Raw genomic sequence first — 57671 nt, 5'->3', positions numbered from 1 at the left:
TTGAAAAAAGATTCCCAATTGAAGAGTTAACGATTTTAACTCTCTATGAATCCGATATTCCGCGAATTGAACATGGAGAATTATTAAGCGTATGGAACAAACAAGCGTCAAACGAAAAATTGTCGGAGTCTGAACTTAAAATTGCGGCACAATCAGCAAAATTATTAGAGCAGTTTAAGGAGCACCATCGCCTTGTGATTGTTACACCGCTGCATAATTTTAATGTGACCTCTCGTATGAAGGACTATCTAGACAACGTGATGATTGCTAGTGAAACATTTAGGTACATTGCTGACCCTCTGGAAAACGGCAAGATGTCTGTCCCTCTGCTAGTTGATGATTATAAAGCTCTCTTGCTTTTTGCGAGTGGTTCAATTTATACACAAGGAGATTTTTATGGAAATGTTGATTTTGCTCCTCACTATCTTAAAATGATGTTTACTGAATTAATGGGATTTTCAACCTTTGCTATTGTTCGAGCGGAAGGTACCTCTATCCTGCCAGTAGATGAGGAAACAATTCTTTCAAAAGCTTTTATTGAAGTAGAAAAGGCTTTTTTAACACTTTATGATGATAAATAGGAAATTTCACTAGAATAATAATTTATCGAATAAGAGAATCCCAGGAATCATTCCTGAGATCTCTTTTTTTACCCAAAATTAGTTGTTGAACGTTACGATTCCCAATTTGGCTCCCTGACCATTTTGTGTGTTCAGGATTACTGAAACCTTCATCAATATTCTCATTTAATTCCACACCAAAGGCATATCTAATTATAGGATTCATGCTGTGCTAACTATATTTCATTAGTTTTTTCCTTAATATTAAATCCTCTTTTTATTCCATTACTCTCTATCTTCAGACAACTTATGAGCACAGTTGGTCGCCATTCATTTCTCTATTAGCATTAAAATTTCCTCATCAACTATTTGTATTTAGAGGAATTTAATAATCATTTCATATACTCAACGAAACGATCATAGTTAACAGGAATCCCATAACTTATTATAACACTTGTAATATTAAGAGGGTGTATTACTTTTTAGGAATATATCCATAACTGAATACAGATATCGCTTTAGCAGCAAGGGTCTATATAATATTTCTATTAAAAAACTAAAGGCTTTACAGCTCTAAAAAATAAGACTACTTGAAAATAAAATAATCATTTGTTAGGTTTAGATAGTGTGAATTCCATAATGAACCAATTCACCTAGATTGATAAAAGTCCTTTGCCAAAATTTATCTTTTATTGAAGTTTGAACTCACGACAACACAGGCTAAAAATTATGCGCCTGAATGAAACAAAATCAAAGTTTGAGTAAGATTGCATATTTCTTTATCCAATCGTCAAATTACTAAGCTGCTTGATGGAACTTAGTAAATAATAATACAGAAAGTATTGATTGATTATCTGTCCGTTTAAACAGCAATCTCAAAACAACAAAACTCATGAATGCGGTTATTTCGGTTAAACAATCGATAGTCGTTGCTAGCCCAGTTGCTGACAAAAAGTATACAAGCTTTCACCATGAAACCAGAATAGGTACTTATTAGCTTGAACAATCTATCAAGTGAAACAATAAATCTTTTTTTCATTGTTAGATTACATGCTATCACGCGCATATCTATTAGAAGAACTGACTAATAGACTTAAAAATAATCAACTAGTGAATTTCAGAGTGTGATTAATCTGCACTTGAAATTTGCGAATTTTTACTAGGAAAAATCAAGATCGGAGAAAGTAAAATGAAATTAAGGTACTTGGAACTCTTTTTAGGATTATCAGATAATAAAAGTTTCACTGAAGCTTCTGAAAAATTGGGCGTTTCTCAACCGTACCTGAGCAGTAAAATACGCCTACTTGAAAATGAATTAGGTACTAAGCTTATCAATCGTAAGCATACCTCGAATTCCTTAACACCTTCTGGAGAAATTGTTAAACGCAGAACAGAGAATATCATTAACGAGATTAATTTAGCCCTTGAAGAAATTAATGACTTAGCTCAACTTAACAATCTTAGTGCACTTGCTATTGGGACAAATATACTTGATGCACCGATGCGTCTATCTGTCATACTTTCAAATTTTCAAAAAAGATACCCTACCGTTAAACTGTCATTTGATTATTATTCAAATATTGATCAAGCAATACAAAATGGAGTGATTGACATTGCCCTCGGATTGTCCTTTGAAAAACATTCCGAAGACATTCTCGTGACCCCCCTCGTTACTGAAGAATATAGTCTATTTGTAAATAAATCTCATCCTCTTACTGCATATACTGTAGTTCAACCTGAGATGATCTTTCACTACCCCATGGTAAAATATGCCCCTCAATTTTGTGAACGTAAATTATTGGACCGATGGGAAAGCAGTATAACCAAAGAACAGAAGGAACTATCAACCTGGGATTTTTCAGCTATCTACTTGATGCTTACTTTAATTGATTCTTCTTCCACGGAAAATGAAGCCCTAGCCATTCTCCCTTTTTCCATAAAAGAGTTTACAGAGGAGTTTAAAAACATTGAAGTTTTGGAAATCGAGAATGCTCCCTGTCGAGAAGTAGTTCTCTTGACCGCACAAAAAAATAAAGATTCTGAATGCTATGCTTATCTGATCAAAAAATTCGAATTAATTTTTTAAAAAGGGCACACCCTTACTTAGAAGATTTGCTGTCAACAGTATGAAAAAAGGAGTTTGAAAATGGAGTTAACTCATATTAATTATTTTCTATGTCTCAGTAAACACAAACAATTTACAGCTGCCGCTGAGTGTTTGGGTATCTCACAGGCTGCACTTAGCAAACAAATAAAAAACCTTGAAAGTGAACTATCAATAAAGCTTTTTGACAGAAATTTGAACTCCTGTGAACTGACAGATGCTGGAAAAATATTAAAAAAGCATGTACTGGCAGTCCATAGAGAATTGGCTTCCATGAAAGAGGAGCTATTAGATATCAATGATCCTACAACCAAATTACCATTAAAAGTTGCAATAAACTTGGATGATTTAGAATACCGAATGAAAACGGCTATATGCCAGCTACTTTTATCTGATCCGCATCAAAATATTAGGGGAGTTGCGACAGCAAATATTTTTGACGCCATTGAAAATTTGACCGCAGACATTGGAATTTCTATTTCTGATTTAGATGCACCTAAGTCTATTACTGAACTTCCTATTACTGAAGAAAATTATGTTTTTATTTATAGCACCACTCATCCACTTAATCAAAAAGAATTCTCTTTAGAGGCGCTCAGACAGTACCCTTATATTAGTTTATCTTCAGATTCGATTGAACAGACTAATTTATCAAATTGGATTGCACAAAATATTGACGAAACAAGTATAATTAATGCGATTCATCTAAACTCAATAGAATTAATACTAGCTATGATAGAACAAACAGAAGGTTTTGCCATTGTCCCAGATTATTTAATTTCAAAGTTTGAGGATCGTTCACTAACCTTTAAAAGATGGCACACATTACCCACCAGAAAGATTTCGATCTATTATTTAAAAAATAAGTATTTGCGTAATAATATAAAAAGAGTGTTGAACTATTTTTTACCTAAATAAAAGCGCTGGCCTGGTCAAGTTTTTACTTGACTAGGCCAGTGCTTTTTAATTGATTATTTTATTTTCCGGCTTACTATAGTTTATCCTCTCCTATTCCTTTTATCATTAATATACCAGATTGAAACTACACAAAGGAGAATGAGCAGGCCAAGTAAAACTAGAACACTTTCATACAAACTACCGGTCCGAGGAAGTTGCGTTACGGCAGTTCTCCCTGATGTTGTCATGATTGGCGTATTCGTTTCTCTGTTTGGCTTCTCTGTTTTTGTAGTTGGTTCATCAAAGTCATACGTGTTCGTAATGTTTGTTCCTTCAATCTTAGTTTCATATCCCTTAACTGGATCTTCTGTCAAGGTATAGTCATATGCTTTACCATCTTTATCAAATTTTGGTAAATTTGTAAAATTATATTTCCACTCTCCGGATTCATCCGGCTTAACTTCTTTAACTACCTTCTCCTTGTTATTTTGATACAAGCGAACGGTAATTGATTTTGGACGAGTCTTGAATTTATCCTCATTATCTTTCCAGAATTTCTGGCCACTAATTTCGGTGACTTCTTTATCGGTATACGTATTGATGATTGTTGTGTCTTCAATTGTCGTCTCATATCCTTTAACTAAGTCTTCTTTCACTGTGTAATTGTACGCGTTACCTTGTTCATCATATTTTGGTAAATCGGTGAAACTGTAGGTCCAATTACCTGACTCATCTGCTTTAATTTCTTTTGTCGCATATTCCTTATCATTTTGGAGTAAACGAACAGTAATTGACTCTGGGCGTGTCTTGAACTTATTATTGTAGTCTTTCCAGATTTTCTCTCCACTAATCTCTGTTGTTTCCTTATTTTTGTACGTATTAGTGATAGCCGTACCTTTAACCTCAGACTCGTATTCTTTAACCGGGTCTTCCTTCACGCTGTAGTTGTAGGCTTCACCTTGTTCATCGTATTTTGGCAAATTGATGAAACTGTAGGCCCAATTACCTGATTCATCTGCTTTAATTTCTTTTGCCGCATATTCCTTATCATTTTGGAGTAAACGAACAGTGATTGACTCTGGTCGTGTCTTGAACTTATTATTGTAGTCTTTCCAGGTTTTCTCTCCACTAATCTCTGTTGTTTCCTTATTTTTGTACGTATTAGTGATAGCCGTACCTTTAACCTCAGACTTGTATTCTTTAACTGGGTCTTCCTTCACGCTGTAGTTGTAGGCTTCACCTTGTTCATCGTATTTTGGCAAATTGATGAAACTGTAGGCCCAGTTACCTGATTCATCTGCTTTAATTTCTTTTGCCGCATATTCCTTATCATTTTGGAGTAAACGAACAGTGATTGACTCTGGTCGTGTTTTAAATTTATTTTCGTAGTCCTTCCAGATTTTCTCTCCACTAATCTCTGTTGTTTCCTTATTTTTGTACGTATTAGTGATAGCCGTACCTTTAACCTCAGACTCGTATTCCTTAACTGGGTCTTCCTTTACGCTGTAGTTGTAGGCTTCACCTTGTTCATCGTATTTTGGCAAATTCGTGAAACTGTAGGCCCAGTTACCTGATTCGTCTGCTTTAATTTCTTTTGTCGCATATTCCTTATCATTTTGGAGTAGACGAACAGTGATTGACTCTGGTCGTGTTTTAAATTTATTTTCGTAGTCCTTCCAGATTTTCTTTCCACTAATTTCGGTGGTCTCTTTATTTTCGTACGTATTAATAATCGTTGTGCCATCAACTTTAGTTTTATAATTTTTAACTGGATCTTCCTTAACGCTGTAGCTGTAAGCTTCACCTTTTCCATCATATTTCGGTAAATTAACAAAATGATATCTCCAATTATCAGCAGCTTTTACTTCTTGCTTCTTAAACTCTTTACCATTTTGATACAAACGAATCTTGATTGACTCTGTACGGGTCTCAAATTTGTTCTTATAATCTTTCCAGATTTTTTGTCCACTAATTTCGGTCGTTTCATTATTTTCATACGTATTAGTAATGGTTGTACCTTCAACCTTCGTTTGGTAATCCTTAACTAGATCTTCTTTCACTGTGTAGTTGTATGCTTCACCCTTGTCATCGTATTTTGGCAAGTTCGTGAAACTGTACGTCCAATTACCTGTTTTATCCGCTTGAACTTCTTTTGCATCAAACTCTTTGTCATTTTGATACAGGTGAATCTTAATTGATACTGGACGGGTTTTGAATTTATTATCGTAATCCTTCCAGATTTTCTTCCCATTAATTTCGGTGGTCTCTTTGTTCTCATACGTATTAGTAATATTGTTGCCTTCAACCTTCGTTTGGTAATTCTTAACCGGATCTTCTTTCACTGTGTAGTTGTATGCTTCGCCCTTGTCATCATATTTTGGCAAGTTCGTGAAACTGTACGTCCAATTACCTGTTTTATCCGCTTGAACTTCTTTTGCATCAAACTCTTTGTCATTTTGATACAGGTGGATCTTAATTGATACTGGACGGGTTTTGAATTTATTATCGTAATCCTTCCAGATTTTCTTCCCATTAATTTCGGTGGTCTCTTTGTTCTCATACGTATTAGTAATATTGTTGCCTTCGACCTTCGTTTGGTAATTCTTAACCGGATCTTCTTTCACTGTGTAGTTGTATGCTTCGCCCTTGTCATCATATTTTGGCAAGTTCGTGAAACTGTACGTCCAATTACCTGACTTATCCGCTTGAATTTCTTTGGAATCAAATTCTTTGTCATTTTGGTAAAGGTGGATATTGATTGTTCTTGGACGGGTTTTGAACTTATTATCGTAATCCTTCCAGATTTTCTTCCCACTAATTTCGGTGGTCTCTTTATTTTCATACGTATTAATGATCGTAGTCCCATCAACTTTAGTTTTATAATCCTTCACTGGATCTTCTTTTACTGTGTAGTTGTAGGCCTCACCCTTGTCATCATATTTTGGCAAGTTTGTGAAACTGTACGTCCAATTACCTATTCTATCCGCTTGAACTTTTTTTGCATCGAATTCTTTATCATTTTGATAAAGGTGAATATTGATTGACGCTGGACGGGTGTTGAATTTGTTGTCGTAGTCCTTCCAGATTTTCTTCCCACTAATTTCTGTAAACTCTTTATTTTCATACGTATTAGTAATGGTTGTGCCTTCAACCTTCGCTTGGTAATCCTTCACAGGGTCTTCTTTTACTGTGTAGTTGTAGGCCTCGCCCTTGGCATCGTATTTTGGCAAGTTTGTGAAACTATACGACCAATTACCTGTTTTATCTGCTTGAACTTTTTTTGCATCAAATTCTTTATCATTTTGATAAAGGTGAATATTGATTGACGCTGGACGGGTGTTGAATTTGTTGTCATAGTCCTTCCAGATTTTCTTCCCACTAATTTCTGTGGTCTCTTTGTTCTCGTACGTATTAGTGATATTGTTGCCTTCAACCTTCGTTTGGTAATCCTTCACAGGGTCTTCTTTTACTGTGTAGTTGTAGGCCTCACCCTTGTCATCATATTTTGGCAAGTTTGTGAAACTGTAGGCCCAATTACCTGTTTTATCCGCTTGAACTTCTTTTGTATCGTACTCTCTATCATTTTGGAACAAGCGTACAGTAATCGCCTCTGGACGAGTGTTGAATTTATTATCATTATCTTTCCAAATCTTTTGTCCATTAATTTCCGTTGTTTCTTTGTTTTCATGGGTATTAATAATGGTTGTGCCTTCAACCTTCGTTTGGTAATCTTTCACAGGATCTTCTTTCACTGTATAGTTGTAGGCCTCACCTTTGGCATCGTATTTTGGCAAGTCTGTAAAACTATACGTCCAATTACCTGTTTTGTCCGCTTGAACTTCTTTTGCATCAAACTCTTTGTCATTTTGATACAGGTGGATCTTAATTGATACTGGACGAGTGTTGAATTTGTTGTCGTAGTCCTTCCAGATTTTCTTCCCACTAATTTCGGTGGTCTCTTTGTTTTCATACGTATTAGTGATGTTGTTGCCCTCAACCTTTGTTTCGTAATCCTTCACGGGATCTTCTTTCACTGTGTAGTTGTAAGCATCACCTTTGGCATCGTATTTTGGCAAATTCATGAAACTGTAGGCCCAATTACCTGTTTTATCTGCTTGAACTTTTTTTGAAGCAAATTCTTTATCATTTTGATAAAGGTGAATATTGATTGATACCGGACGAGTGTTGAATTTATTATCATTATCTTTCCAAATCTTTTGTCCACTAATTTCGGTAGTCTCTTTGTTTTCATACGTGTTAGTGATGTTGTTGCCTTCAACCTTTGTTTCGTAATCCTTCACGGGATCTTCTTTCACTGTGTAGTTGTATGCTTCGCCCTTGTCATCGTATTTTGGCAAGTTCGTGAAACTGTAGGCCCAATTACCTGTTTTATCTGCTTGAACTTTTTTTGTATCAAATTCTTTGTCATTTTGATAAAGGTGAATATTAATTGATACCGGACGAGTATTGAATTTATTATCATTATCTTTCCAAATCTTTTGTCCACTAATTTCGGTGGTCTCTTTGTTCTCATAAGTGTTAGTGATGTTGTTGCCTTCAACCTTCGTTTCGTAATCCTTAACCGGATCTTCTTTCACTGTGTAGTTGTAAGCATCACCTTTGGCATCGTATTTTGGTAAGCTAGTGAAGCTATACGTCCAATTACCTGTTTTATCTGCTTGAACTTTTTTTGTATCAAATTCTTTGTCATTTTGATAAAGGTGAATAGTAATTGATACCGGACGAGTGTTTAATTTATTATCATTATCTTTCCAAATCTTTTGTCCACTAATTTCGGTGGTCTCTTTGTTCTCATACGTATTAGTGATATTGTTGCCTTCAACCTTCGTTTCGTAATCCTTAACGGGATCTTCTTTCACTGTGTAGTTGTAAGCATCACCTTTGGCATCATATTTTGGTAAGCTAGTGAAGCTATACGTCCAATTACCTGTTTTGTCCGCTTGAACTTCTTTCGCATCAAACTCTTTGTCATTTTGATAAAGATGGATCTTAATTGATACCGGACGAGTGTTGAATTTATTATCATTATCTTTCCAAATCTTTTGTCCACTAATTTCGGTGGTTTCTTTATTTTCATACGTGTTAGTGATGTTATTGCCTTCAACCTTCGTTTCGTAATCCTTAACTGGATCTTCTTTCACCGTATAGTTATAGGCCTTACCTTCGGCATCGTATTTGGGCAAGTTAATGAAGCTATACGTCCAATTACCTGCTGCATCAGCAATAACGTTTTGCCGAGCGTATTCTTTCCCGCTTTGATATAGGCGAATAGTAATTGATCTTGGACGTTTGTTGAATTTATTATTACTATCTTTCCAAATCTTTTGTCCACTAATTTCGGTAGTTTCTTTATTTTCATACGTATTGGTGATATTCGTGCCTTCAACTTTCGTTTCATAATCCTTAACTGGATCTTCTTTCACTGTATAGTTGTAAGCATCACCTTTGGCATCATATTTTGGTAAGCTAGTGAAGCTATACGTCCAATTACCTGTTTTGTCCGCTTGAACTTTTTTTACATCAAACTCTTTGTCATTTTGATAAAGATGAATCTTAATTGATACCGGACGAGTGTTGAATTTATTATCATTATCTTTCCAAATCTTTTGTCCACTAATTTCGGTAGTCTCTTTGTTTTCATACGTGTTAGTGATGTTGTTGCCTTCAACCTTCGTTTCGTAATCCTTAACTGGATCTTCTTTCACCGTATAATTGTACGCATCACCTTTGGCATCGTATTTTGGTAAGTTCATGAAACTGTAGGTCCAATTACCTGTTCTGTCCGCTTGAACTTCTTTCGCATCAAATTCTTTGCCATTTTGATAAAGGTGGATCTTGATTGATACTGGACGGGTTTTGAGTTTATTATCATTATCCTTCCAAATCTTTTGTCCACTAATTTCGGTAGTCTCTTTATTTTCATACGTGTTAGTGATGTTATTGCCTTCAACCTTTGTTTTGTAATCCTTAACTGGATCTTCTTTCACCGTATAGTTATAGGCCTTACCTTCGGCATCGTATTTGGGCAAGTTCGTGAAGCTATACGTCCAATTACCTGTTGCATCAGCAATAACGTTTTGTCGAGCGTATTCCTTCCCGCCTTGATATAGGCGAATAGTAATTGACCTTGGACGTTTGTTGAATTTATTATTACTATCTTTCCAAATCTTTTGCCCACTGATTTCGGTAGTTTCTTTATTTTCATACGTATTGGTGATATTCGTGCCTTCAACCTTTGTTTCATAATTCTTAACTGGATCTTCTTTTACTGTATAGTTATAAGCCTCGCCGTTAGCATCGTATTTGGGCAAGTTAGTAAAGCTGTAGGTCCAATTACCTGTTTTATCCGCTTGAACTTCTTTCGCATCGTACTCTATGTCATTTTGATACAGGTGGATCTTGATTGATACTGGACGAGTGTTTAATTTATTATCATTATCCTTCCAAATCTTTTGTCCACTAATTTCGGTGGTCTCTTTGTTTTCATACGTATTAGTAATCGTGGTTCCATCAATTTTTGTTTTGTAATCCTTAATAGGATCTTCCTTTACCGTATAATTATAGGCAGCACCTTTTTCATCGAGCTTCGGCAAATTGGTGAAAGCATAGTTCCAATTACCACTTGCATCAGCAATAACATTTTGCTGCGCATATTCTTTGCCATTTTGATACAAGCGAACAGTAATTGATCTTGGACGCGTATTTAATTTATTATCATTATCTTTCCAAATCTTTTGTCCACGGACTTCAGTAGGCTTATTCGTTTGCTTTTCATTTTCTACAAGTCGTTGGATGACTTTGTTATCTTTACTGGCCGTTACCTCAATAATGACTCCTTTAGCAAACTCTGGACTTATTTCGTATCCTTCAGGTGCCCTTTCTTCTACTAATAGATAGTTCCCTTTGGTCAAATAAGAGAAAAGAGCCATTCCACCTTCCTCAGTGGAGGTTACTCGTTCAACAATTTTATCTGGGTCCTTTTTTTCTCCACGATACAAGGTGAAAATAGCACCTTTTAGCGGTGTCTGAGTGCCTTTTATCACTTTATAGACCTGCAGCTCCTCAGTCGTACCTCTAATAATTCCCATACTTTTTGGAATAATCACTGGCACAGTAACTTCTTTGGGGCGGTCAACTATTACAAAATCACTCCCTGAAATCCTTACCCCATTGCTGACATGAGTTGTTTGTCCTGGAACATCATTCTTTGAATAAATCACTTCTGCATCATAGGTCAATTCAAGTGCTTCTGTTAAATCATTTTTCAATTGAATATGAAAGCTGCGTTCTGTATGTTCAAACGTATAATCACTGCCAGCTTTCAATGCCTTTCCCTTATCTTTTCCTGAAGCATAAACTAGTTTGAGTGTATCAAGTTTGGCCCTATTATTGACCCAATGATAATCATCAATCACCACGTTTTTCAGGTGAAACCTACTTTCATTAATTGAAACTTTCCAGTTAATGATATTAGGATCTTTGGGGCTGACTTCGCCCTGCTTTTTAACCAGTGCATTTTGATCATTATTTATTTCAACGCTACCTTCAACAGCTGTACGAGGTGTATTTTCGTCTTGATAATACGCAATATTTTTTACTTGTTTGGTTAGGATATCTTCCTTATTCTTCAACACTGTACGGAAGACTAATTGGAATGGATGAGTATTGCCTACAGCAAACGTTGCCTGAGTTTTATTCCCGACTCTATCATAGCTGGCCTGAGCATTATCTGTAGGTTCATACTCTGTATTTTGGAATTTTTGCTCTAAAACTTTAACAGAACCTTCGACATAGGTTTGATCATCAGGGATTGGATCTTCCAAAATATTTTGCTTATTGATCGGATGATGGTCACTATTAATTCCAACGAACCATTCTATTTCTCCCGATTCTGGATGGTAAACACCATGCTTATGAGCACTGATTTTAACCTTTTGCCGGTAAAATTTTTTCGAAGTAAAATCTTGTTTTTCTTGACCTTTCTGTACATAATGATACCAACACTTGTTCTCTTGTTCAGTATTATCATCAAAATGTGATTTATAGGTAATTACAAATCTGTGATTGGTTTGTTCTGCTGAAAGATAACGTATATTGAATCCTTTTATTTTTCCATTTGCTTGATTCAGCTCTATTGAGTAGTCTACATTTTCTGTCAATTGTCTATTCGCAGTTACATCCTTGACTATAATTGAGTGATCTATCATATAACCGCTGCTCAATTCGTCGCTAACAGTCCATGTGTTAAAATCGCTATTATTTTTATTTACATCAATTGTCCAATCCAACTCATTGCTTTTTTGATCCCAATGATACTCTTTTGAGAACTCTGACTTGGTCATTTCTTCACCAGTTCCTGGGATTACTTTGTCAATCGTTTTCTGATTTTTACCATGATAGATGGTATTAAAAATTGTTGTATCTCCAGCCCCTCGACTCTCTACTTTCATCTTGTAAGTAACAATAATCGGCTGGTCAATATCTTGATTAAATTGTAGTGTAAAACCACGATCCTCTTCTTTTATTTCATAAGGAACCTGTGGTGAAACTCTTAAACTGCTGGGAATGAAACGCTGCTGATCACTAGGAACATCTTTAAAATAAGCTTGATCCCTAGGGATATGTCTGCCTTTTGGATTAAAAATGACTTCCCAGCTGACTTCGCCAGTGTCCTCATTAAAATCCCCCGCCTTTTTAGTGATATCCATGTGTTCTTCCAAAGATGCGGCAGCTGTGGCAACCTCATCCGCACGATTGCTTCCGCTTAGGGTAATTTTATTTGTGATAGCACCTTGACCTTCAAAGCTAATCGGTGTAGTAATGTACAATACATAAGAATCTTCTATACTGGCAGGAAAATAAGCAGTACCAGAATCATCGAATGCGATCATTCCTGTCACCGGCTCAAGTTCAGTAATCCTCCCGTCAAAATCTACACTAGCTTTGCTCATTTTCGTAATGTTGTATTGTGAGGCTACACGTTTTCCTTCATTATTTGTCGTTTCTTCTGTTAGTTTAGGATTATGGACCAAATTCCTATTGGGATTAATAAGAACTTTCCAATCAATCACTGGCGTCCCATCTGCAGCATAACTAGTATTCACATACTCTTTTTGAATAAATGAATCAATACGAGTATTTACGAATATTTCATTGCCTTCTGTATTCGTTGACCAAGGAATTCGGATAATATTCTTACCTGGTACGATGATCTTACGTTCATCCATTGTTACTGAAAACCTTAATCTACCCTCAACATTATCATGCTTTTGTACCTCAGAATTAAAAGTCATCATTGCCCTGCCTGATGCATCTGAGTTGTAACTCCCATAAACCAGTCCGTTGTCAGGATCTTTTAATTCTCCACTTTGTCCCCCAGCAAGTATTAAATCCGGTGGTAAGTTAAAGTTAAAATAGTCCCCATCCTGCATTTCTTTGCCTAGTGTATCTGGAATTGAGAATTCATAATCTACCTGAAACGTATCCCCCTTTCTTAATGGATTTGATTCAGAAACTACTTTTCCATTCAATGTGAGTAAAACATCTGTAAAAATAGTCTTGTTTCCGCTGCTATCTCTAGGAAGCTGTTCTGAGGAAGGTAAGGTAATCAATTCTCTACCCATACCTTCTGCATACACTGGCTGCATTAATATTGTTCCAAAACCATTGAACAAAATATTGAAGACAGCTAGTATTGTTATTACTATTCTATTTTTCGCTTTCATAGTATCCCCTTTCGATTATTATATTTTGAGTTTTTACACTCACTCTCTCAATTTTAAGTATTCCAATTCTTTTTCCTATACACAGTTCCTCACCACGTTATAACCAAATGAATACCTTTATTTACTGGCAGAATCTTCGGACAAAAAATAGACCGATCAACTTCCTAAGAAGATCGGTCTAACTGACAAAAAAACTGATATGGTGATAGCATTCCTTCACATTATTTTTTTGGGGTTTGCGATTAAATTCCTCTCTCTCTACTAGCAATTTTTCAATAAATATTTTATCTGTGTCTCATCATTTTTAGGGACCATTGGACAGTCCCAAAGCATTAAGTGATCCAACCATCAAATTCCCTTTTTTGTAATTCATTCTCTTTTTTTCAACAGAAGCAGCTCCATATTTCACAGAAATAGGCGAATGTTTCCCATTCTGGTCTGGTTTGTATTCGAAAGAACTAGTATAAAAGACGTCATCAATAAAAAGAGTTGCAACATTAGCCGCTTACAAATCTGATTTCTAGTCTAAATATTGAGTAGTATTACTGTTTAACCAAGAATATCCAAAACCCATTATTAATCCCCCACCAATGTAATTACCCAAAAGCGCAAAAAAGATATTACGTAAAATATTGGAAGGAACAAGATCGTTTAAAGTTCCGTGAGAAACAAATAGAGCAAGTGAGAATGTTGGAAAATTAGCAATAACATGTTCATATCCTAAAAAGGCAAATATATAAATGATGAAGATCATTACTAAAATTTTTCCAGTATCCTCTTTTATTCTCAGCCCCATCAAGACTGCAATATTCACTACAATATTTGCAAAAATTCCTTCCACAAGTATTTGGCTTGATGGCTTCAATAATTTGGCTTGAACACTGTCAAAGAAATAATTGTGACTTGCTAACTGTGCAAATGTTCCTGTATACGATAATAAATAAGCACATACAATAGCCCCAACCAAATTAAAGAAAATACAAATGAAAAGTATTGTCACAGCTGTTTTAAAGGACAATATTTTTTTATGAACCGCGATAGTCATATAGAGCATATTTGCCGTTCCTAATTCTCCATTTAGAAACAAAATCATTACAAGCGACCAACTAAACATAAAAGCATATAAAAATTTACCACTGTTAGATACAATGGACTCCATCTTCATTGCAACAGAAAATGCTATTGTGGTTCCAAGTGATAAAAATAAGCATGCATAACAAGCTCGCACTGCATAACGACAAAAACTAGTTTTAAATAGGTGATCCTTTTTTTCAATCCCTATTCGAATTTGCTGCATCATGGGTGATAACTCTGTTACAACACTGGTTTTCTCAAAAGTAGTTTTCTTACTTTCACAATCCATCATAGATTCCTCTCTTTTAACTATAGCTATTACTTTGTAACAATTGTTCAGCTCGTTTTAAACAAGTATTAGTAGGAGGTTCTATCCCAACTAACGGATATTCAAGCCCCAATCTCTCCCACTTTTCTTTTCCCATAGTATGATAGGGTAGTACCTCAACACGTTTTACATTGCTTAACCCTTGGATAAACAAGCTTAATCTTTTTAAATATGCCTCTTGATCATTAATTTTAGGAATTAGAACATGACGTATCCATACTGGTTTATCCACCTCGGATAGGTAACGTGCTAACTCTAAAATTGAGTAATTTTGAAATCCAGTCAACTCTTTATGACAAGTTGTATCTATATGTTTAATGTCTAATAAAATCAAATCTGTGTACATCAATATTTTTTTGAATTTTGAAAAAAAAGGTTCAGCTTTTGTAAAGGGTTGACCACAAGTATCTAGAGTAATGTGAATTCCTGCTAATTTCGCTTTCTGGAAAAATTCTAGCAAGAAATCAAGTTGTACTAAAGGTTCTCCTCCACTAACGGTGATTCCGCCATTTCCCCCCCAATATTTTTTGTATTGCAATGCTTTGGCCAATAAATCATCTGATGTATAACTCATTGAATTGATATCATTTATTTTCCAAGTATCAGGATTATGACAAAACTGACAGCGCATTGGACATCCTTGCATAAAAACTACAAAACGAACACCTGGACCATCAACAGCTCCAAAACTTTCTATTGAATGTACTCTCCCCGTTGCTTCTGTTTTTTTCATTAGATTATTCCCTCCAATAAAAAATGGACGGATTGAAAGTTAAATCCGCCCACTTAACCATTACATTTTTTTGTGGAAAGTGCGGCTAATGACATCTTGTTGTTGTTCACGTGTTAAGTCTATAAATTTAACCGCATAGCCTGATACTCGAATAGTAAAATTCGCGTATTCTTCTTTTTCTGGATGTTCCATAGCATCCATTAGTTTTTCTTTTCCAAAAACATTCACGTTTATATGATGTGCTCCTTGATCAAAATATCCATCTAAAACATTCGAAAGATTTTCAATTTTTTCTCCCTGACTATGACCTAGTGCATCAGGATTAATACTTTGCGTATTAGAGATACCATCAAGTGCATAGGAATACGGTAGCTTAGTTACTGAGTTCAAAGAGGCTAATAGGCCGTTTTGTTCCGCTCTATAAGAAGGATTTGCTCCTGGCGATAAAGGTTCTCCCGCTTTACGTCCATCTGGTAAATCTCCTGTGGCTTTTCCATAAACAACATTTGAAGTAATGGTCAATATAGACGTAGTCGGCTCCGAATCTCTATAAGTTTTATAATGCTTAATTTTGCTCATAAAAGTTTTCAACAGCTCTACCGCAATTTCGTCCGCTCGATCATCATCATTGCCATACCTCGGGAAATCCCCTTCTATTTTATAGGAAACAACTAATCCGTCATCATCCCTGATTGGATAAACTTCACCGTATTTTATTGCTGCTAAGGAGTCAACAACATGAGAGAATCCAGCAATTCCTGTTGCAAATGTCCGTTTTACGTTGGTGTCCATCAAAGCTAATTCTGCTGCTTCGTAATAGTACTTATCATGCATATAATGAATACAATTTAATGTATTCACGTATATCCCAGCTAACCATTCCATCATACTATCGAATTTTTTAACAACTACTTCGTAATCCAGCATGTCATCGCTTTCTATTCCACGATAAGGTGGCGCAACCTGAGCTTTAGTATTTTCATCAATACCACCATTAATCGCGTATAGTAAGCATTTTGCTAAATTCGCACGGGCACCAAAGAACTGCATTTCTTTCCCTGTTTGTGTTGCTGAAACACAACAGCAAATTGCATAATCATCTAACCAAATTGGACGCATCACATCGTCATTCTCATATTGAACAGAAGATGTATCAATAGATATTTTAGCAGCATATTCTTTAAACCCTTTTGGCAAACGAGATGAATATAAGATTGTTAAATTCGGCTCAGGTGAAGGTCCCATATTTTCAAGAGTATGCAAGAAACGAAAATCACTTTTTGTAACCAATGTTCGACCATCGATTCCCATCCCTGCTATTACTAATGTCGCCCAGATGGGGTCACCTGAGAAAAGTTCATTATAGGAAGGGACTCGAGCAAATTTCACCATTCTTAATTTCATTACTAGGTGGTCAATCAATTCTTGAGCTTCTTCCTCAGTCAAAACACCTTTTTCCAAATCACGTTGAATATAAATATCCAGAAATACTGAAATTCTGCCAATTGACATCGCAGCTCCATTTTGTTCCTTAATAGCTGCAAGATACCCAAAGTAGAGCCATTGCACAGCCTCATGAGCATTTTTCGCAGGACGAGAAATATCGTAACCATAGATAACAGCCATTTCTTTCATTCTCTTCAAAGCATTGTATTGATTAGTTATTTCTTCTCGTAAACGTATATCATCTTCAGTAAACTGCCCGTTACCACAATTCTCATAATCCTTAACTTTCTGTTCCATCAAATAATCAATACCATATAAGGCTACACGTCGATAGTCTCCTACAATTCGACCACGACCATACGTGTCAGGCAATCCGGTGATAATTTTATTTCGTCGAGCAGAACGAATTTCTGACGAATAGACATCAAAAACTCCTTGATTATGAGTTTTATGGAATTTTGTGAATATTTCATTTAATTTTATATTTGGTTCATAACCATAGCTCCTTAAAGACTCTTCAGCCATATTAATACCACCATAAGGCATAAAAGCCCTTTTTAATGGTTTATCGGTTTGGATTCCTACAACTTTTTCTTTTTCCTTCAACTCTTCGCAGATATAACCTGGTCCATATGCATCCGCAGCGGATACAACATCGACCTCCATATCTAAGACTCCACCATTTGCACGTTCTTTCTTTTGCAATTCTTGCAGCTTACTCCATAATTGGTTTGTGGATTCTGTAGGATTAGTTAAAAATTCAGCTCTCCCTTCATAAGGAGTATAATTTGATTGAATAAAATCTCTCGTGTTGATTTCATTTTTCCAGCTATCTCCTTGAAATCCATGCCATGCTATATTGTTATCCATTTCTCTTGGTCAACTTCTTTCATAGTATTTTTTGAGGCGCTACGAATAAAGGATTGTTTTGACGTAATACCTCAGCAGAGTGAGCAAATTGATTTAACTCATCTGGTGTTAAATTCGGCGTAATCGTCTCCAGTACGCCTTTTCGTCCAATCACACATGGAACACCTGCAAAGACATCCTCCTGACCATATTCACCTTCTAACAATGTGGAAGTCGTCAAAACTGCATGCTCATCCTTTAGAATCGCTTTACTAATTCTTGATAAAGCCATGGCAATACCATAATAAGTAGCTCCTTTAGCTTGTATAATCTTATAAGCAGCATCTCTTGTTCGCTTATAGATTCCTTCTAGTTCTTCATTTGATATCTCAAGTCTTTCTCTAACATCAGATAAATTCAAACCTGCAATTTTTACAGTTGACCACGGAACAAATTCTGAGTCACCATGTTCACCAAAAACATTGGCTAAAATATCTTGTGGTGCCAAGTCTAAACGTCGGCTTAGTTGGTACCTTAACCTTGCTGTATCTAAGGTTGTTCCTGATCCAATTACACGATTTTTTGGAAAATTAGAATATTTCCAAACAGCATAAGAAATGATATCTACGGGGTTTGAAGCGATCAAGAATATACCTTCAAAACCTGATTGAATGACTTCTTCTGTAATCTTCTGTGCAATTTTAATGTTAGTATTAATTAAGTCAAGACGCGTCTGTCCCACTTTCTGTGGTACTCCTGCACAAATACAAACAATATCAGCATTCTTACAATCCGAATAACTTCCACGCCAAACATCAACATTCGTAGAGAAATTCGGTAATCCATCTTGAATATCCGCTACGTCAGCATTGACCTTGGCTTCATTTAAATCAATTAACACTAGTTCATCACAGATATTTTGGTTAACAACTGAAAAAGCATAGCTTGCTCCTACCGATCCCGTACCTATTAAAATAATTCTCTTATTTGCTGCCATAGATGCCCACCTGTTCTTTTATTTTTTATAGGAAGCGCTCTCCTTGCTGTCATAGTACACCTCTCAGTTTTCTATCAGCATTAACATTTGTTAATGGGACACATCGTATAAAAAAGTTTTTTCAAATACCTCATAACAATCTGAAGATTGATGAGACTTTTAAGCTCTCTTTAGTTCTAAAAAATTACCACAATCGATGACAAGCCTCTTATTTTACAACTTTATTTTTTTTGTAACATTGACATTTGTTATTGAGAAAGCGCTCTCTATAATGGTATGGTTGTTTCACCTAGTACGAGTTTAGGAGTGAATTTACTTATGTCTAAGCAAATGTTAACTAACTATTTTTCTTCATACGTCGATAAAAAAAAGGAAAAAAGTATCACCGCTTGTAAACACGAGTACATTGCTTTTGAAGAACATAGAACTTCTTCTATTTATGTTTTACATCGGGGCGTTCTAAAACTAAGTACTTTTTTAAAAGATGGAAAGGAATTTAATATAAAATTAGTAGCTCCTGGTGAAATTGTTACTCTTTTAGAGGATGAAACCACTTCCATTGTTTCCATGCCCTTTACCATTTGTTCTCTCAGCGAATCTGCTGAAATTTTTTTATTGGATCGCTTAAGTTTCTGGCAAGATGTTCGCTCTGACGTTCTTTTAAACGAATATGTTCGACTTTATTATCGAAAAAATTTGAACATTCAAATACGGAAAACATGTGCTTTAACAAGTAACGGAAAGCTAAGTGCAGTATGTAATTTGCTTTATGAATTACAAAATTTATTTGGAAAGGATTCAGTGAACGGACGTCTAATTGATCTTGAATTATCAAATGAAGAATTAGGAAAATTTTGTGGTATTCATAATGCAAGCAGCTTTAATCGTATTTTGAGACAATTAAAAGATGAAAAAGTGATAGAAGTTAGTTCAAATAAAATATTGATCTGTAGTTTGGAACGGCTGAAAAATATGGGTGGGAGTATTAATATCAATTTTTAGATTTTCTGCAAGTGACGACTGATCCTATTAAACACAACAATTGATTGAAAAAAGGCTTCATTTTATTTCTGCTCCTTTCGTCTACTTTGTACAGACAGGATAAACTATGGAGTTAACTCACAGGCAAGGGATATAGCAAATTTTTCCCTGTTTATATTGTCTCTTATAAATTAAAAGTATCTCCTTTAGAAACACTAGCCGCTTAAGTGCTGTTAAAAATTTGGCCAAAAAGGTTAGGTAAACCTCTTGCTCTTGAGCTAACTCCATAGTTTAAGATAGATCTATATTAACTATCGAATGGAGTGAGCATTTATGAAAATGAGACGATTAGGTAAAACAACTATTGAGATTTCTGCGCTTGGTTTAGGAACAATGGGGATGGATCATGCTTATGGTCCTCAAGCTGATCGTAGTGAGATGATTGAACTTTTGCGTAAAGCCGTTGAACTTGGCTGTAATTTTTTTGATACAGCTGTAGTCTATGGTGAAGCAAATGAAGAACTATTAGGTGAAGCATTTGAACCGATTCGTGACCAGGTTGTGTTAGCAACAAAGTTTGGTATCACTGGTCAAGAAATCGTAGATGGAAAGCCACAAAATATTTTAAACAGTCAGCCTGAGTCAATCCGGGAACAATTAAAAGGATCTCTGAAAAGACTAAGAACGGATGTCATTGATCTGTATTATCAACACCGGGTAGATCCCCACGTTGAGCCAGAAACTGTAGCAGTAACAATGAAAGAACTGATCGCAGAAGGAAAAATCAAAGCATGGGGATTATCAAACGCCCCAATCGATTATATCAAACGTGCTCATGCTGTTTGCCCAGTTTCAGCCATTGAAAATCAATACTCTATGGTATGGAGAGAACCTGAAGAGGAGTTATTTGCTTTGTGCGAAGGGTTTGGCATGTCCTTCGTGGCTTATAGTCCATTAGGAAATGGTTTTCTGAGTGGAAATATTACTAAAGATACGAAGTTCCCTGAAGGAGACTTCAGAAACTTTATGGGTCGCTTTAAGCCAGAAGTATTAGACCGTAACCAAGCCCTACTTGATGTCATTGCAAATGTGGCAAAACGAAAAAATGCCACATCCGCACAAATCGTCTTCGCTTGGGAACTAGCCCAAAAACCATTCATCATTCCAATACCTGGTACAACGAAGCTTCATCGACTCGAAGAAAATCTTGGTGGTGCAGATATCGTTCTTACTCAAACTGAGCTTAATGAAATCAATGAAGCTCTTGCTAAGATTGAGGTTGACGAAACCCACTTTTAACATTCAATAAGGAGCAGCTTCTATTTTTAAAAGGCTGCTCCTTATTTAGTGATTTTCTATCCAGCAATCATAAGTTTTTTACTTTCTCGTTAAACTCTTTCTTCTATAAAGATAGTACAATACGAGTGCACTCACGAGCATGAGTCCTAGATACACACAAATTATCTTTTTTTCACCCGTGCTAGGTAATTTTTTATTTGAAGACGGCTTCAATGGATTGTTTCCTGACACCTTTGAATCTTCATTCTTCACAGATACTTGACTTGATCTGATCTATTAAAGATGTTAAGAATGCGCACCACACAGAATATAACCCCAAAGTACAGTTAGTTCAATATGAAAAAGATGATGACACTAACAACTTCACTACCTTTAAACAAAGGAGTTATCAGGTCGAAAAATAGAGGCTTATTCTATAGTTTTATCTGATGTACTTTATAAATCAGCTGATAAAAGTTAATACTTAAAATGGGTGTTATCAAACGATTTTGAAGCGTTCTCAGTAGAATGCCCGAATTTGAAAAGTGACAAATCTAGCCGCTCGTTACTTCATCAGCAGTGGAATGCAGCTGATTAAAAATATGTACGCATTTTGAAAAGAGAAGGTGCAAGTTTGCTATCTTGAATAGTGATAAAAGGAGACTTATTTCATTCTTCCCTCATCACTATACTTTGAACATAGATAGGATAACCTGTAAAAATTTAAGAAATCTATTACTTAACTCTGAATCTTTTCTAAATATTTTTTCTTCGAGAATAGTTAGTTATCTTTCCTTCTTAATTAGCTTTGAATCATTATTAAAAAAGGATTCGTGACTAAATACAATTGATATATATTAAGTTCATTGAGTAGTTTTAGTCATTTTAAAGACAAAGAAAGAGTATGGGCGTGACTACCCGTACTCTTTTAGTCCACCAAAAGGCTTTGAAAATTAGCAAATGAATTAGTCTTATTTTTTGTGTCTTAAAAGAAATAATCCTCCCAGCAAACTGATTAACCCACCTAGAATCGCCAATAAATTACTCTTAGTTTCTCCAGTCCTTGGCAAAAATTCATAAGAAGAACTAGTATTTCCTTTTGACTTAGTAACAGGACGGCTTTCTAATAAGTTACTTCCATAATTTGAGGAAGTATCGCTAATTCTGTTATTACGCCTCGTTATGTCTTTGCTTTCTACTAGAGTAGTTGTATCTGTATTGGGTTTTGTACTTGGTTCCGTGCTGGGCTCTGTACTTGGTTCCGTACTGGGCTCTGTACTTGGTTCCGTGCTGGGCTCTGTACTTGGTTCCGTGCTAGGCTCTGTACTCGGTTCCGTGCTGGGCTCTGTACTCGGTTCCGTGCTGGGCTCTGTACTTGGTTCCGTGCTGGGCTCTGTACTCGGTTCCGTGCTGGGCTCTGTACTTGGTTCCGTGCTGGGCTCTGTACTTGGTTCCGTACTGGGCTCTGTACTTGGTTCTTGAAAAGTAGGAGGGGGACTATCCGGTGTTCCTGTATTTTGCCCTTGGATAACCGTCTGTCTTTGACTATATGACGTCAAATACTTGTTATCTTCAGAATTACTATCCAATACCTTTACCGTAAACAAACGTGTTTTCCCTGTAGGTATAGGTTCTTTTAAGGTAATAAAGAATTTAAAGTGTGCCTGTTTTTGATGATCATCAAGCTGAATAACTTGGTCGTAATCAATTTGAATTCCTTGCCCTACATTTTCAAACATCACCTGTGCCTGTTTGATAGCCTCTAGATCTCCTGAAAAATGAATTGTAGCATTTACTTCGATCGGCTTTCCTAAAGGTAATTGAGCCACGCCTGAATTAAACAAAGAAAAATTATCTGTAAAATGAATATTGTTCACATTTGCCCACTTCGCTTGGCTTGCAACAATAGGTATTTCCTTTACAGAGTCACCATTCACTTCAATAGCATAATAACCAGGTATTGCTAAAAATAATAAAGTTGTCACAAGCAGTTGTGTTAGTTTCAAACCAATCCCTCTTCTCATCTTCTTTATGAGAATAGAATAAAATACATAACAAAGGTTATATTATTGTTTTTTTAGCGAATGTTTGAGTATTTTGAATAATCCCATTCTTTAAAACAAAAAAGCAATTCACAAGGAATAACTATCTAACACAAGTATTTTGTACTTACTATTAGAAGAATTCCTTATAAATTGCTAAATTAAAAGCTTTTCTTAGCTGCTATGCTGTGAATTGCTATTCTAGTGAACGAACATGGCATCTCCAAAACTAAAGAAGCGATAACGTTTGTCGATAGCATGCTGATAAGCTACCAAGGTATTTTCTCGACCAGCAAAGGCACTTACCAGCATCACCAAGGTCGATTTTGGCAAATGGAAATTGGTTGAGAACGCTTGAACAACTTTAAACTCATAACCCGGTGTTATGAAAATATCGGTCCAACCACTGTCAGCTTTAATTTCTCCCTTAAATTTGGTACCGATTGTTTCCAAGGTGCGAATTGACGTTGTTCCTACTGCTACAATCTTACCGCCTGCTTCACGAACTGCATTCAATTGATCCGCTGCTTCTTGAGTTAGGCGATAAAACTCACTATGCATTTCGTGCTCAGCAATATTATCAACACTAACTGGTCGGAAAGTGCCCAGACCTACATGCAGAGTTAAGTAGACAAGCTTCACACCTTTTGCTTGAATTGCTTGTAACAATTCTGGTGTAAAATGTAGTCCAGCTGTAGGTGCTGCAGCTGATCCGTTCTCTTTGGCATAAACCGTTTGGTAGCGATTTGGATCTTCTAGTCGTTCCTTGATATAAGGCGGAAGTGGCATTTCCCCTAGTGATTCCAGATTTTCCAGAAAAATCCCTTCATATTGAAACTCAACAATACGGCCTCCATGTTCCAATTCTTCTTTTACCTCAGCTCGCAAACGACCGTCACCAAAAATAATTTTTGTTCCAACCTTGGCACGGCGAGCTGGCTTAATCAACGTTTCCCATTGATCTCCTTGAGTATTATTTAATAGAAGAACTTCCAAATGTCCTCCGGTTTCCGGCTTCTCACCGTACAAGCGAGCCGGCAGAACCCGAGTATCATTCATTACCAGCGCATCCCCTGATTCTAATTCATCAATAATGTCATGGAAGTGCTTATCTTCAACTTCACCAGTTTGACGATCTAAAATCAGCAAACGTGAGCTATCTCGTTTGGTCAAAGGGGTTTGAGCTATCAATTCCTCTGGTAAATCAAAGTCAAAATCTTCTGTAGTTAACATAGTTTTCTTCCTTTTTTCTATTAAAGTAGATATCTTCTCCGTTCACTCACTCGTTTATTTTCATGTAGTCTAGTGACGGTATTCCTCGGCTATTCTAACATGCTCAGACTGGAATGGAAAGCAGACTCTTTTACAACTTATTGGAGTTGAGTTAAACTTACTTTTAGTAAGAGCAAATATCTAACTATTTTTTTAATGATAGACTCACTTATATAAAATTTCCTCACAGGAAAGGAGAAATTATCATGACCTATTACCATCACGTCTCATTATTAACTCGTCATCGAGAAGAAAATGTTGCCTTCTATACAGAACTATTAGGACTGCGTTTCGTGAAAAACACTGTCAATCAAGACAATCATCGGATGCTTCATTATTATTATGGTGATTTCCAAGGAGCTCCTGGCTCAGTAATTACTTTTTTTGTTGTACCAAAATTAGGAAATCGCTATGAAAATGACCATTATTTAGCTGAAATTGAATGGAACTTGCCTGCTGGAAGTTTTTCCTATTGGAAGGATCGGTTAAAAAAGAAGCATATTTCCTATACTGAAAAAGAAAATCAATTATTTTTCACTGATCCCGATGACGTTATACTTATTTTTACTGAGACTGATCAACCACCATTGAGTAAGAACCACCAAATTGCTGCTGAGGTTCCTGGTGATAAGCAGCTATTAGGTCTACGTTCGATTCATTTCCATGTCCCGGATCCAGCAAAGACAAGTGACTTCTTCCGTATATTACTAGATTGGCAAACTGAAAATGGTGTGATTCAATTGAGCTCTCAGGAATTCATAAAGATATCTGCTTCAGATACCACAAATATAACCCGGATGGGACGTGGCAGCATTGACCATGTTGCTTTTGCAGTCAAAGATGAAAAAGCGTTGAAACTCTTATATAAAAAGGCTAAAGAGCAGCAATGGACTGTAGAAAAAATCGTTTCCCGTGGCTATTTCAAAAGTTTGTATATACGCGAGCCTGGGGGAATTCGAGTAGAGTTTGCTACAATGGGTCCTGGTTTCACAATTGATGAAGAACTAGCTCATTTGGGTGAATCATTTGCTTTACCCCCTTTTCTAGAAAACCAGCGAGCTGAGATTGAAAATCAACTTTACCCTGAAAATTAATAATCATTCTTCAATCCTTCGTTTAAGACTGAAGGATTGTTTTTTTATTTTTTTGACCATTTTTGCTTTTTCTTTAAGTCTCGCACTACTGATTATAATTTAAGCGCATGCTTTAAATCACAACCATTCGTTATTTAATCATTTGATAAAACACTAATATCCCGCTATTTCAAAGAGTGTTAAAACCGTCGCATTTGTCTTTCTCTCTTATTTATAGCATACTAGAAGTATCAGAAATGATTGAAAGGATATAAAGGTGGAAAAAATGATTGAATTTGATAACGTTTCAAAAATATACCCCGGTAACAAAATGGCGGTCGAAAACGTCAATCTTTCCTTCAATAAGGGTGAGTTTATTTGTTTGATTGGTACCAGCGGCAGTGGAAAAACGACAACCATGCGGATGATTAATCGAATGATCGATCCAACTGAAGGAACGATCAAAATTGATGGTGAGGATATTCAGCAAATTAATCCTGTAGAGTTACGCCGCCAAATCGGCTATGTCATTCAAAACATCGGTTTAATGCCTCATATGACAATTCGTGAAAATATAACCCTCGTACAAAAATTACTAAAGGTAGATCAGGAAAAGCGTGATAAAACAGCGGAACGAATGATTGATTTAGTTGAGCTGCCCAGAGATATGCTGGATCGTTATCCTCATGAACTTTCTGGTGGTCAACAACAACGGATCGGTGTTGTTCGTGCCTTAGCGGCTGACCAAGACATTATTTTAATGGATGAACCCTTCGGTGCCTTGGATCCAATTACTCGTGATTCTTTACAGGATCTTGTAAAAGACCTTCAGGAACGTTTAGGCAAAACAATCGTCTTCGTTACTCATGACATGGACGAGGCATTAAAGTTAGCCAATCGCATCGCAATCATGGATGGTGGTCACGTAATTCAATTTGATACCCCAGAAAAGATTCTACAAGAACCAGCGAATGACTTTGTAGAAGAGCTCTTAGGTGAAGATCGGTTGCTGCAAGCAAAATCAGACACTACAACTGTTGGTGAAATTATGATGAATACTGCCGTTTCTATTACCCCAGAAAAAGGCTTGCAAAGTGCCGTTCATCTAATGCGGGAAAAACGAGTAGATACCTTACTAGTTGTTGATGACAGCAATACCTTGAAAGGCTTTGTTGATGTAGAAACTATTCAACGAGCACGTCGGAGCGGTACAGCGACCAGTGTTGGTGATATTATTAATACAAAAGTTTTTTACGTTAAGGAATCTGCTTTACTGCGTGACAGTCTTCAGCGTATTCTAAAACGCGGTGTGAAATACGTACCGGTAGTTGATGATCAGAATCATTTAGTTGGCATCTTAACTCGCGTTTCCTTAGTAGATATTGTTTATGATGCACTATGGGGCGAGGAAGATGCTGTTATTAGTGCTGCTGGACCAATTACCGCTACGAATGAGGAGGCGTAAGCATGCAACAATTCATCAATGAATACGGCGGACAAATCCTTACAAAAAGTGCCGAGCATATTTATATTTCTGCTTTTGCGCTGATTTTAGGTATTTTGTTTGCAGTACCTTTAGGCATTCTATTGACCCGCCTGCCCAAGATAGCTAACGTAATTATCGGCATTGCAAGCGTGCTGCAAACCGTTCCTTCTTTAGCTTTATTAGCCTTAATGATTCCTTTTTTCGGCGTCGGAAAAATACCTGCAATTATTGCTTTGTTCATCTACTCTTTATTGCCGATTTTACGTAATACGTATATTGGTATGAAAAATGTTGACAGCAATTACCGCGATGTAGCCAAAGGAATGGGCATGACTAACCTGCAGTCAATTGTTTCAGTTGAGCTGCCGATTGCAACGCCAACTATTATGGCGGGAATCCGCTTAGCTGCCGTGTATGTAGTGGCTTGGGCAACCTTAGCTTCTTATATTGGAGCAGGCGGATTAGGTGATTTGATCTTTAGTGGGTTGAACAACTTTCAACCGCCATTGATCTTTGCTGGAACCATTCCAGTTATTATCATCGCTTTACTGTCAGATTTCTTGCTGGGTTTATTGGAAGACAAAATGACCCCAGCTGCACTACGGAAGGAGGAGTAGTCTGTGAAGAAAGCAAAATTACTGATTCTAGGACTCGCATTACTTTTTCTAAGCAGCTGTTCGTTCCCTGGCTTGTCCTCCAATGACAACGAAGATACTGTCGGGATTACTGGCGGAGTAACCTCAGAGGCTCAAATTTTAGGCAGCATTGTAGCAGGAATGGTTGAACACTATACTGATTTAGATACAACAGTCATTAATAACTTGGCAACTACTACTATCAATCACCAAGCTATGATCAACAATAATGCATCCATTTCAGCTGCACGCTATACCGGAACCGACGTAACTACTACCCTTGGATTGCCTGCTGAAAAAGATCCGAAGAAAGCCTTCGATCTGGTTAGCAAAGAATTCGAGAAGCGTTACCATCAAACTTGGTTCCCTTCATATGGCTTTGACAATACGTACGTTTTCTTAGTACGCAAGGATACAGCTGAAAAATACAATTTGAAAAAAGTCAGCGATTTAAAAAATGTTGCTGGCGAACTAACCGCGGGTGTGGATACTGCTTGGATTACTCGTGAAGGCGATGGCTACGATGGCTTTAAACAAACCTATGGATTTGAATTTTCTTCTATTTTGCCAATGCAAATCGGTTTGGTTTATGATGCCGTTGATGCAGGAAGAATGGATATTGTTCTAGGCTACTCAACAGATGGTCGGATTGCTAGTTACGACCTTGTCATGCTGGAAGATGATCTGCAGTTCTTCCCACCTTATGATGCAGCTGCTGTAGCAACAGATGCAGTCTTAACCAAAAATCCTGAAATTCGTGATGCATTGGATCGCTTAGCAGGAACCATTGATACTGAACAGATGCAAAAATTGAACTTTCGTGCTGATAATGACTTAGTGGAACCTTCTGTGGTAGCCAAGGAATTCTTAGAAGAGCACAATTACTTTGAAGGGAAGTGAGCGTAATGGAAAACATGAATACTTTTCAACAATTCTTTGAGTATTTTCAAGTGAATGGCGGTTATGTCTTCTCACAATTCTATCGCCACTTCTTGATTTCAATTTATGGCGTACTTTTCGCCGCTGTTGTAGGCATTCCGGTCGGTATCTTTATTTCTAAGCATTATAAATTGGCGAACTGGGTTATTCGGATTGCTAATATCATCCAAACAATACCTTCATTGGCAATGATCTCAATTCTGATGTTGGGCTTAGGCTTAGGCGCGAATGTGGTTATCTTGACCGTCTTTCTTTATTCGTTGCTGCCGATTATTAAAAATACGTATACTGGTATGCGCCAAGTCGATCGAAATGCACTGGATGTAGGTAAAGGGATGGGAATGACTTCATTTCAGCGCTTATACATGATTGAATTGCCTTTGTCAGTTTCGGTAATTATGGCCGGGATTCGGAATGCTTTAGTTGTTGCCATTGGAATTACGGCAATCGGTGCTTTCGTAGGGGCTGGCGGTTTAGGTGATATCATCATCCGCGGAACAAATGCTACTGATGGTACTGCGATTATTTTAGCTGGTGCTCTACCAACCGCATTAATGGCTATCATTACTGATTGGTTGTTAGGACTAGTAGAACGTCGCTTAGATCCAGCAACTAAAACAAGTAAATAAGTAAGAAAAGCTTCATTAGAAACGTTTAGTTTTAAATCAACAATCGATAAGGTTAGCTTGTGAAGCTAGAAATAAAAAAACAGAAACAGTTTAAACTGTCTCTGTTTTTTTTATTTCTTCAAATGATAGTTGTAGGTACTGATAATAATATCATCCCGGTAAGACAACCTCAGTCGTAAACGTAAAGCTGTTTGATTGTGCAGCGAAAGCTTCCAAGCTTTATTAGGCACAAATTCCGGAATTAAAACCGTTGTTGTATAGTTGTATTTTTTAGATTTTTTACTTACCCGATCAACATAACGAGTTACCGGATTAATAATTGAACGATAAGGCGAACGTACCACAGAAAAACGAATTTCAGGAAACTTCTCCTTAAATTCCTTCTGGATTTCTTTTTCCTTTTCAGAATTTTCATCTAAGGAAACATGCATCGCAATGATGTAATCACCAATTGAACGAGCATAATTAATTGCTCCGATATTTACCTGGGTTACATTTCCCACCAATACGATCACTGTGTTCCCCTCGTATTCGTGCAACTTTACCTCATCAGCCAACCGTAATTGTTCAGCTACATTTTGATAATGTTTATGAATTCTATAGAAAACATAAATCAATATTGGCATGATAATAAAGAATGGCCAAATATCATTTAATCGGTAAATGAACAGAATGACTACAATTGAGAAGGAAATCAGTGCACCAATAATATTGGCAATTGATTTTTTCAACCATTGACCGCCTTCACTGTACCATTTCTTGACCATTCCCGTTTGTGATAGCGTAAAAGGAATAAATACACCAACTGAATACAAAGGAATCAATCGCTCTGTGGATCCTTGGAAAATCATCAGCAAAGCAATTGAACCCAACGCTAGCGTAATGATCCCATTAGAATACCCTAGACGGTCTCCACGGTCTTGATATCGGTGAGGCAAGTATTTATCTTTAGCCAAATTATAAGCCAGAACTGGAAAAGCTGAAAACCCAGTATTAGCAGCAACTGCTAGAATCAAGGCAGTAGCAAATTGCATAATATAGTACATAATCCCTTTACCAAAAACCGATTCTCCTACTTGAGACAGCACCGTTACTTGTTCAGAAGGTATAATTCCATACCAATAGTTCAAGAAAGTAATCCCTGTAAAGAAGAAGGCCAAGATGATTCCCATCATTGCTAAGGTTCCAGCAGCATTCTTTGCTCGCGGTTTCTTAAAGAAAGGCACCGCATTACTAATGGCTTCAACCCCAGTCAGTGAAGAAGATCCTGATGAGAACGCCCGCAACAGCAAAGCTATGCTAATGCCTGGTACGAATGATCCTGGTTGCGCTGTTGCGTTTATAGGTACCATTCCAGTTACTATTTTGAATAATCCGACAATAATTAAAACAGTCATAATAGCAATAAATGAATACACCGGAAGCATCAAAAAGCCAGCGGATTCTCTAAGTCCCCGCAAATTCATTAACATTAGCAGCAAAACAATTACCACAGCGATCAGTACCCGATGATGATACAAGGCTGGGATAGCAGATGCGATCGCCTCTGCTCCTGCTGATACCGATACTGCGACCGTCAACATATAATCCACTAAAAGTGAACCACCAGAAATCAGTCCGGCACTTTTTCCAAGATTTTCGCTGCTGACAACATAGGCCCCTCCACCATGAGGATAGGCGTGGATAATTTGGCGATAAGAAAGAATCAGCGACGTCAGCAAGACCAACACAACTGCCGCAATTGGCAAGGAATACCAAATCGCCGCAGTGGACAATGTTACTAGCACAACGACAATCTGTTCCGTTCCGTACGCCACAGATGATAGGGCATCAGATGACAGCATCGCCAAGGCTGCAAATCTTGTTAAACTTTGATCATCATTTTCAGATGACTTCAAAGGCTTTCCTACCAGCAGCCGTTTCAAATAATTCACTTTGTTCAACCCCTTATTTTAACCAATAATTTAATTTTTCTATATAGATAGAAGCTTCTTTTTTTTAGTTTAGCTTCATTCTTCAGACTTGCCCATTCTCCTGCTTAGCTGTGTACTTTCTTTAGCGAGAAACCAATCACCCCTGGTTATTCCGAGCTATTTTCTTTCAGCTAAATAACTACAAGCAATCGCCATACTACTCGCCTTTTTACTAAAAGTCAATATTAGTTTTGATTAAATTATGCTAAAAGACAGCTTAGCAAAAAAGCAGACAATCAACACTAGGATGACTGCCTGCTTTCGCTTAATGGAAGATTTTACTTTCATGAGAAATCTTGGTCAACTTCGCCATTTTTGGTTGTAGAATTGGATACGCCCATGTTCCAACCACTCCAAATAAGATAATGATAAATATCATGATTACTATATCCATCCGAGCATTTGGCCAATAAATTCCGCCAGCACTTTCCCTCAGCAGATTTACTGCATGGGTGAAGGGCAGCCACGGATTGACTGCTTGGAAAAATTTACCGGATACTTGAATTGGGTAATTTCCGCCGCCACCAGAGATGGACAGCACTAGTATGATAATCGCGATCCCCTTGCCCACTGTACCAAACAAGGCAACTAGGACATAAACCATCATAGTAAAGGCAATTACGACTAATAGAGCAAATAACACACTCCAGGCTGGATTTTTCACGTAAACTCCCAACAAGAAGTAGTTCCCTAAACTAACTACCAAGGCTTGGGCAATTCCCATAGTCATATAAGTTAACAAACGAGCACTAAATTGTTCACGTTTTGTATATTTGCCGCGATCCTTTTTGTCCAAGTAAAAGTCAGTGGTAGTTACACTGGAGAATAAAACTGCTCCTACCCATAAACAGAGGGCCGTATAAAATGGTGCACTGGCCGAGCCATTGTTGGCAATTGGATACATCGTATTCGTCTGCAAATCCACTGGTTCAGCAAAGAAATTACTTTCCTTTTGCGCATCCAGCTTCAACAGCTTGATAACTTCGCCAAAATCAATTGTTTGATCTCCTTGGTTAATTGCTGCTGCCGCCTTTTGAATCCCACTGCGAATAGATGGCCAATCATTTTGGATCAGGTCAGTAGCCATAGTCAACGCCGATTCCACCGCAGGCATCTTCTCATTGACAATGTTTAGTCCTTGATTAATATCATTTTTGACACCAGGCCAATCATTTTGCATAAAGTTTGCAGCCTGATTCAAACGCTGCTCAACTACCGGCAGTTCATTGTTGTACAAGCTAGCACCTGTGTTAATCCCATTCACAATTGTATCCATGTGACCATTTAATAAAATATTGGCATCATGAACTTCTTGACCAATCGCCGGCATTTGTTGTTGATACTTTTCTAAAATTGGAATTGCGTTGGCAACTGTCTGCTGCGTATTGTTTAACAAAGAAACAAAATCAATTTGCTGTGCTTGATTCAATACTCCCTGAGCAGTTGTGATTGTGCTGATTACTTTGTCTAAGACATCTGTAATGGTTTTGGAAGCTTGACTTACATCAATTTGCCCAACTAGGTTAGCGATATTGGTTGAGACCTGCCTAATCTGATCTAGATAAGCAATTGCTTGAGCTGGTGAACCATTTTGTACTAGATTGTTCAAATTACCTAGACGATTACTCAAATCCCCCAAACTATTTTTTACATCTCCTAATTGAGTGATCATAGTTGCTAACGCTTGGCTGGCATCAGGCAAATTATTTTTATCAGCGTAGTCCTTTAGTTGGTTTAAAAAGCCGACTAAATTATCAATTGCATTTTGTTGGCTCGTAATATTCGTTTGAAAATCTTGAATCAACGAAGCAATGTGCTGCTTTTCATCCGGTGTCAATTGTTCTTTATTCAGCAGCTCTTGAAGGTTGGCTACCAACGAATCAGTTGCGGTTGCCACTTGTCCAATCGAACTCAAAGTCGCGCTGGCACTGCTGGCAATACTTGGTACAGCCCCCTTCAATTGTTCCGCTCCATTTTTGGTAGTGGCGGCTAAATCATCGGCCTGATTACCTAGCTTTTGTACATCAGGTAAAATTTGTTGCACCTGTTGAATGATTTGCAGTCCTTGTTTTGCTTCATTGATTCCATCTGTTAAAGTTTGTTGGATCGAAGCAAAATCAGAATCCACCGTTGCCAATTGCTGCCCGGCTTGTTGAATCTCTGGAATTTTTTGCTGCAAGGTTAAAATGACACTGGCCTGCTGCTTTAGCTCTGGAAATTTTTGATTCAGAGCAACCAATTTTTGACCTAGATCATCGATTTGCGGCAAATAGCTTTTCATTTGATTCGCTTGGGCCAGCTTTTGCTTAAGCTCTGGCAGTTTACCTTGGACCGCGACAATTTCTTGGGTGTATTGATCGATATCGTCCAAATTGTCGTTGGTTTTAAGAATGAGGTCTTTAACTTTATTGATGCTGACAAGATTTTCATCAATATTGTAGCCTATCTCATTAAATACTGATAACAGGGTTGAACTGGCTGTTTTGATAAACTCATCTGTGATTTCTTGTTGGATCGAGCTAGCACCTTTGTCTGTGATTTTAGGTGCAATCGCGTTGATCTTTTGATTCAAATAGTACTCGATCTTTGGTTTTTTGATTTCACCAGACGTAAAACTTAACAGATCTGCGGAAAACTCCTTAGGCAGGTAAATCCCAGCATAATATTTACCAGATTTTACCCCTTCAACAACTTGCTCTTTAGAGTCAACAAATTGCCAGCCTAACTGCTTATTTTTGTGTAAATTATCAATTACTTGATCGCCAATCTCGATATCCTTGCCTTGAAAAGATGCACCAGCATCTGCACTGTACACTGCAATAGGCAGTTCCCCAGTATTAGAATAGGGGTCCCACAAAGCTTTTATATTAAACCAAGCATATAACGATGGAATAATCATTAAAGCAATCATCAGTAAGATTGCGATTGGATTTTTGGCAATTCTTTTCCAATCGAGGGCGTATAATTGAAAAGTATGTTTAATTGATTGGAATAGTTTCATTTGATTTCACCCACTAGTTTTATTTTTCGACTGACTTACTTTAGCATGGAAATTTGCCTGATTTCAATCATCTAAACCCTGTGAAATCAACTTTTACGACAGTTGTGACAATCTGTCATAATTGTATCCCTTTCCAAAAAAACAAATCTAAAGAAAAGTTTAACGTCCTAAATTTTTGGCTGCCACAAATTTTTCCAGTAGCATCTCTGCTTGTGCTTCGATTTGTTCTTGGTCGCCAGCTTTCGCCGACAAGCGCGTAGTTGGTGTAGTCTCCAAATCCATTAAGCGAATAGGAACGGCTTTTCCATTTATCACTTCAAGTGTGATTTCTGGATGGATCAACGTTTCCCCACAAAGCCCTGGCACAAGATAAGCCATTTGATAGCCTTCTTCAACTGGTCTTACTCGATAGTAGCCATCCTTAATAAATTCTTTTTCTGCCGTATAATTGGCTAAGACCTTCTCCCATTTTTTTTGATCCATTTTATGCTTCCTCTCTCTCCACAATGAATTTACCAGCTGTCGGATGACCTTCCAGTGCTTCATGTGCTTCAATGACACTTTCCAGCGTAAATGGATATTTCTTAGCAATTGTAATCTGCAGGTCTGCTTCTTCATATAAGTGATTAAAAGCTTCTAAAGCTTCTAGGTCTGAGTAATCTTTTGAGGGTGCAAAATGCAGATAATTTCCTGGTTTTGACTGATCTTGCGGCAGATCGTTTAAAACGACATAATTACCAGCCGGTTTCATTGCTTTCAAGCCCGATTCAGCTGTGCGGCTCCCTTTTGTGGCGTCAATTACAGTGTCCGCCTGATTCTTAAACAATTCACCGACATCTTCTTGATCATAAGCCGCAAACTCATCAGCTCCGAATGTTCGTACCATCTCTTCGTTTTTCTTTGAGGCCGTAGCAAAAACTGTTTTCCCTTGATACTTCAATAAGCGGACTAACAAGGAGCCCACCGCTCCAGAAGCACCTTGAACTAAAATGGTTTCCCCGATTTTATCACCTAATAAATGAGTAACTAAATTGTAGGTCGTTAACCAAGGAGTAACTGCACCCGCAGCTTCAGCCCAACTGATTGCTGGTGACTTCTTCGCTGCCTTTTTGCCAGGAATTACAAGTTCTTCACCATAGGTGCCGCCAACTGCATGTACGATGACTCTATCACCAACTGCTAAATGATTCACCTGAGTTCCTACTTCTGTTACGATTCCAGTACCATCATTACCTAAAACGTAAGGAAATTTTAGTGACCGAAAGCTGCTCATCTTGCCTTGGCGCAGTGAAATGTCATAAGGATTTACACCAAAAGCAACAATTTTTACTCGAACATGGGTTTCATCAACTTCTCTTGGCAGGGCGTCGATTTCGGTCAAGACTTCTCTGGCCGGACCATAGTCTTTCATCGCAAAGCGTTTCATTTCTCTCATCCTTTCTACTAAAAAAGCGGCTAGGTTCAAACGAAACCTAGCCGCATACCTATATTAACAATAATACAAAATGGACAACTTTGAAACTATCTAGCCTTAATCCAACTCCACTTTACCAGTGTAAAGTTGGTAATACATACCATGTTCTTCCAGCAAGCTGTCATGGTCCCCACGTTCGATAATCCGTCCATGATCCATTACCATTATCACGTCTGAATTTTGAATGGTTGAAAGGCGGTGAGCAATAACAAATACGGTTCGGCCTTCCATCAAACGGTCCATTCCGGTTTGTACAATACTTTCCGTTCTAGTATCAATACTAGAGGTTGCTTCATCCATAATCATTACTGGTGGATCAGCTATGGCAGCCCGGGCAATTGCTAATAGTTGCCGCTGTCCTTGTGACAAACCATCACCATCCCCCGTAATTACCGTGTCGTATTTTTCTGGTAAATGCTGGATAAACATATCTGCATTGGATAGTTTGGCAGCTTGATAGACTTCTTCATCCGTCGCATCTAAACGTCCATAACGAATATTTTCTTTAATCGATCCAGTGAACAAGTGGGTATCCTGCAAGACGATTCCTAATGAATGACGCAAGGAATTCTTCTTGATTTTCTTCACATTAATACCATCATAACGAATCTTGCCATCTTGGATATCGTAGAAACGATTAATCAAGTTGGTAATCGTCGTCTTACCCGCACCGGTGGCTCCAACAAAAGCCACTTTTTGGCCTGGTTCGGCGTAAAGATTAATATCGTGAAGGACCATATGATTAGTGTCATAACCGAAATTGACATCTTCAAATCGAACATCTCCTGTCAGACGGGTGTAGGTAGTTGTTCCATCTTCATGAGGATGCTTCCAAGCCCATAGTCCTGTTCGCTGATTGGTTTCAATAAATTGGCCGTTTTCTTCTTTGACATTGACTAGCGTAACATACCCATCGTCCACTTCTGGCTCTTCATCCAATAATTGAAAAATACGATCGGCACCTGCTAAAGCCATAATAACAAAGTTAATCTGTTGTGAAATTTGACTGATTGGTCCGTTCAATGAACGACTCAGCTGCAGGAAGGACGCAATCATCCCAACTGTCAACGCCGAAACACCATAAACTGCAAACAAACCTCCGACTATCGCAACTAATACATATTGAATGTTAAGCAGGTTCATCATAATTGGCATTAGCATATTGGCTGTCCCATTGGCTTTAGCAGCACTTTGGCGCAGTTCTTCGTTGATTGCATCAAATTCTTGAATTGCTTTTTTCTCATGGTTAAAGACCTTCACGACTTTTTGCCCATGCATCATTTCTTCAACATAGCCATTCACTTTCCCCAAGTCCCGTTGCTGATTGCCAAAATAGCGACCGCTTCGTTTAGAAATAAAACGCAGCATCACAAACATCAAAGAAACTGAGAACACTACAAACAACGTTAACGGTACACTAATCGAAAACATTGCAATAAATACTGAAATGAAGGTTACAAATGCCATCAGCAGGTTAGGAATACTTTGCGAAATCATTTGACGCAAAGTGTCGGTATCATTGGTAAAGTGACTCATAATATCACCATCAGAGTTAGCATCAAAATAACGCAATGGCAAGCTTTCCAGGTGTGTAAACATATTGTCTCGGATCGTCCTTTGCGTTCCTTCAGAAACCTTAACCATGACTAGATTATAGAAAAGTGTTCCAGCGATACCAACTACATAAATAGCAGCCATCGTCAAAATTGCTCGCAATAATCCGCTAAAATCTGGATTTGCTTGCCCCATCATAGGAGTAATATAATCATCAATAACAACTTGCAGAAACAGGGATCCGCGAACATTGGCAAAGGCGCTTAATAAAATAGCAATAAATACGACAAAAAGCTGAAATTTGTATTTGCTCATCATAATACTCAAAAGACGCTTCAAGGTTTTAGCAGGATTGGATTTAGCAAATTTTCGATTATTCGGAATCATGATCACCAAATCCTTTCTGTTGAGAATTGAAGACTTCTTGATAAATCTGATTGCTGGCCAGCAATTCATCATGAGTACCTACACCGTTAACCTTACCATCATCTAAAACAATAATTCGATCGGCATCTTGAATTGAGCTGACTCGCTGAGAAATAATGAAAGTTGTCGTCCCAGGGATTGCCTGCTTTAGTCCATCACGGATGGCTCGATCAGTCTTAGTATCTACCGCACTAGTTGAATCATCCAAAATCAAAATTTTTGGTTTCTTCAATAAAGCACGAGCAATGGTTAAACGCTGTTTCTGTCCACCTGATACATTGTTCCCACCTTGTGAGATCATCGTGTCATATTTATCAGGAAACTCTTGGATAAATGGATCAGCTTGAGCAATTTTTGCAGCAGCCTGAATTTCTTCATCTGAAGCCTGCTCATTTCCCCATCGCAGGTTTTCGTTAATTGTTCCACTAAACAGTACATTATTTTGCAAAACCATTCCGACTTGATCCCGCAATACTTCCAAATCATAGTCGCGAACATCCTGTCCACCAACCATCACTTGACCATGGGTCACATCGTAAAGACGAGGGATCAACTGAACCAAACTAGATTTAGAACTCCCCGTACCACCAACAATTCCCACCATTTCACCTGAGCGAATTGTTAGATTGACGTTTTCTAAGACCAATTTATCCATATCATCTTGATAACTGAAGCAGACATCATCAAATACAACTGAACCGTCTAGTACTTCAGTTAATGGTGCATCGTTGTTTTTTAGGTCACTCTCTTCATCAATTACAGCGATAACACGTTCAGCTGATGTTCTGGCAATCATTAATTGAACAAAAGTCATAGACATCATCATCAAGCTCATTAGAATTTGCATTGTATAGTTGAACATACTTACCAATTCACCAGTAGTCAATGAACTCTGTTCAACAATTAGTTCCGCTCCCAGCCAAGAAATTAAAAGCATACAAGTGTAAATAGCAATTTGCATCACTGGCATATTGAAGGCAACAATTCGTTGAGCTTTAGCAAAGTTGTCATACACAGCTTGCGAAACTTCACCAAATTTTTCCTCTTCATGCTCTTCGCGGATGTATGATTTCACTACGCGAATACCTTGGAGATTTTCTTGCACCACGTTGTTCAAACGATCATACGTACGAAATACTTTCATAAAAATCGGGTAAGCAAAGTGAATAATTAGACCTAAGCCAATTCCCAATAAGGGAACAATAATTAAATAAATCATGGATAAACTACGATTGATATGAAAAGCCATCACTAAAGAAAAAATCAAAATCAAAGGGGACCGAACGAGGATACGAATAATCATTTGGTAAGCATTTTGAATATTGGTTACATCGGTTGTCATCCGCGTAATCAAACTTGAGCTGGAGAAACGATCAATGTTGGAAAAGGAAAAGCCTTGAACCTTCTCAAACAACCGATGTCGTAAATTCCTTGCAAACCCAGCAGATGCAATTGCAGCCGTACGACCTCCAAGTGTCCCCATAAATAGTGCAAATAGGGCACAGAGGAACAGCAGACCCCCGTAACGTAAGATTACAGACTGATCACTCTTTTGAATTCCTTGATCAATCAAACCAGCCATAATCAATGGCATTATGACATCCATCAGTACTTCTCCCATCGTAAATAAAGGAGTCAGTAGACTGTCTTTTTTATATTCGCCGACATTTGCCAGCAGCTTTTTCAGCATATATTCACGTCCTTTCACTTCACTACCAGTATATGGGTTTCTGGCAAGTATTCATAATAATAAACTCTCTCACTCCATAGAAAAAGAGAGGCACGCCTCCCTTTTTCTTTCTCGGTTATTAACGAATCTGTTTAATGATTGAATTAACGATTGAAAAATCAACCTCTGTTAAAAAATCATCCACAATCTGCAAATTAGTGTATGGATATTCTTTCAAGGTATAATTGGAAATTACTAGATCGTAAGTACTAAAGGCTTCCATCTTTTCCGGGGTTAATTGCAAAATGGATTCATCATACACCGTGATCTCCACTCGGTAATAAAAACGGCTTTGAATTAATTCTGACAACATTTCTCCGTGCCGTCGACCAGAATCACTAATAATCATGATTTTGACCTTTGGCGATAAAACGTCCAAATAATGGGCCAACTGTCCCCATTCAGTAAACAGACAGCGCAAAACTAAAAAGTAAAACTGACTGAACCAGGGAAAATCCATTTCTCGTTCCAAATCAATTAACTGCTGCTGAACCATCTTTGCAAAGTGGGGGTAATAATGCTGAGCCGAACGGCTAAAAAAAGCTGCCTCGTTAAAGAGCATTGCCCGAGAGTATGGATAAATATAGTACCCCCGATAAATGCGCAGCATCTTTTGAGTAATATGCTTTTGATTCAGTTCCTCCAACGGAATTTTGAATGTTGAAACCAGTTGCTCCAGAAAGCTCTCAATTCCTGTACAAACTTTATCGTAGGTTTCCTTTTTGTTAGTAATGAAATAATCATAAAACAAGCTGTGAATTACTTCCTGATACCAGGTTCTAGTTACCACGTAATTAGAATTCTCTACTGTAGCCTCTGCAAGAGCGTACAACTCCTTCAGTTTAGCCAACGTATCCTCATCGGGTTCTTTAATCGTTTGATTGGTCATCATCAGCCCCTGCGAACAACGAATGATAATAATTGACAGCAAAAAGCTATACTCCATTGTATCGCGATCATTCATCATGATATCAAAGGCTTGGCTGGAACGGCGAACAAAAGTAATCACCTTTTCTTTTTCCAAATCAAAAGGCCATTCACTCAATCCGTATTTTTCAAGAAATAAGTGAACATAAAAAATGCGAACCCAGCGTTCATCATCAGCGGTGATTCGAAAAGGCTTACGTTCTAGACGCAGACCTCTCTTCTCCATCACATCATCAATCTGACGAACCATGCGATAGAAGGTTGCTTCACTGATGTACAATTCATTAATCCAATAATCAGCATCCTCATTTGGACGGAAAAATACCCGCTCCAAAAATTGAAAGCTTTCGGACTCCTCCATGATGTCAGCAGCTAACGGACGGATTTTATTATGTAAGCTGTCATCCAATCGTATTCCTTTAGTTCTGGAATATTCAATGCCGATTTTATCTTGCCAGTCATGATTAATTGCCTCTATATCAGAAAGAATTGTTTTAGTAGAACAATCCAGCAAATCAGCCAGCAGTTGAGGGTCTTGCCAATCAAAGAAATCCCTTAATATTCCAATAATCGATAATCGGCGTTGAATCGTCGTTTTTAATAGGTGCTTCACGGGAAGCCCTCCTCTGCTAATCATTACATTGATCTGTTTTTCACATCTTAACTAACACTTATAATCGAAATAGCCCATGGTTATTATACCCTGATATAACTATTTTTTTCTCGTATAAGCCATCAAGTAAATTCATAAAAACAAATATTTTAAAATCAAATAATGGTTAAACAATCTTTTCTAATTGATTCATCACTAAAACGCTAAAAACAAGAGAGTGATTCATAAATCCCAAGATTTACTATTTCACTCTCTGATTCTAAATTAATCTGGCAGCAAACAAAAAGCGGTTTTACTACGAATGATAACAATTCTTTAAATGTCTATTTCCATTTTAAGATCTGGTAATCCTTCCTCTATCATAAACAGCTTTTTTTTAGAAACGCGAGAGTATCTAACACATAAGACTAACAGAAAGATAGTCCAACTGTCTACCTAATCGCAGGTATATTTTTTTAGTAAATAGAAAAATTTATGTATAACTTGACTGCGCAGCAACGATTGACGAAGTTAGTTCAATTCCTACACTCACACGTAACGCTTCATCTACTGATTTCATCATTCCTTTATCCAGATGACAAACCTTTTCTTTTAATCGTGACTTGTCAATGGTCCGAATCTGTTCAAGCAATATTACTGAATCCCTTTCAATACCTGTCTTATTGGCATTTATTCCAATGTGAGTCGGCAGTTTAGGCTTAGCCATTTTAGCTGTAATTGCTGCAACGATGATTGTTGGACTAAAATGGTTACCCAAGTTATTTTGGATAACTAAAACCGGACGGACACCGCCTTGTTCTGACCCAATGACTGGAGACAAATCCGCAAAATAAATATCACCACGCTTAACCATGACACTCCTCCTACTCCTTATAAATTCGCGGCACTCTTTCTGAAATCATACAAGCTACTTCGTAATGGATTGTGTCCAAATGATCTGCCACTTCTTGCATTGTAATTTCCGCATTACCATTTTTTCCAATCAATGTCACTTGAGTCCCTACTTTATATTCCCGGGGCAAGCGAATCATTAACTGATCCATGCAAACACGACCGATGATTTCACAATGATTGCCTTCTACCAAAATGGAAAAACCTTGCATTTTTCTTAGCCAGCCATCTGCATACCCGATTGGAACGGTCCCTATCCATTCCTTTTCCGATGTGATATAGGTTTCCCCATAACCTATCCCTTCACCAGCTGCTAATTCTTTTACCTGAATCAGCTCTGAAACGAGCTCCAATGCAGGTATTAGCGGATATGTTTCTGGCAATGCATGTCCTGACGGGTTAAGACCGTACATCGCTACGCCATAACGAATCATATTCCCTGGAAACTCTTCATGCCACAATGCCGTCGCACTGTTGCTTGCATGAATGTAGCGCGGCTTTTCTTCCAGTACTTCCAGCATTTTTTTAAACCGCTGATTCTGCAATTTCCAGTATCGGGTATCCGATTCATCGGCAGTTGAAAAATGAGTGAACAGCCCCTCCCACAGCATATTAGGTGACTGCCGAATAAAATCAGCTGCCTCTTTCACCTCTGAAGGGGTCAAGAACCCAATTCGTCCCATACCCGTATCTGCTTTTATATGCAGTTTTAAAGGAATTTCCGAACCAATTTCATTCAGCATTTCCTGAGCTTCAATCAACCAATCTTTCGTAGCAACAGTGATAGATAAATCGTAATCCAGCACTAGTGACAAATAACTTGGAAAAACGACACTCAAAATAAGGATCGGCTCAACAATTCCGACTTCCCTAAGTTCAATCGCTTCGTCCAATGTAGCCACACAAAAACCAGTAGCTCCAGCTGCTAGTGCCGTCTGGGCTGTTGCTACAGCTCCATGTCCATATCCTTGCGCTTTCACAACAGCAAATAATTCAACACCTTCAGGCAGACGTTCTATTTCCCGCCTTATGTTTGTTTTGACTGCGTTTCTATGTACAAATGCTCTTGTAGGTCGATGGTACGTAACAACCACGTAAAAATCCTTCTTTCTTATTCTTCTAATAATACTTGAGCGATAGCCAGAGTATCTGTATGGGTTAAGGTAACCAAGACCTTGCCTTTATAGGGAGATTCAGCAAAATAGGGAGCTCCCGCATCATTGCGAAGTATCTCCAGCTCTTGAAAGCTTATTTCACCAATTCCGGTTCCCCAAGCCTTAGCAAAGGCTTCCTTACAAGCATACCGTCCTGCTAGAAATTCTACCTTGCGATGAGCAGAATGGCTAGTAAAAAGGGCTAGCTCCTTTTTAGTCAGTATCCGAGTTGCAAATTGCGGTTTCGTTTCGATGATTTTGGCCATCCGATTTATCTCAACTGCATCGATACCGATTCCTTTGATCATGCCTTCATCCTTTCCTTGTATCACTACTATTTTACCAAAGTCTTCATCAAAATCTATTTATTTTTTTAAAAGAACAAAGAAAAAAGATAAACCGAACTCTGTTTATTGCTATTACTGACATACACTGATCTACAATTATACATCAATAACAGCTTGAAAGCCAAATTAGGACTTTTTTTGTAACAACTGACAATAATCATTTTTTAAATCTCTATTTCGATATTACAAAAATAATAGAATATAAATTGAGTATTTAATATTTTTTTGTGCTTTTTTCTCTATTATAATTGATCTTTCACTCATTTAATTTAACGCCACACCGCTTTCTACTCTTGGAATATGGTATTGAAAGTCTTTTACCTACATGCTAAAAAAAGAGCAATCTGAACTGAAAAGTCAGATTGCTCTTTCGTTAATTAGTCGTTCGAATTGGTACGAATGACAAAACCACGCTTCTTATCATTACGGTTGTTGGTCCGCTTTGTTCCACTGTAGTTTTTGTTTTTGTTTGAACGTTCCCGATCACGATCTTTGCGATAACCGCCTTCTTTATTGCGGTTGCGGTTGTTGCTATTGTTTCCACCACGTTTGCCGCCGCGGTTGAACCCGCCCTTTTTGTTTGAAGGTAATGGGCGTTCTGGAGTGATTTTTACTGGAGCAGCATCAGAAGGGTCTTTTGCGACTGTTTTCAAAAGTAAAGCAGCCATTTCCTCAGCGCTATAAGCTTCCAATAAATCTCTCGCAGCTTCCGTATACTTATCTAAGTTATCGGCACTGCCATCCAATTCTTCGTGAATTTGTTCAATTGCCGCACCCAATTGGCCTTTAAAGGCTTCTTTTTCGGTTGGCGGACGTAACGGTGTCATGCGTTTTTTAGTTAGATTTTCAATGACATGAAGATAGCCCATCTCGTTTGGTGTAACAAAAGTTACTGACATTCCGCCTTTACCAGCACGGCCTGTACGTCCAATACGGTGAACATAGCTTTCAGGATCTTGTGGAATATCGTAATTGTATACATGTGTTACGCCTGAAATATCTAATCCTCGGGCTGCAACGTCAGTAGCAACTAAAATATCTAGATCACCTTTTTTGAACGAACGCAATACGCTCATCCGTTTTTGCTGTGACAAATCGCCATGAATACCTTCCGCTTTATAGCCACGAGCTTCTAACCCACGAGCTAATTCATCTACACGACGTTTAGTACGACCGAAGACAATTGCTAAATCTGGCGTTTGAACATCGAACAAACGAGTCATAACATCGAATTTTTCAAAATCTTTTGCTCGAACATAGTATTGATCGATCAAATCAGCAGTCATTTCTTTTGCTTTGATCCGTACGTGTTCAGGGGTGTTCATAAATTTTACGCCAATTTTTTTAATTGCATCTGGCATAGTCGCAGAGAACAATAATGTTTGACGATTTTCAGGGACTTTGCTGATGATTTTTTCAATATCTTCTAAGAAGCCCATGTTCAGCATTTCATCAGCTTCATCTAAAACTAGTGTTTCAACTGTTTCAAGTTTCAGTGTGTGACGGTTGATATGATCCAGCATACGTCCTGGTGTCCCCACTACAATATGCGGACGGTCTTTCAAGCCGCGAATTTGGCGACCAATATCAGCACCCCCATAGACAGCTTGAACCCGGATTTTTTTATCACGTCCTAAACGGAACAATTCTTCTTGCGTTTGGATAGCTAATTCACGGGTAGGTGCAATAACCAGGCCTTGTAGAATTTGTTTCTTCGCATCAATCTTATTCAGCATTGGCAAGCCAAAAGCAGCTGTTTTACCTGTTCCTGTTTGTGCTTGTCCAATAACGTCTTTTCCTTCTAAAGCTAAAGGAATAGTTTGTTCCTGAATCGGAGTTGCTTCTTCAAAGCCGGCGCGTTCAATGGCTGCTAGTAGTTCTGGTGCTAACTGTAATTCTTTAAATTTCAAATGATATCCTCCTAGTATATGTTGACTTATGTCAGGTGGAGCGTGCAGGTTCTTGTATCTATCAATAATCCGCAACCGTCCCTTTTAGTTACCGTCTATTGTGATACCACCGAAAAACCGCTCCTTGAAGTCAGGCGGAAGGAACATCTCTCAAAAAAAAGCCCATTTTATGGGGCTTTCAATAATCTATTGGATGACTCATTCAATCATTACTTCATTTCTCGGCAACGGCTTATTATAGCACATGAAACTATTTTCTGCAAGTTTCAAATTCTATGCTTGCAGTGCTTCAATCACTTCAATTAATCCCATGCCGTTGCTGCCTTTTAAAACGATACTGTCATCTGGCAATAAATCTACTTTGATAGCTTCAATCAGTTTAGCTTTTTCTTCTTTGGAAAATGATTGAACTGATAGGCGCGGATACCGAGTGGCAATAACAGTTGCTAAGTTTCTCATTTGCTCACCATATAAATACACCACCGCAAACTCTTGATCGTTTAGGTGATCCACCATATTATGGTGTAAAAGGGCAGCATCCGGACCAAGCTCAAGCATATCTGCTAAGACAGCTAAACGGCGGCCATTCGTAGGCAATTTAGCAAAAGTATCCAACACTAAACTCATCGCTGTCGGATTAGCATTATAGACATCACTCAAAATATCTGCACCATTTCCTGCTTTCAACCACTGCGTGCGGTTTTGAGTTACTTCAACATACGTTAACCCTTGATAGATCTCTTCATCAGATAAACCGTACCAACGACCAATTGCTAAAGCGATAAGAGCATTTTTGACATTGTATTTTCCTGGCATAGGGATTTGATAAGCTTTGCCATCTACCGTGAATAACGTGGCTTCCCGTGATTCAGACATAATGGTTGCTGAAATATCCCCCATTTGAATGCCAAAAGTTTTTTGCTTTTGCGAAAGATTTTCTGTCCGCTCTGTTAATAACGGCTCATCCGCTGGAATCAACAGCAAACCGTCATCAATCAAACCTTTAGTGATTTCCAGTTTTGCTTCCGCTATTCCTGCTCGTGAACCCAGGTTTTCAATATGAGCTTCTCCGATGATAGTAATAGCCGCAACATCCGGCTCAGCGAGTTCCGAAAGAACCTTGATTTCTCCAGCGTGATCCATGCCCATTTCTAAAATCAGTTTTTCTGTTCCTTCTGGCATATGTAAAATTGTATAAGGCAGACCAATATCGTTGTTGTAATTTCCTTGTGTCTTGTAGGTTCTAAACTTCTGATGCAACACGGCCTCGGTCATATCTTTAGTTGTCGTTTTACCATTTGAACCTGTAATTGCAATAACATCGGGATTTTCTTCCAACAAATAATAGCTGGCTAATGCCTGAAAAGCCTTTAACGTATCTGGTACTTTGATAGCGATAATATTCTCTGGCGGTTGGACATTCTCATTACTCCAAAATGTTGCAACTGCACCATTCTCAATTGCTTTTTGAACAAACAAATGACCATCGGCATTGCCTTGTAATGGGACAAATAGATCGCCAGCTTTGATTTTACGCGAATCAAATTCAACCCCGGTGACCGTTACTTCTTCTGCACCTACTAATTCTCCTTGAACGGCTCTGTTAATGATCGTCGTTGTTAATTTCATGGTGTGTTCCTCCCATTCCTTGTCTAAAAAAAGAGTCTGGCCTTGTAGTAGCTCCAGACTCTTTCCTACTAAGCGGTAATAAAAACGTCTGTTTCTGTTTACCCATTGAATTGAATACTGTCAGCTTTCATTATACCCATTTTTACTCAAAAGCAGCTTGTTGTTTGTAACGGTTCAAGCCTAATTGAATCAATTCTTCAATTAGATCACCGTATTTCAAGCCCATATTTGCCCATAATAAAGGATACATACTGAATTCTGTGAAACCTGGCATCGTATTTAATTCGTTTAAGAATAATTCGTTTTTATTGGTCAAAAAGAAATCACAACGAGTTAAGCCTGCTCCGCCCAGCATGGTGAAAGCCAGCTTTGCATATTCTCTTGCTTTGTCGCTAACCTCTTCAGGTATTTCAGCTGGAATAGCCATTTTAATAGAATTATCGATGTATTTAGCGTTATAGTCGTAAAATGCTACTTCTTTGACTATTTCTCCAGGCAGTGTAGTTCGCACATCGGCATTCCCCAAAATTGCTACTTCAATTTCTCTTGCTTCGATTCCTTGCTCCACCACCGCTCGTGAATCATAGCGATAAGCTTCTTTTAACGCATTTTGCAGCTCTTCGCGATTTTCAGCCTTGGTGATTCCAACACTGGAGCCCATATTAGCGGGTTTAATGAACATTGGATAGAGCAGCATCCCTTCGCACTTGTCAAAAATCTGCTTAGGATTTTCTTTCCATTCATTTTTCAACACGGGTACATAAGGTACTTGTGGAATTCCCGCTGCCTGTAGGATGTATTTAGTCATGATTTTGTCCATAGCACTAGAGCTGGCCAATACACCAGCACCGACATAAGGCATATCCAATACTTCCAAGAAGCCTTGAATCGTTCCATCCTCTCCATTTGGACCATGCAGAACCGGAAAAACAATCGCGTCATCTTCTTTAATATCTCCGGGTGCAATTACTTTACCGGTAAAGCCTTCGACATCCGTTCCTGTTGGATCCCAAGTTAATCGCAATGTTTCATCTGTTTCAGGTGCTTCAGTCAACAATGGACCTTTTACCCACTGACCGGTTCTATCGATATAAACAAGCTGCACTTGATAGTAGTCAAAATAAACGGCTGAAATAACCGAAAAAGCCGATAAGATGGATACGTCATGTTCTGGACTTTTCCCACCATATAGTAAAATAATCTTCAAGTACTTATCCCCCATTACTTTTAAGATTCCCCCATATTTTAGCATAAAAAACAAAAAGCCGAAAAAAAAATTTACAAATGTTACAAAGCTTAAAGATTCTTATGGCTAAATAAGCTGAAGCAAAGCTTGGCGAAACTGCTCGCGATCTGCTTCAGTATAAGGTTTTGGACCTTTTGTACGTTGTTTCGACTGACGCATTTTGCCGCTGATATAACGTTGTCCCAAGAGTGCATCGATATTATTCATGGTATACTCCATCCCAGACTGATGCAAGACATGTGCAGCCTTGCTGAGAGTTAAAGAAGCCAACCCATAATCTTGAGTAATCAAAATATCTTTAGATTGAATTAATGACACAATTTTGTAATCTGCCGCATCCATGCCTCGATCTACATAAACGAATTTCACAAATTTAGGATACTCCTTGGTAGAGTAATGGTCAATACTAGTTACAATGACTACCTCTAATCCAAAGTGTTCAGCAATTTCAATCGTGGTATCTTTTACCGGAGAACCATCTCCGTCAATGATCAAACGCATGTTGTCCCACCTTTCCAATTATAGCTAACCAAATGATCATAAATATACTGGACCCATTTTTCACAGTGATCATTACTGCTCCCAAAGCCTTACTCCCCTGCTGTAGGTTAGGTAAAGAAAATAATTCATTCATTGGAAAATGATCATACCTTAAAATAAGCAGTAAGAAAACCATTAAGAGAAATTGATGTGTGATACTTCCTTTGTTTGAGGTTGCATATTTAGCGATAATCCTCTGTTCTGCCTCAATCGCATCTTGTTGATAATACCACTGATTTAACCAGCTGCTGGTGGTGCTGTGGAAAAAGGAAAGGACGCCAATTGCTAACGGAAAAACAGGAGAATAAAACAACGATATTAATCCCAAACTAAACCCCATTAATTGAGTATGCAAAGGATTATCCAAAAGTTTCCCGACCTTTCCCCCGAAAAGCATTGCACAGATTATTCCCAAAAAATACGGCAGGAATAAGTGCGTTGAAAGCGTCTGTTTCCCATACACAGCAGCCGTGTAGAAGGTGCCAAACAAGATTAGAAAATTTCCGCACATACCATTAAAAAAAGTCAGCATATTCACCCATAAAGGGAGGTGCCAGCTTCGCTTAGCAACCTTAACTCCATAAACAGATAGTAAAAAGATTAGACAGAATATCAGAATTGCTATATTTAAATAAACTTCCTTAAACAATATTCTGCCACTGCGTAAAAGAAAAATTGCAACAAAAAATAGACTAAACCAAATCAATTCCTTAGGTGAAAAAACATTTTTCGAAAGATCTTTAAAGTCTAGTTCGTAATGAGGAAAATGACGAATTGTATGATAAGCAAGTACAAAATATAACGTATAAAGCCCTGAAACAATCACTAACTGACCATTAATCGGCAGGCTCAACCCATAAAATAGTGGCAGCAGCAAAATTAGTCCCAATAAGTACGTTTTTCCACCTGTTACTTTTTCACCTTGTGCTTTCTCAAAATAATTAACACTGACATTGGCTGGTGGGAACAACGCAGCACTTAATCCTAAGCAAATACTGGCGAGAATGAAAATGGGCGTATATAGAGTACCTATTAAACTAAGTAACGAGCCGCATCCTCCCAATAACAGCGCCAAAATCAATAGTGTATATTTTTCAATCGAACGCTGAAGACTGCGAATAAGGAATATCCCCGTCATTCGGAAAGTATAAAATAATACGAAAGGCAGTACCGTAATGATATCGCGGCCGTCAATTAAATGAATATACAGTAAATATGGGACGAATATTATTGTATTGGATAAAATAAAAGGGGTCGCCTGTGCAAAACTTTGCCACACGATCTTTATCTTTCCCATCTAGATTCCTCTTTTCTTAATAAGCGATCACGGTTATCGCCTGCTGAAATTCTTGTTTCAAGTGTTCCATTCTATAAGCTTGAAAGGCCTCCTTATGGTTACGCAAAACGCCTCGTAGCTTCATCGGATTGTATTCCTCCACTAATTGATTCTTTAATACAAAATCTCTCGTTAAGCGCCACTCGTAATAGTAACCAAGGGGACGACAATGGTAGCGAGTTCCTTGAATCTGCTGTTCTTCAAACCGACGATGCGTATGGCCAAATACCACATCAGAAATATTACCATACTGATTCAACAATTGTCCTAAAGAAGCTGCACCTAAAAAGGCATTTAACTGGTTCCAAACTTGATATTTCCCCTCTAAACGTACGATAAACTGTTTTTGCGGGACAAAATGAGTCGCTAAAATCACCTGATAGTTTTCTTTTTCCAAATGCTTCAGTATGGGATCCAGCTGTTGTAAAATTCGCTGATTCACTGTGGGATCATCCCCAGAACGCATAATAACCCGATCGTACCAATACAAACGTTTCATTGAAGCTATTTTTTTCTGGTCCTGCAAATCAGAAAACTGATAATCATACCAGCCATTCAAACCCAGTAAAACGGTTGAATCATTTAACGGCAAGTACCGAAAATTCAAAAAATGGCTGTCAGGATAGTGTTCGATCATCTCTTCACCAACAATACTTCCCATTTCATGATTTCCCAAATTGAAAGTTGTCTCAAAACCTCTTTTGCGGAAATACTCATTAATCGATAATGTCTGTTTAATTTTATTAGCACTATCTCCAGCAAAGTGCAGCCGAGTAATATTTTTCTCCTGTAACGTCTCCAATAGAAGAGTCAATTCTGCTTCTTCAAAATGATTAATATCCGCATGAAGATCACTAATAATCGCCAGCTTTCCCATCCAATCATCTCCTTTAGTTTACTCCTAAATATAGAACCAAAAAATACCCAATTTATAAGATAGCCTGCGTAAAGATTATGCTATACTAAAGGTAGTAAGTAAAGGAGGATCGCCTATGGTTACCTATTCGCAGTTGAAAAAAGATTTGTTGCAAGCGCTCGATCTGCACATCGATATTTTGAAAGAAGTCGATGATATCTGTCCAGAACAGTTGCCAGTTTTTTTATTCATGATGCGCAGTTTAGGTTTCATGTTAGATCGAGCACCGAGAGTTTTGGCAGAGGAAGATTTGGAAGAACTGTACTATGTCATGTTCCAGTATTACAGCTTACTAACTGAGCTGAAGTACAATTTAACGTTAAATTTTCCATATGCTACCCTTCAAGGCGCTCCCTTGCTAGATTTAGTCCGTCAATTTCCTACTACTTTCGAAAAAGAAATGAAACAATGGTGGGAAGAAAAAACGGGGCTGGTAGTAGAAGAAACTAAGCAGACCATCGGAATCAAAGAATTTGAATATTAAAAACCTATGAAAAAGGATTCGCTTGCTCCATTAATCGGGTCCTTTTTCATAGGTTTTTAATAGGCATCTGAACTATTAGCGATAGTAACCAGTAGATAATAACATGATTTGCTGCTGGTAGTATTTTCATGAGTGGTTGATGGACGGACTACTTTCTTAAGCAATATTACGTTTAAACTATATCTGCTTTCGTTCCCTTTAAGTATAAGCATTCATTATATACTTGGTAAAACCTCAACCTGTAAAAGTTGCTGAAATCCAGTCTTTAATACCGTCACTGTTTTTCTCATGCCAAGGGATTACTTGTGGTCTGTCTGTACAAGTGATGAAAACTTACAATGATAAACATTTGCAAAACTTTTCTGCTTTGTCATGTTACTACTTTTTTATACAAACAACTTTACTGGTAACGTTCCAACAATTTTTTTTGATGGCTCTCCATAATATCTTCTAACGATATATTGTATTTGTCTGCCAGAATAAATAAATTATCCAACACATCCCCCAATTCCTCAGTTAAATTATCTAATTGTTCCTGATCCGTTGTCAGCCTCTCATCTGGACGATCTCGACCGATTTCAATGGTCCGAATGGCACGGGCAACTTCACCAACCTCTTCTGTTAAAAAATTAGCGCGAATAAAAGGTGGATACTGATACCAGCTGCGCTCCTTGTAAAATTCACTGATCCATTCTTGGTATTGATTAATATCCATTTTCTATCTCCATTCTGCTATACTGAGTAAAAAAGAAGCGAGGTCTTTTATGAATATAGCGGTATATTGTGGTGCTAGTGTTGGTAATGAACGAGTTTATAGTGAAAATGCTCGTACTTTAGGGACTTGGATTGCTGAAAATGGGCATCAACTGATTTATGGCGGTGGTAAAGCAGGTCTGATGGGTGTGCTTGCCAATACTGTCTTAGAAAATGGCGGCAATGTCATTGGCGTAATTCCTACTTTTCTGCAGGAACGCGAATTGGCCCATCCCCATTTAAATGAATTAATTGTCGTTGAAACCATGTCCCAGCGTAAAAACCAAATGATTGCAGCTGCCGATGTCTGCATCGCCTTACCTGGAGGCCCGGGTACTTTAGAAGAAATCAGCGAGGCTATTTCTTGGGCCCGAGTAGGACAAAATGATAGCCCATGTATTTTCTATGATACCAATGATTATTATCGTCCGCTACAAGACTTTTTTGACAAAATGGTAGCGACTGATTTTTTATCTATTGATGACCGCAGCAAAATGATGTTTGCTCATTCAATGCAGGAAATTGAGCAATTTATTACCGCTTATGAGCCCCCTCAAGTAAGGAAATATTAAGGATAAATAAAAGAGAGCTGGTCTTGGTTGATGATGAGAACAGCTCTTAAACAACTAAAATTCCTTTTTTTCATTATGTTGGAAGATACTTCTTCAATTTGTTTATACTATACCTTTGTCATTTTCAGAATTCCATAATACTTCTATTTGAAACATCGACATGTTCACACAGAATGAATGTTGACTGGTATTTTTTTTACTGATCTTCTCTCTTTCACAGACATTATATATCCGTTGAAAAACTATTTTGAGGTAACAAAAAAGTATCAGCAATAACTACCAATACTTTATTTGAGTATTCCTATTTTCTTTTTAGTAAACAACCAGGGTAAAATTGCACAACAGCTGAGTGCCCCAATAAAGCTCAGTCCAAAGTAAAGAAACAACAATAGAAAACTTGCCGATTTTTCAGCTAAAATCAGTGAACCAAAGGTGCTGACTAAGAACCAGTAAATAGTGTATATTCCTAACTGCTCATATCTTCCCACTAGCCATTTTTGTGTAAATAAATAGGTTAATGCAAAGAAAACCAACAGTCCACCATAGCCCAGCACAGCATACAAAGTCATGCTTCTCTTTAAAACCTCGATTAAACTACTAATAAGTACAGCACCTACAACAAAGAAAAAGTAACTCATTTGCTTTCTCATCATACCTACCTCTTTCTTTAGCCTGCTAACATTCCTAAAACTATTAGCAGTCCAGCTAACAACAGATTAACCGCAAAAGCATACTTATTCTTCATATTTAATCCATTACCAAAATGCATATCCTTTATTACAAAAAAACGAGGATCAGATGGAAAAAAGAAACCTGTTTGTCTTTTGTTTTGATATAAAGTCGGCACACTGGCTAAAGGATAAAGTAATAATAATAATCCGAATATAGAAATAAGCATGTTGATTCCTTCTTTCTTAGTGCTCTTCGATAAATTAGTAAAATGCTATAATGATTGAAAACAGTTAACATAAAAAAATCAGTTGCGTCATATCGGTCGCATGTTCTGTTTGCAAGATGCCAACGATAACAAGAAATGAATTTTAACTACTCAGGTTGAACGAATGTAAAAAACAAACGTCACCTTAGCCTATTAACGTAAGAATTTATTCTTTGTAATTGCTCTTTTAATCGGTTTATTTTCTGTTCCTTTCGCTTTTCTAAGTGTCATATCCATATCAAAAGAATCTTTATGAAACAAGCAAATTACTCAGCTGACTCATCTAGTAAGGTTACAATATCTCGTTTGATTAAACTTTGCATACTTTCTTTATATTTCGATAATTCCAGCTACTCCATTTTATTTATTACCAAAGGTTTTAAGTCTGGACGAACGTTTAGCAATTCTCTCAGATAGGGAATACACTGACGAACCGTAATAGAATTTTCATCATCCAAAATAGTTAATATTTCGAGCAAGTGTCCATCCAACTGTTGCTGTTTGTCCCACTGTACCGTCTTCATCAATAATTTAAAGCATCTAGCACGATTGCAGGAATTTCGTCCCTTTAGCCCTTTTAAGTAAAGCGGCCAATACTGATACATTTCATTGCTTTCGTTGCAGCGTATCTCCAATTTTTTAAATCGCTGCAGGGAATCCTTTGTGTCCTTTGCAGCTAGGATCTCTTCAATTTCTTTTTTCACCATACCTCACCCCTGCCTTTCATTTTATCTCTGTCGGAAGTTCTTTAAAAGAGTAAACAAAAAACAGTTTCTCCACGAGTTGAAGTCTCTGCTTTTACACGTTGGATTTATTTTTGAGAGCCAGAACAAGCAAAATAATTCCGACCATTACTACCGCTGCCAGAGTTATCCAGCAGTAAGGTGCCGGGATCAAAAGATTCAAAAGTATTGCTGCAAACATTAAGTATAGTATTGTTTGATCTTTCATTCTTCCTGCCTCATTCCTATATACTAAGGAAAGAATAACAAAAAGAAGTCATTTGCAGTCATAAATGTCCGAAACGGTCGAAAAATGATCTTAAACGAACCTTCTTCCACTTTTCGTCAATCAGAAAGTCATTTAATCTATTTTTCAAATTCTTTCAGGTGCTACCTCAAATTTAGCTCTCACAAGCACTTACTGTCTTCCCTGAAGCTCCTTTTTCATTCTTTCTGAGAATCCTAAAAATAGATCAACTGGTACCAATGCTAAACCAAACGATTCAGGATCTTCATCTCCCAAGAGTACAAAGCCATCTCCTTTTTTTATATTAAAAATATCCTGGGCCTCTTTTGGGATGGCAATTTGTCCTCGTTCTTGAACTTCCACTACTCCAAACATATGCTTGCCCTTGGGTGCAATCTTAGTTAGAGAATCCTCTTCATTGAAACGCATTAAATCATCCACTGTAACATCGTATAGATTCGCCAATGCCATCGTATTCACTAAATCGGGCATCGAATCCCCAGATTCCCATTTAGCCATTGCCTGACGAGTGACACCAATTTTTCCAGCTGCCTCCTCCAGAGTATAATTGTACTGCATTCGCAAAAAACGCAAATTTTTCTGAATCGTAATTTTCTTCTGATTTCTCATGCTTTTCAAACCTCCTGCCTTTATTCTAGCAGAAACGACAATCAGCTAGTACAGCAAATACACATTGTTTATTTTAGTCACCTCCGCGTAATAAAAAACCAGATACCAACTACTTCTTTCTAGCTGAAAGAGCATTGATACCTGGAACTTTTTATTAACCTAATTCTGGAAACAATAGATGTAAGACATTTAGTGTTAAACGACGGCCTTTTCCAGCATAAGGATAAATATGCATGTGCATGGCTGGATTGAAGTTTGCTTCAATAATCCCATAATCCCCTTTATCCTCAAAAGGTTTATCCTTATCTGGGATGATCAAATCAATCCCGCTTATTTCAGCTCCCAAGGCTTCCACAGCAGCAATTGCTATTTCTTTATAGCTTTCGTGCATTTCATCGGTGATATCAATGGAGTCGCCTCCGGTAGAAATATTGGAATTCTCTCTTAAAAAGACTTGTTGCTGAGAAGCAGGTACACTATCGATAGTAAAACCTTGTTCTTTGAGCATGAGTTTTTCCAATTCACTCAACTGGATTAATTCTAACGGCGAACGATGATGAGTACCGCGCAAGGGATCTTGATTTTTCTCATCAACTAATTGCTTAATCGTTTTATTTCCATCGCCTACTACATTAGCCGGAATTCGCAACAGCACTGCTTTTACTTGATGATCAATCACGAAGAAACGATACTCAGTTCCTTCCATAAACTCTTCTATCAGAACTGAATTGTCTTCCTTAAAAGCAATTTTTAAACCAGCTATATAATCCTCTAATGAAGCACCTTCTTTAAAGATAGTGATGCCTAATCCATAGTTAGTAGACTTAGGCTTGATAACAAACGATTGCTGAGCGTAGCGCGGATAAGCCTTTCGAGCCTTCTCAATTGAAGTAAAGGTTTCTCCTAAGGGAACTCTAAAACCTGCCTGCTCCAATACCATTTTAGTCACTGTCTTATTTTCCATTAACAAAGGTGAAATATAGGTATCTTTGCTGGTCATATTGGCATTCTTCACATATTCTTTATGATCATCGTGCTTTAATAAAACGAATTGGTCACTGCGGTCCATTACATTAAATTCTAATCCCATTTGAATAGCGTCAAACAATAAATTCTGTGTAGATAATTCCATCTCCGCAAAACCTGCTAGTTGGTAAGAGCGTGCATAAGCTTCTTCATAGTATCGTTGACCTAATTCTCTGCCTAGTGCTGCTTGTCCCTCTGCTTCATCAGCCTTCAACAAACGAGCAGCCAGCGTCAGCTCTGGTTGTTCTAACCATTCTTGATAGTTGCTTATGAGATCATTTACAGGAAGCTCTAGCTCCTCAACCATCTGCTGCATTTTGACAAATAACTGCCTGCCTTCTTCTAAATGAGCAGTTTGCTCATAAGGATGCTCTAACGATACCTCATCATTTAGTTGATTTCCTTGCTCCACCCATTCATCTGCTGGCATCTGCTCATCTGTCCACAATAAATACAGCATAAACAAATGAATAAATTCAATCGCTTCTTTATTAATTCCTACACGTTCGAAAGGGTTTAAATCAATGTTGCGTAATTCAACGTAACGGATTCCTGTATGGAACAAATCAGCTACTTTTTTTCCCCCACGCATGCGAATAGGCGCATAAAATTCTTTTTCTTCAGAAAGTCTTCCTTGTGCAACATTTTCAGCCAAGTCTTCACTGTAGCGATCCAACGAAGCATAAGATACCTTCACATTCGGCTTGTTTACATAGCCGAATGGGCTAGTTCGAATACTGCGAACAGGTTCATTAGGACGATCTTCATCGACAAAATAACCTGTTTCACTAATTGGTGTTGCACCAAACAAATAAGTCAACAACCAGCGATAACGCAAAAAGTTACGAGCAATTTTCATATACAGTTCCGTTTTAAAGGCTTCAATACAGGTGAATTCTGTTTGTACTTGAAACAATTCTTTTACCAAATCTAACCCATATTCAAAGTTGAAATGAATGCCGCTAACCATTTGCTTGCGTTTACCATATTCGCGAGCTAAGAAACGACGATATAATACATCCTCATGTCGTTCCAGTTTAGCAATCACAATGTCTTCTTCTTTCTCAGGTAAAACGGGTGGCATGGATAGTGGCCACATCATTTCATTTTCTGGCATACTCCGCTGAGCAACATCATGAATAGCTGTTAAAGTAGCCAATACTTCGTCGGCTGAATCACTAACTGGTGTAATTAATTCTAACTGCGTTTCAGAAAAATCTGTTTGAATATACGGATGAAAACTTCGATTACCTAAATTTTTTGGATGATCAGTTTTAGCTAGTTGGCCCTGCAGGTCAACCCGTTGATTTTCTTTCTCTATTCCAAATCGTGCTTGCAACAACCACGGTTTTACTTTTTCTTGGCGCATCATTTCTTTGATTTCCATTTATGCAGGCCTCCTCATCACGCCTATTATATAGAATTATTGACTGAAAAAGAATGGAAATGCTTAAATTTATTTTTTCAAGATGAAACTATGGTTCATTCCGGACACTTTTGAATCAAGCGGATCACTACTTCTTCTCCTTTTCAGTCAACACCTATTGCTACATGATAGAAAACAA

Annotated in this window: 43 protein-coding genes (1 of these 43 running past the window's edge); 12 read left to right on the top strand and 31 right to left on the bottom strand. The window is 37.8% G+C overall.

The window, feature by feature from the left end; all coding sequences use genetic code 11:
* From IGI49_RS16010 to IGI49_RS16000, 3 genes are all read left to right on the top strand, one after another.
* Positions 1 to 581: the 3' portion of an FMN-dependent NADH-azoreductase gene (locus tag IGI49_RS16010; RefSeq protein WP_429962481.1), read on the top strand. Its footprint begins 88 nt before the window's first position; only the last 581 of its 669 coding nucleotides appear in the window; its start codon lies beyond the left edge, outside the window; the stop codon is at positions 579 to 581.
* Between the two features lie 1168 nt (positions 582 to 1749).
* Entirely contained in the window at positions 1750 to 2646 is an 897-nt protein-coding gene (locus IGI49_RS16005) for a LysR family transcriptional regulator (RefSeq protein ID WP_429962480.1), read from the top strand.
* Positions 2647 to 2706: 60 nt separating this feature from the next.
* Positions 2707 to 3582: a LysR family transcriptional regulator gene (locus IGI49_RS16000; RefSeq protein ID WP_429962479.1), complete on the top strand. Its 876-nt coding sequence runs from the start codon at positions 2707 to 2709 to the stop codon at positions 3580 to 3582.
* 80 nt (positions 3583 to 3662) lie between these two features.
* Here IGI49_RS16000 and IGI49_RS15995 read toward each other — a convergent pair whose 3' ends face one another.
* From IGI49_RS15995 to IGI49_RS15975, 5 genes are all read right to left on the bottom strand, one after another.
* On the bottom strand, positions 3663 to 13307 hold the full coding sequence (locus IGI49_RS15995) for a Cna B-type domain-containing protein (RefSeq protein WP_429962478.1): 9645 nt from the start codon (positions 13305 to 13307) through the stop codon (positions 3663 to 3665).
* A gap of 520 nt (positions 13308 to 13827) precedes the next feature.
* Positions 13828 to 14670 (bottom strand): formate/nitrite transporter family protein, encoded by an 843-nt coding sequence (locus tag IGI49_RS15990; protein ID WP_429964932.1) that lies wholly within the window; start codon positions 14668 to 14670, stop codon positions 13828 to 13830.
* Positions 14671 to 14686: 16 nt separating this feature from the next.
* On the bottom strand, positions 14687 to 15442 hold the full coding sequence (pflA, locus tag IGI49_RS15985; protein ID WP_429962477.1) for a pyruvate formate-lyase-activating protein: 756 nt from the start codon (positions 15440 to 15442) through the stop codon (positions 14687 to 14689).
* A 60-nt stretch (positions 15443 to 15502) separates the two neighbouring features.
* The gene (gene pflB, locus IGI49_RS15980; protein WP_429962476.1) at positions 15503 to 17758 is read right to left on the bottom strand and encodes a formate C-acetyltransferase; all 2256 of its coding nucleotides are present in this window, start codon (positions 17756 to 17758) and stop codon (positions 15503 to 15505) included.
* 19 nt (positions 17759 to 17777) lie between these two features.
* On the bottom strand, positions 17778 to 18734 hold the full coding sequence (locus IGI49_RS15975) for an L-lactate dehydrogenase (protein ID WP_429962475.1): 957 nt from the start codon (positions 18732 to 18734) through the stop codon (positions 17778 to 17780).
* 318 nt (positions 18735 to 19052) lie between these two features.
* Here IGI49_RS15975 and IGI49_RS15970 point away from each other — a divergent pair, with 318 nt between their 5' ends.
* Together IGI49_RS15970 and IGI49_RS15965 are read left to right on the top strand one after the other, a co-directional pair.
* Positions 19053 to 19736, top strand: a complete 684-nt coding sequence (locus IGI49_RS15970; protein ID WP_429962474.1) for a Crp/Fnr family transcriptional regulator — start codon at positions 19053 to 19055, stop codon at positions 19734 to 19736.
* 312 nt (positions 19737 to 20048) lie between these two features.
* Complete coding sequence (locus IGI49_RS15965) at positions 20049 to 21014, top strand: aldo/keto reductase (RefSeq protein ID WP_429962473.1); 966 nt, start codon at positions 20049 to 20051, stop codon at positions 21012 to 21014.
* Positions 21015 to 21092: 78 nt separating this feature from the next.
* Here IGI49_RS15965 and IGI49_RS15960 read toward each other — a convergent pair whose 3' ends face one another.
* From IGI49_RS15960 to queA, 3 genes are all read right to left on the bottom strand, one after another.
* Complete coding sequence (locus IGI49_RS15960; protein WP_429964931.1) at positions 21093 to 21245, bottom strand: LPXTG cell wall anchor domain-containing protein; 153 nt, start codon at positions 21243 to 21245, stop codon at positions 21093 to 21095.
* Positions 21246 to 21964: 719 nt separating this feature from the next.
* Positions 21965 to 22999 (bottom strand): LPXTG cell wall anchor domain-containing protein, encoded by a 1035-nt coding sequence (locus IGI49_RS15955; protein ID WP_429962472.1) that lies wholly within the window; start codon positions 22997 to 22999, stop codon positions 21965 to 21967.
* 237 nt (positions 23000 to 23236) lie between these two features.
* Entirely contained in the window at positions 23237 to 24268 is a 1032-nt protein-coding gene (queA, locus tag IGI49_RS15950) for a tRNA preQ1(34) S-adenosylmethionine ribosyltransferase-isomerase QueA (protein WP_429962471.1), read from the bottom strand.
* Between the two features lie 245 nt (positions 24269 to 24513).
* Between queA and IGI49_RS15945 the strand changes: the two genes are divergently transcribed.
* From IGI49_RS15945 to IGI49_RS15925, 5 genes are all read left to right on the top strand, one after another.
* A complete protein-coding gene (locus IGI49_RS15945; protein ID WP_429962470.1) occupies positions 24514 to 25401 on the top strand; it encodes a VOC family protein in 888 nt (295 codons plus the stop codon).
* Between the two features lie 265 nt (positions 25402 to 25666).
* Entirely contained in the window at positions 25667 to 26845 is a 1179-nt protein-coding gene (locus tag IGI49_RS15940) for a betaine/proline/choline family ABC transporter ATP-binding protein (protein WP_207703901.1), read from the top strand.
* 2 nt (positions 26846 to 26847) lie between these two features.
* Positions 26848 to 27483 (top strand): ABC transporter permease, encoded by a 636-nt coding sequence (locus IGI49_RS15935; protein WP_207703900.1) that lies wholly within the window; start codon positions 26848 to 26850, stop codon positions 27481 to 27483.
* 3 nt (positions 27484 to 27486) lie between these two features.
* Positions 27487 to 28401, top strand: a complete 915-nt coding sequence (locus IGI49_RS15930; protein ID WP_207703899.1) for a glycine betaine ABC transporter substrate-binding protein — start codon at positions 27487 to 27489, stop codon at positions 28399 to 28401.
* Between the two features lie 5 nt (positions 28402 to 28406).
* A complete protein-coding gene (locus IGI49_RS15925) occupies positions 28407 to 29069 on the top strand; it encodes an ABC transporter permease (protein WP_429962469.1) in 663 nt (220 codons plus the stop codon).
* 110 nt (positions 29070 to 29179) lie between these two features.
* On the opposite strand, the gene IGI49_RS15920 is transcribed toward IGI49_RS15925, so the two are convergent.
* The 16 genes from IGI49_RS15920 to IGI49_RS15845 form a co-directional block, all read right to left on the bottom strand.
* A complete protein-coding gene (locus tag IGI49_RS15920) occupies positions 29180 to 31003 on the bottom strand; it encodes an amino acid permease (protein WP_429962468.1) in 1824 nt (607 codons plus the stop codon).
* A 304-nt stretch (positions 31004 to 31307) separates the two neighbouring features.
* On the bottom strand, positions 31308 to 34043 hold the full coding sequence (locus tag IGI49_RS15915) for a YhgE/Pip family protein (protein ID WP_429962467.1): 2736 nt from the start codon (positions 34041 to 34043) through the stop codon (positions 31308 to 31310).
* 159 nt (positions 34044 to 34202) lie between these two features.
* Positions 34203 to 34526, bottom strand: a complete 324-nt coding sequence (locus IGI49_RS15910) for a hypothetical protein (protein ID WP_207703895.1) — start codon at positions 34524 to 34526, stop codon at positions 34203 to 34205.
* A 1-nt stretch (position 34527) separates the two neighbouring features.
* Positions 34528 to 35469 (bottom strand): NADP-dependent oxidoreductase, encoded by a 942-nt coding sequence (locus IGI49_RS15905; RefSeq protein ID WP_429962466.1) that lies wholly within the window; start codon positions 35467 to 35469, stop codon positions 34528 to 34530.
* Positions 35470 to 35574: 105 nt separating this feature from the next.
* Complete coding sequence (locus IGI49_RS15900; protein WP_429962465.1) at positions 35575 to 37458, bottom strand: ABC transporter ATP-binding protein; 1884 nt, start codon at positions 37456 to 37458, stop codon at positions 35575 to 35577.
* Entirely contained in the window at positions 37445 to 39187 is a 1743-nt protein-coding gene (locus IGI49_RS15895; protein WP_429962464.1) for an ABC transporter ATP-binding protein, read from the bottom strand. The genes IGI49_RS15900 and IGI49_RS15895 overlap by 14 nt, the downstream gene beginning before the upstream one ends.
* A gap of 118 nt (positions 39188 to 39305) precedes the next feature.
* Complete coding sequence (locus IGI49_RS15890) at positions 39306 to 40766, bottom strand: helix-turn-helix domain-containing protein (RefSeq protein WP_207703891.1); 1461 nt, start codon at positions 40764 to 40766, stop codon at positions 39306 to 39308.
* A 472-nt stretch (positions 40767 to 41238) separates the two neighbouring features.
* Positions 41239 to 41619 carry a type II toxin-antitoxin system PemK/MazF family toxin gene (locus tag IGI49_RS15885; RefSeq protein ID WP_207703890.1) on the bottom strand — a complete coding sequence of 127 codons (381 nt, stop codon included), beginning with the start codon at positions 41617 to 41619 and terminating at the stop codon, positions 41239 to 41241.
* A gap of 10 nt (positions 41620 to 41629) precedes the next feature.
* Positions 41630 to 42751, bottom strand: a complete 1122-nt coding sequence (gene alr, locus IGI49_RS15880; protein ID WP_429962463.1) for an alanine racemase — start codon at positions 42749 to 42751, stop codon at positions 41630 to 41632.
* 17 nt (positions 42752 to 42768) lie between these two features.
* A complete protein-coding gene (gene acpS / locus IGI49_RS15875; RefSeq protein WP_429962462.1) occupies positions 42769 to 43119 on the bottom strand; it encodes a holo-ACP synthase in 351 nt (116 codons plus the stop codon).
* Positions 43120 to 43535: 416 nt separating this feature from the next.
* Positions 43536 to 45068, bottom strand: coding sequence for a degradosome RNA helicase CshA (gene cshA, locus IGI49_RS15870; protein ID WP_429962461.1), 1533 nt, complete (start codon positions 45066 to 45068; stop codon positions 43536 to 43538).
* A 273-nt stretch (positions 45069 to 45341) separates the two neighbouring features.
* Positions 45342 to 46697: a UDP-N-acetylmuramoyl-tripeptide--D-alanyl-D-alanine ligase gene (locus IGI49_RS15865; RefSeq protein WP_429962460.1), complete on the bottom strand. Its 1356-nt coding sequence runs from the start codon at positions 46695 to 46697 to the stop codon at positions 45342 to 45344.
* Between the two features lie 142 nt (positions 46698 to 46839).
* Positions 46840 to 47904 (bottom strand): D-alanine--D-alanine ligase, encoded by a 1065-nt coding sequence (locus IGI49_RS15860; protein WP_429962459.1) that lies wholly within the window; start codon positions 47902 to 47904, stop codon positions 46840 to 46842.
* 105 nt (positions 47905 to 48009) lie between these two features.
* Positions 48010 to 48444, bottom strand: a complete 435-nt coding sequence (locus IGI49_RS15855) for a YaiI/YqxD family protein (RefSeq protein ID WP_207703885.1) — start codon at positions 48442 to 48444, stop codon at positions 48010 to 48012.
* The gene (locus IGI49_RS15850) at positions 48428 to 49780 is read right to left on the bottom strand and encodes a hypothetical protein (RefSeq protein ID WP_429962458.1); all 1353 of its coding nucleotides are present in this window, start codon (positions 49778 to 49780) and stop codon (positions 48428 to 48430) included. Before IGI49_RS15850 ends, IGI49_RS15855 begins: the two co-directional genes overlap by 17 nt.
* A 16-nt stretch (positions 49781 to 49796) precedes the next feature.
* Positions 49797 to 50696 carry a metallophosphoesterase gene (locus IGI49_RS15845; protein WP_429962457.1) on the bottom strand — a complete coding sequence of 300 codons (900 nt, stop codon included), beginning with the start codon at positions 50694 to 50696 and terminating at the stop codon, positions 49797 to 49799.
* A 115-nt stretch (positions 50697 to 50811) separates the two neighbouring features.
* Here IGI49_RS15845 and IGI49_RS15840 point away from each other — a divergent pair, with 115 nt between their 5' ends.
* Complete coding sequence (locus tag IGI49_RS15840) at positions 50812 to 51219, top strand: hypothetical protein (RefSeq protein WP_429962456.1); 408 nt, start codon at positions 50812 to 50814, stop codon at positions 51217 to 51219.
* 400 nt (positions 51220 to 51619) lie between these two features.
* Here the strand turns inward: IGI49_RS15840 and IGI49_RS15835 are convergent, their stop codons facing one another.
* The gene (locus IGI49_RS15835; RefSeq protein ID WP_429962455.1) at positions 51620 to 51934 is read right to left on the bottom strand and encodes a MazG nucleotide pyrophosphohydrolase domain-containing protein; all 315 of its coding nucleotides are present in this window, start codon (positions 51932 to 51934) and stop codon (positions 51620 to 51622) included.
* Between the two features lie 49 nt (positions 51935 to 51983).
* Here IGI49_RS15835 and IGI49_RS15830 point away from each other — a divergent pair, with 49 nt between their 5' ends.
* Complete coding sequence (locus tag IGI49_RS15830) at positions 51984 to 52544, top strand: TIGR00730 family Rossman fold protein (RefSeq protein ID WP_429962454.1); 561 nt, start codon at positions 51984 to 51986, stop codon at positions 52542 to 52544.
* A 287-nt stretch (positions 52545 to 52831) separates the two neighbouring features.
* On the opposite strand, the gene IGI49_RS15825 is transcribed toward IGI49_RS15830, so the two are convergent.
* From IGI49_RS15825 to gshAB, 6 genes are all read right to left on the bottom strand, one after another.
* A complete protein-coding gene (locus IGI49_RS15825; RefSeq protein ID WP_429962453.1) occupies positions 52832 to 53194 on the bottom strand; it encodes a hypothetical protein in 363 nt (120 codons plus the stop codon).
* A gap of 17 nt (positions 53195 to 53211) precedes the next feature.
* Complete coding sequence (locus tag IGI49_RS15820; RefSeq protein ID WP_429962452.1) at positions 53212 to 53442, bottom strand: hypothetical protein; 231 nt, start codon at positions 53440 to 53442, stop codon at positions 53212 to 53214.
* Positions 53443 to 53831: 389 nt separating this feature from the next.
* On the bottom strand, positions 53832 to 54188 hold the full coding sequence (locus tag IGI49_RS15815; protein ID WP_429962451.1) for a hypothetical protein: 357 nt from the start codon (positions 54186 to 54188) through the stop codon (positions 53832 to 53834).
* A gap of 91 nt (positions 54189 to 54279) precedes the next feature.
* On the bottom strand, positions 54280 to 54432 hold the full coding sequence (locus IGI49_RS15810) for a hypothetical protein (RefSeq protein ID WP_429962450.1): 153 nt from the start codon (positions 54430 to 54432) through the stop codon (positions 54280 to 54282).
* 189 nt (positions 54433 to 54621) lie between these two features.
* Positions 54622 to 55080: a helix-turn-helix domain-containing protein gene (locus tag IGI49_RS15805; protein ID WP_429962449.1), complete on the bottom strand. Its 459-nt coding sequence runs from the start codon at positions 55078 to 55080 to the stop codon at positions 54622 to 54624.
* A 154-nt stretch (positions 55081 to 55234) separates the two neighbouring features.
* The gene (gene gshAB / locus IGI49_RS15800; protein WP_429962448.1) at positions 55235 to 57493 is read right to left on the bottom strand and encodes a bifunctional glutamate--cysteine ligase GshA/glutathione synthetase GshB; all 2259 of its coding nucleotides are present in this window, start codon (positions 57491 to 57493) and stop codon (positions 55235 to 55237) included.
* Positions 57494 to 57671: the final 178 nt, after the last annotated feature.

It is taken from the genome of Enterococcus sp. AZ071, from assembly GCF_050499065.1.
GTDB lineage: Bacteria > Bacillota > Bacilli > Lactobacillales > Enterococcaceae > Enterococcus_A > Enterococcus_A ferrettii.
Note: the sequence above shows the minus strand (reverse complement) of the source record. Positions and strands in the feature narration are given on the sequence as shown.

Coding starts and splice junctions, on each gene's coding strand:
- IGI49_RS16005 (WP_429962480.1), top strand. CDS start 1,750: ATGAAATTAAGGTACTTGGAACTCTTTTTAGGATTATCAGATAATAAA.
- IGI49_RS16000 (WP_429962479.1), top strand. CDS start 2,707: ATGGAGTTAACTCATATTAATTATTTTCTATGTCTCAGTAAACACAAA.
- IGI49_RS15995 (WP_429962478.1), bottom strand. CDS start 13,307: ATGAAAGCGAAAAATAGAATAGTAATAACAATACTAGCTGTCTTCAAT.
- IGI49_RS15990 (WP_429964932.1), bottom strand. CDS start 14,670: ATGGATTGTGAAAGTAAGAAAACTACTTTTGAGAAAACCAGTGTTGTA.
- pflA (WP_429962477.1), bottom strand. CDS start 15,442: ATGAAAAAAACAGAAGCAACGGGGAGAGTACATTCAATAGAAAGTTTT.
- pflB (WP_429962476.1), bottom strand. CDS start 17,758: ATGGATAACAATATAGCATGGCATGGATTTCAAGGAGATAGCTGGAAA.
- IGI49_RS15975 (WP_429962475.1), bottom strand. CDS start 18,734: ATGGCAGCAAATAAGAGAATTATTTTAATAGGTACGGGATCGGTAGGA.
- IGI49_RS15970 (WP_429962474.1), top strand. CDS start 19,053: ATGTCTAAGCAAATGTTAACTAACTATTTTTCTTCATACGTCGATAAA.
- IGI49_RS15965 (WP_429962473.1), top strand. CDS start 20,049: ATGAAAATGAGACGATTAGGTAAAACAACTATTGAGATTTCTGCGCTT.
- queA (WP_429962471.1), bottom strand. CDS start 24,268: ATGTTAACTACAGAAGATTTTGACTTTGATTTACCAGAGGAATTGATA.
- IGI49_RS15945 (WP_429962470.1), top strand. CDS start 24,514: ATGACCTATTACCATCACGTCTCATTATTAACTCGTCATCGAGAAGAA.
- IGI49_RS15940 (WP_207703901.1), top strand. CDS start 25,667: ATGATTGAATTTGATAACGTTTCAAAAATATACCCCGGTAACAAAATG.
- IGI49_RS15935 (WP_207703900.1), top strand. CDS start 26,848: ATGCAACAATTCATCAATGAATACGGCGGACAAATCCTTACAAAAAGT.
- IGI49_RS15925 (WP_429962469.1), top strand. CDS start 28,407: ATGGAAAACATGAATACTTTTCAACAATTCTTTGAGTATTTTCAAGTG.
- IGI49_RS15915 (WP_429962467.1), bottom strand. CDS start 34,043: ATGAAACTATTCCAATCAATTAAACATACTTTTCAATTATACGCCCTC.
- IGI49_RS15910 (WP_207703895.1), bottom strand. CDS start 34,526: ATGGATCAAAAAAAATGGGAGAAGGTCTTAGCCAATTATACGGCAGAA.
- IGI49_RS15905 (WP_429962466.1), bottom strand. CDS start 35,469: ATGAAACGCTTTGCGATGAAAGACTATGGTCCGGCCAGAGAAGTCTTG.
- IGI49_RS15900 (WP_429962465.1), bottom strand. CDS start 37,458: ATGATTCCGAATAATCGAAAATTTGCTAAATCCAATCCTGCTAAAACC.
- IGI49_RS15895 (WP_429962464.1), bottom strand. CDS start 39,187: ATGCTGAAAAAGCTGCTGGCAAATGTCGGCGAATATAAAAAAGACAGT.
- IGI49_RS15885 (WP_207703890.1), bottom strand. CDS start 41,619: ATGGTTAAGCGTGGTGATATTTATTTTGCGGATTTGTCTCCAGTCATT.
- acpS (WP_429962462.1), bottom strand. CDS start 43,119: ATGATCAAAGGAATCGGTATCGATGCAGTTGAGATAAATCGGATGGCC.
- IGI49_RS15865 (WP_429962460.1), bottom strand. CDS start 46,697: ATGAAATTAACAACGACGATCATTAACAGAGCCGTTCAAGGAGAATTA.
- IGI49_RS15855 (WP_207703885.1), bottom strand. CDS start 48,444: ATGCGTTTGATCATTGACGGAGATGGTTCTCCGGTAAAAGATACCACG.
- IGI49_RS15850 (WP_429962458.1), bottom strand. CDS start 49,780: ATGGGAAAGATAAAGATCGTGTGGCAAAGTTTTGCACAGGCGACCCCT.
- IGI49_RS15845 (WP_429962457.1), bottom strand. CDS start 50,696: ATGGGAAAGCTGGCGATTATTAGTGATCTTCATGCGGATATTAATCAT.
- IGI49_RS15840 (WP_429962456.1), top strand. CDS start 50,812: ATGGTTACCTATTCGCAGTTGAAAAAAGATTTGTTGCAAGCGCTCGAT.
- IGI49_RS15835 (WP_429962455.1), bottom strand. CDS start 51,934: ATGGATATTAATCAATACCAAGAATGGATCAGTGAATTTTACAAGGAG.
- IGI49_RS15830 (WP_429962454.1), top strand. CDS start 51,984: ATGAATATAGCGGTATATTGTGGTGCTAGTGTTGGTAATGAACGAGTT.
- IGI49_RS15825 (WP_429962453.1), bottom strand. CDS start 53,194: ATGAGAAAGCAAATGAGTTACTTTTTCTTTGTTGTAGGTGCTGTACTT.
- IGI49_RS15820 (WP_429962452.1), bottom strand. CDS start 53,442: ATGCTTATTTCTATATTCGGATTATTATTATTACTTTATCCTTTAGCC.
- IGI49_RS15815 (WP_429962451.1), bottom strand. CDS start 54,188: ATGGTGAAAAAAGAAATTGAAGAGATCCTAGCTGCAAAGGACACAAAG.
- IGI49_RS15810 (WP_429962450.1), bottom strand. CDS start 54,432: ATGAAAGATCAAACAATACTATACTTAATGTTTGCAGCAATACTTTTG.
- IGI49_RS15805 (WP_429962449.1), bottom strand. CDS start 55,080: ATGAGAAATCAGAAGAAAATTACGATTCAGAAAAATTTGCGTTTTTTG.
- gshAB (WP_429962448.1), bottom strand. CDS start 57,493: ATGGAAATCAAAGAAATGATGCGCCAAGAAAAAGTAAAACCGTGGTTG.